Consider the following 53,961-nt stretch of genomic DNA (forward strand, 5'->3'; position numbering starts at 1 on the left):
TGCGGCTGGAGCCCGACACCGAGCATCCGCACGGGCTGTCCGACGCCGAATACGACGCGCTGTTCACCACAGACAAGCCCGTGATCTTCGCCTTCCACGGCTACCCGTACCTCATCCACCGCCTCACCTACCGGCGGCACGGCCACGATCACCTGCACGTCCGCGGCTACAAAGAGGAAGGCACCACCACCACGCCGTTCGACATGGTGATGATGAACGACCTCGACCGGTTCCACCTCGTCATGGACGTCATCGACCGGCTGCCGCAGCTGGGCGGCCGGGCCGCGCACGTACGCCAGCAGATGACCGACCGCCGCATTCGCGCCCGCGCCTACACCCGCGAGCACGGCGAGGACACGCCGGACGTGGCGGACTGGGTATGGCCGCACGGCAGGCTGTCATGACAAAGGTGCTCGTGGTCAACGCCGGCTCCAGCAGCCTGAAGCTGACGCTCCTCGGCGCGGACGACACCGTGCTGGCCACGCCCGACAGTCTCGAGGACGTACGGGGGCTGCCCGCCCCGGACGCGATCGGGCACCGCATCGTCCACGGCGGCCGGGACTTCACCGGCCCGGTGCTGATCGACAAGGATGTCGAGCGCCGGCTGCGGGACCTCGTCGACCTGGCACCGCTGCACCAGCCGAAGTCGATCGACGGCATCGACGCCGTACGGTCGGTGCTGCCCGGAGTTCCGGAGGTGGCCTGCTTCGACACCGCCTTCCACGCCGGTCTCCCGCCCGCCGCCGCGACATACGCTCTGCCGGCGGAATGGCGGGAGAAGTACGGCCTTCGCCGGTACGGGTTCCACGGGCTGTCCCACGCGTACGCGACCCGGAGGGCGGGTGAGCTTCTCGGCGCCGATCCGGCCGCGCTGCGCATCGTCGTCTGTCACCTGGGGGCCGGCGCCTCGCTGTGCGCGGTGGCCCACGGCCGTTCGGTGGACACGACCATGGGGTTCACACCGCTGGAGGGACTGGTCATGGCCACCCGCTCCGGCAGCGTCGACCCGGGCCTGCTGCTGTGGCTGCAGCAGCAGGCCAGCCTGCCCGCCGGCGACCTCGCCCAGGCGCTCGAGCACGAGTCCGGGCTGCTGGCCCTCGCGGACACGGCCGACATGCGACGGATCCTCGCCCGCAGGGACGCCGATGCCGTTCTCGCCGTGGAGGTCTACCTGCACCGGCTGCGCGCCCAGATCGCCGCGATGGCCGCCGCCCTGGGCGGCCTGGACGTCCTGATCTTCACCGGGGGCGTCGGCGAGCACGCGCCGCAGATCAGGCAAGGCTGCGCCGACGGGCTCGGCTTCCTCGGCGTCGCGCTCGACGAGGCCCGCAACGAGACCGCCCGGTCCGACGCGGACATCGGCGCGGCCGACGCGCCCGTCCGCGCACTGGTCGTCACCGCGCGGGAGGACCTGGAGATAGCGGCCGCCACCCGCCGGGTGCTGCGGGCATCGGCCCGGTGAACGCCGACGCCACCGACCATTTACGGCGGTCGATGTCATCGCTCCAGCCGGTACTGCAGGTGCGTCACCCCGGGTGCCGGCACGGCCTCGACGAGGCTGAGCCGCACGTGGGCGGGCAGCTCCTGGAAGAGCCGTCGACCGGCGCCGAGCAGTACCGGCACCTGGTGGACGACGATCTCGTCGACCAGTCCCGCGGCCAGGGCGGCGGTGAGTACGCCGCCACCCATCAGGTTGATGTCGAGGTCCCCCGCAGCCGTGCGGGCAGCGGCGACCGCTTGCTCGATCGAGGTGGCGAATCGCTGCGCCGATGTCGCCTCAGGCGGTGCCGGCCGATGACTGACGACGAAAAGTGGGGCCGTGGGGTGTGGACTGCCGCCACTCCAGCCGTTCGCGTCGTCGTAGCTGTTGCGGCCTGCGATCACCGCCCCGACACGCCCGGCGAAGGGGTCGATGAAGCGGCGGGTCGTCGCGGAAAGGCGGAACTGCGGGACGACCGTGCTGGGCGTGTCGCCGTCCCAGTACCAGTCGTGGAGGACGCCGCCGTCCCCGAGCCCGTGGCCGGCACCGGGGTTGCGGCCGGTGATGAAGCCGTCGACGGAGACGGCCATTGCGCTGAGGACCTTGGTCATGGTGTTCGCCAGCTCTCTCGAAGACCCGATGCACAGGACACGTGGTCTGCCTCAGGTCCGGCTTGTCGGTCGGCTGAATTTCGTGCGGGCTCTCAGGGACTACGGGTCAGCGGGCCAGCAGCTTGTCCAGGCGCGACATCGAGTCGCGGACGCCGTGCTCCATGCCGCTCTCGACCATCGCGTCACGGCTCTCCACCGACGGGAACACCGAGTGGGTGCGCACGCGGGTGCGTCCACCGAGGTCCTCGAAGGTCAGCGTGTCGAGACTGACGTCGTTCGGCCAGCCGTCGTACTGGAAGGTCTGCACGATCCGCTCGTTGGCCACAACGGTGTGGAACACGCCGCGGAAGCCGTACTCACCCGACGCGTCACGGTGGACGTAGCTGTAGCGACCGCCCGGGGTCGCGTCGTACTCGATCACGGTCGTCGTCGTTCCGGCCGGTCCCAGCCACTGAGGGACGAGGTCGGGGTCGGTCCAGGCCCGGAACACCTGGGCCGGGGTCGCGTCGAACTCGCGCACGATGTCGATGAACGGCGTGCCGGGTTGGGCCGTGATCGTTGTCTCGTTCATTTCTCCTGCTCCTTCATGGTTTCCAGGACCGCGTCGAGGCGGCGATGGCGCTGTTCGGCGACCAGCCGGTACTTGTCGATCCAGCTGGTCAGCTCCTCCAGGGCGGCCGCGTTCAGGTGGCACGGCCGGCGCTGGGCGTCGCGGCTGCGTGTGATCAGGCCGGCCACTTCCAGCACGTGAATGTGCCGTGAGACCGCCTGTTTGGTGATGGAGAACGGCTCGGCCAGCTCGTTCACGGTCGCGTCGCCACGGGACAGCCGGGCGATCATCGCGCGCCGGACCGGGTCGCCCAGCGCGGCGAACGCGCGGTCCAATCGCTCTTCCAGCTCGTCAACGGCCATGTTGTTCAACTCATCTCTTTATCAACTGATGTGTTGAACAATAGGGTGAGGGTCACCGGCCGTCAAGCCTCAGCCGCGCTCGCCTCGATTGCGGCTGGTGATAGGTCCGTCAACGGCATCCGAGCCGAGCTGATCTGGAAGGGGGCGCGGCGAGCACTGCGCGCCTCGCCGACTCAGTCCGCGGTCGCGGCCTCCGCCAGCGCGTCCAGCACGGGACGTATCAGCGGATGTCCCTCCGCACCACGACGTACGGCTGCGAACACGCGGCGCGTGGGAGCCACTCCATCGACCGGGCTGACGACCACATCAGTGAGGTCCATGCCGCGCAGGGCGGAGCGTGGTACGAGTGCCACGCCCATGGCGGCCGAGGCGAGCGCGACGACCGCGCGGAAGTCGTCGGAGAAGTGCTCGAGACGGGGCTGGAACCCGGCCTGCTCGCAGGCCAGGACGACCACGTCATGGCAGGGGTTGCCGGGGTAGGGGCCGATCCACGAGTCCTTGGCCAGCTCGGCGAGCGGAACCTCCTCCGCGTCCGCGAGGCGGTGGGCGACCGGCACGACCGCGTCGAAGGGCTCGGCATAGAGAGGGATGTGCGTCAGCCGGGGGTCGTCCGCGTCGGGCGCGCCGCGGTACTCGACGGCGACCGCGACATCGACCTGCCGGTCGAGGAGCATCGGCAGGCTCGCGTCGCCCTCGGCGTCCTGGACCCGGACGCGGATGCCGGGTGCGGTGCGCGCGAGCCGGGCCAACGCGGGCGCGACGACCTGCCCGATGCCGGTGGCGAAGGAGGCGAGCGTGACCGTGCCCGCCGAGCCCGCACCGTACGCCGCCAGCTCGGCCTCGGCGCGCTCCAGCTGGGCGAGCACGGCGTTGGCGTGATTCAGCAGGATCTCGCCGGCCGAGGTGAGCCGCACCCCTTTGGCGCTCCGTTCGACGAGCCGGTGCCCGGTTTCCTGCTCCAGGGCGGCAAGCTGCTGGGAGACGGCGGACGGGGTGAGGTAGAGCGCCGCGGCGGCAGCCGTCACGGTGCGGTGGTCGGCCACCGCACGAAGAATGTGGAGCCGCCGCGCTTCGATCACGCGTCCAGTTTCTCCCACGCCGCGACGAAGGAGTCCACCGCACGGTTCACATCGTCCGCCGAGTGGGCGGCCGACAGCTGGACGCGGATGCGGGCCTGGCCCTGCGGCACCACCGGGTAGGAGAAGCCGATCACGTAGACGCCTCGCTCCAGCAGCAGCTCGGCCAGGCGGGCCGCCTTCGCCGCGTCGCCGATCATCACGGGCGCGATGGCGTGGTCGCCGGGGAGGATCTCGAAGCCCTCCTCGGTCATGCGGCGGCGGAACAGGGCGGTGTTCTCGGCAAGCCGCACGCGCAGGTCGTCTGCCGACTCCAGCAGGTCGAGGACCTTCAGGGAGGTGGCGGCGATCACCGGGGCGAGGGTGTTGGAGAAGAGGTACGGGCGGGAGCGCTGGCGCAGCAGGGCGACGATCTCGGCGCGGGCCGCGACGTAGCCGCCGGAGGCGCCGCCGAGGGCCTTGCCGAGCGTGCCGGTGATGATGTCGACGCGGTCCATGACTCCGTGCAGCTCGGGGGTGCCGCGACCGCCGGGGCCGACGAAGCCGACGGCGTGGGAGTCGTCGACCATGACCATGGCGTCGTGGCGGTCGGCGAGGTCGCAGATCTCGCGCAGGGGCGCCACATAGCCGTCCATGGAGAAGACCCCGTCGGTGACGATCAGCTTGCGCCGCGCGCCCGCCGCCTCCTTCAACTGCCGTTCCAGGTCGGCCATATCACGGTTGGCGTAGCGGAGGCGGCGGGCCTTGGACAGGCGGATGCCGTCGATGATGGACGCGTGGTTGAGCGCGTCGGAGATCACCGCGTCCTCGGGGCCCAGCAGGGTTTCGAAGACGCCGCCGTTGGCGTCGAAGCAGGAGGAGTAGAGGATCGTGTCCTCCTGGCCGAGGAAGGCCGACAGGCGGGCTTCTAGTTCCTTGTGCACCTCCTGGGTGCCGCAGATGAAGCGGACGGAGGCCATGCCGTAGCCCCAGCGGTCCAGAGCCTCGTGGGCGGCGGCGACGACCTCGGGGTGGTCGGCGAGGCCGAGGTAGTTGTTGGCGCAGAAGTTGAGGACCTCGCCGGGGCGGCCGCCCGCGGTGACGTTGACGGTCGCGGACTGCGGGGTGCCGATCACGCGCTCGGGCTTGTGCAGTCCGGCGGCGCGGATCTCGTCGAGGGTGGCGCGCAGGTCGTTGCGTACGGAGTCGAACATCATCAGTCCCTAAAGAGATTCAGAGGGTCCAGTCGAGGATGACCTTGCCGCCGCGGCCGCTCGCGGCGTCGGCGAACGCCGCCTCGAAGTCGCGGTACCCGTACCGGCCGGTGATCACGGGGGTGAGGTCGAGGCCGCCTTCCAGCAGCACCGACATCGCGTACCAGGTCTCGAACATCTCACGGCCGTAGATGCCCTTGATGGTGATCATCGAGGTGACGATGCGGGCCCAGTCGACGGGGAACTCCTGGGCGGGCAGGCCGAGCATGGCGATACGGCCGCCGTGCGTCATGTTGGCGATCATGTCGCGCATGGCGTCGGGCCGGCCGGACATCTCCAGGCCGATGTCGAAGCCCTCGCGCAGACCCAGCTCCCGCTGTCCGTCGGCGATTTCCGCCTGCGACACATCCAGCGCCAGGCTCACGCCGATCTTGCGGGCCAGCTCCAGCCGCTCCTCGCTGACATCGGTGACCACGACGTTGCGGGCGCCCGCGTGCCGGGCCACCGCCGCCGCCATGAGGCCGATCGGGCCGGCACCGGTGATCAGGACGTCCTCGCCGACCAGTGGGAAGGAGAGCGCGGTGTGCACGGCGTTGCCGAACGGGTCGAAGATCGCGGCGATGTCGAGGTCGACGGGGACCCGGTGGACCCACACGTTGGCGGCGGGCAGGGCGACGTACTCGGCGAACGCACCGTCCCGGCCGACGCCGAGCCCGACCGTGGCCCGGCACAGATGACGGCGCCCGGCGAGGCAGTTGCGGCACTTGCCGCAGACCAGGTGGCCCTCACCGCTGACCCGGTCGCCGACCTTGATGTCCACGACGTCCCGGCCGGTCGCCACGACCTCGCCGACGAACTCGTGCCCGACCACCAGCGGGAGACGGATCGCCTGCTGCGCCCAGCCGTCCCAGGCGCGGATGTGCAGGTCGGTGCCGCAGATGCCGGTGCGCAGCACCTTGATCAGTACGTCGCCGGGGCCGACGGCGGGCTCTGGGACGTCCGTGAGCCACAGCCCGGACTCCGCCTTCTCCTTGACCAGTGCCTTCAACGCTGCGGCTCCCGTCGGTGAGACCCCAGGCGCGGGCATGCCGAAGCGGCCCGTACCGGGAAGAAGAGTGGCTTCGCGCAGCAATCTGCCGTACGGCTCCGTCCTCGGTCCATCGAGGTTTTCTTAAGCCGCACCGCAGTTCCGCTTCACACCCTCTGTCCCCGCACGACGTGGGCGGTCGGCTCAGGACCCGGCGGTGGCGCCCGCTGCCTGGGCTCTCGGCTGCTTCAGCCTCTGACGCGGGCGGAGGGGGCCGGGGCCGCTGCTGAGGAGGATGGGCAGAAGACGGTCTCCACGGCGTTGAACATGGCTCGGCCCGGCCCGGTGGTGTCCTTGCCGCTCAGGGTGGCCGACATCGCGAGCTGGCGGCGGCCGTCTGCTGAGTAGAAGGTCATGGTGAAGTAGCCGGCGGTGGTCCCGCCCCATATCCAGCCCTCGAGTTCGCCGCCGCAAAAGCCGGGGCCGCTGCCCTGGGGCGGGTCATTGGGCAGCGGGTCGGTCAGGACTCGCTGGAGTGCCGGCGGCAGCAGTTTGCCCTGGGTGAACGCCCGGTAGAAGGCGCTCACGTCGTGCGTGGTGGAGACCACCCCTCCGGCCCCCGAGCCGAAGCTGGCGTTGAACCGGTCCACGTCACGCAGCCTGCCGTTGGCGTCGGGGTAGTAGCCGTGGCCGTGCGGCCCCTTGATGCCATCCGGCGGCTTGACGAGAAAGTAGGTCTTGGTCATCCCGAGCGGGCCGAACAGGCGGTTGTGCAGCTCGGTGGCCAGGTCGTGGCCGGTCAACCTCTCGATGATCAGGCCGAGGAGGGTGTAATTGGTGTTGGAATAGGAGAACTTCTCCCCCGGCTTCCCGGTCCGGGGCCGGCTGCGGCTCCACTTCACCAGATCGAGCGGCCGGTAGTAGGTCGTGAAGTCGAACGGGTCGAACGAGAGGTCTCCCTCGCTCCCGTCCGGTTTCGGCTTGTCGGCGTACCAGTCGGGAATGCCGGAGGTATGCCGGAGCATCTGCCGTACCGTGATCTCGTCGGCCCGCTCCACCAGATCCTTCTTGGCCACCACCGGCAGCAGGTCGCCGAGCTTGTCATCCACGCCCAACCTGCCCTCCTTGACCAGTTGCAGCACCACGGTGGCCACCATCTGCTTGGTCTGTGACCCGATCCGGAAGCGAGCGTTCGCGGGTATCCTCCCGCCCCTGCCGCCCAGCAACCGGGAGCCCGCGCTGCCCAGCCCGACGGGTCTCCCGTCGACGTAGGCCCCGCCGAGGGCCCCCACAACCCCAGGAATCCCGGCCAGTTCCTCCATCGCCTTCTGCACGTTCCCGACCCGCGCCGGGGAGGCGGTGGCAGGCCCGGCGGGGGCCATCATCAGCACGGCGATACCGGCGGCCAGACCGGCCCTCCTCAGCGGCTGACGAACGTTCTGATATGACACGACGCGCTCCATTTCGTGATCACCTTCGGAAGCCCGGGCGCCCATGCCCTCGGCACGGACCGCTGTGGGTCCGTGCCTCCACTGAAGACGGAGGACTGTTGCGGCGGCGTATGCGTTTTTCGATACGCCCGCGACAGCCGCAATCCCCGGCATCCCGGCATCAACGAACCGGCGCACGCCGGCTTTCAGACGACCATGACCCGGCGTCCGCGTGTGTGACCGGCCTGGCTGTCGATGTGCGCCGCCTCGGCCTCGGCGAGCGTGTACGACTTCTCGACCGGGATGTGGAGCCTTCCCCGCGAGATGAGGCCGACGGCCTCGGCGAGCGCTTCCGGCACGCTCCCGGCCACGCCGGAGAATCGGACACCGAGCTCCGGCGCATCGAGATCGGCGATGGAGATCACCTTCTGCGGGTCCCCGGTCAGCTCGACGAGCTCGCGGATCACGCCCGAGCCGGCCAGGTCGAGAGCCGCGTCGACGTGGCCGAGCTGCCGCACCCGCTCGACCCAGCCCTCGCCGTACGTCGTGGCGACGGCTCCCAGGCTGCGCAGATAGTCCTGGTTCGCGGCCCCAGCCGTGCCGATCACCGTGATGCCGCGGTCGCGGGCGATCTGCAGCACCGCCGATCCGACTCCCCCGGACGCGCCGCTGACCAGCAGTGTCTGCCCGGACCGCACACCGACCTGGTGGATGATGCGCAGCGCGGTCTCCACCACGGAGGGGTATCCGGCCGCCTCTTCGAACGTCAGACCCTCGGGCATGCGGGCCCAGGCCGACAGCACGGCGAACTCGGCATAAGTGCTCGAGCCTTCACCGAACACGTGGTCGCCGACCTCGACCCCTTCGACGCCCTCGCCGACCTCGTCCACCACCCCGGAGGCGTCCAGCCCGACTCCGGAGGGCAACTCGATCGGATGGGCCTGCAGGACCTGGCCTTCACGGATCCTCCAGTCGACGGGGTTCACGCCCGCCGCCCGCACGGCGATGCGTATCTGACCGGGGCCCGCGTGGGGCTCCTCGGCGTCGATGAGTTGTAGGACGTCCGGACCGCCGAACTCGGCGAAGCTCACTGCCTTCATGCGGCCGACCATAGCACTAACGGTTAGCTTTAAAAAACCGTTTTGATTTTGTATCTGGTAGCGTTAGGGCATGACCGTGCCGTCCGGACGCCGTGAGCGCAAGAAGGCCGCGACCCGCCAGAAGATCGCTGACACCGCCCTGCGACTCTTCCTGGAGCGCGGGTACGACGCGGTGGGCATCCGTGACGTGGCCGCTGAGGCCGACGTGGCCGTCACCACGCTCTTCTCCCACTTCGCCTCGAAAGAGGCCCTGGTGTTCGAGCAGGACCAAGACTTCGAGCAACGCCTCACGCAGGCGGTCACCGGCCGGGCGCCGCACGAGCCGCTCATCCCCGCGCTGCGCCGCGAGATCCAGGCCCTCGTACGACATTGCACGGCGGACAACGCCGCCCCGATCTGGCGCATGATCGACGAATCACCTGCCCTGCGGGAGTACGAGGAGTCGATGAGGCTGCGCCATGCAGAGTCACTGGCAACGGCCATCGCCGCCGATCCCGACCTGTCACAGACCACAACGGCCTGCCGGACGATCGCGAGGTTCGTGATCGACGCCTATTCGCTGGCCCGTGAGGCGGCCGATCCGGAGGCCGCCGTGGACGAGATCTTCCCGATGATCGAGGCGGCCTGGGAGGTCACCAACCTCTCCAGAAACCCCACCGCCACGGCCGGACCGTAGTTCCGGGACGCGCCGCGGTCACCGACCCGAACGGCCCGTCCGGCGGCATCGCCGCCGGACACCGGGTCTTGGCCGAGGGTCCGCTCAGCTGGACTGCCGGCCGGTGCTTCCGCGCGGTGGTGGCGGCACCGGCCGGTCAGGGAGGCGCGTCAGGTGGCGAGGGTGGCCACCGGCTCCACGTCGTAGGTGCGGGCGTAGCCGTTCTCGGTCCCCACGAGCAGGTCCACAACGGTGAAGTAGCGGTCCCAGAAGGGGGTTTCGCGCAGCGCGTCGATCAGCAGCCGGTAGGCGTCATGGTCGTCCGCCTCCCAGACCCAGATGTCGGTGACCCGCGCCGAGTAGAACTCCGTGTCGTAGAAGCGGGAGCGGACGCCGCGGGTACGGGCCTCGATCACCGGGACGACTTGGGTGGTGAAGGCTTGGACGCGTTCGGCCACGGTCATCGCCAGCCACTCGGGCGTGGTCTTGACCAGCATGAACGCGGTGACCGGCGACTCGGTTCGGTCAGTGGGCATCGACTGCCTCCGATGTGGCGAGGACGGCGGGCTTGAGGGTCTGCGCGCACCACTGCGCGAATCCGGTGGCCGGGCCCGCCTGCGGCGAGCGGTCGACGCCCGCGTCCAGGCCCTGGTCCTTGGCGCGCTTCATGTCGACCATGCCCTCGACGAACGCCTCGTTGAGGCCGTAGCCGAGCATGGTGGACCGCAGCTCGTCGAGCGGCTGGCGCTGGTAGCGGACCGGACGGCCCAGCTCCTCGGTCATGATGCGGGCCAGGTCGTTGGGCGACAGGTCCTCCGGGCCGAGTATCGGAACACTGCCGGCGCCGGTCCAGGAGCGGTCCAGCAGCAGCCCGGCCGCCGTCGCGGCGATGTCGGCGACGGCCACCAGCGGGGCCGGACGGTCCGCGGCGACGGTGTCGGTGAAGACGCCGTCCTCGCGGATCGAGTCGGCCTCCTCCAGCAGGTTCTCGAAGAAGGACGGGTTGGCCAGGGCGCGGTAGGCGACGCCGGAGTCGGCGATCAGGTCGTCCATGGCCAGAGAGGCGGTGACCAGTCCGGCCTGGGCGGCCTGCGGGGTGCCGCGGCCGAGCGCCGAGACGCCGACGACATGGCCGACGCCGTGAGCGGCGAACGCCTTCGCGGCCGGGCGGGTGAAGCCGCTGTACGCCTCGTCGGGCGTGACCGAGGCGTCCGGCGGCACCAGCCAGAAAACGGCGTCGGCCCCGGTGAAGGCGCGTTCGACGGTCGCGGCGTCGCCGTGCGAGCCGGTGACCACCTCGACCCGTCCGCGCACGGCCTCGGGGAGCCGGGCAGGATCGCGAACCACGACGCGCAACTCCTCTCCGCGTGCGGGCGCGGCCTCGACCAGCAGGGACAGTAGCCGCCGGCCGATGTTCCCGGTGGGGGCGGTGATGACGATCATGAAAACCTCGCGGTCTGTGTCGGATCGGTACAACCCCTTGATCGTGCAGACCCGGTCCGCATTGCCACAATGGGAACTTCAGCATCCAATCATTGCCCGAAACGGAATAATGCCGGTGAGCAGCCCAGCCCCGAACCTCGACGCCAACCTCGCCGTCGCCCTCGACGCCCTGCTGACCGAGCAGAGCGTCACCCGTGCCGCCGCGCGGCTGCACACCTCCCCCGCGGCGATGAGCCGCACCCTGGCCCGGCTGCGCCGGGTGCTCCAGGATCCGCTACTGGTGCGGGCAGGACAGGCGATGGTGCCCACACCCCGCGCCGAGGCGCTGCGGGACGAGGCCGCCGCGGTGGTGCGCCGGCTGGAGGAATTGCTCACCCCGAGCGGCGGGGTCGACCCCGCCGCACTGCGGCGCACCTTCACCGTCCAGGCCGCGGACCTGGTCGGCGCGGCGCTGGCACCGGGTCTGCTCGGGCTGGCCCGGCGGCAGGCGCCGGGAGTCTCGCTGCGGGTGCTGGCCGAGGAGTGGGAGGCGGGCCCCGCGCTGCGCGAGGGCCGGATCGATCTGGAGATCGGGGCCATCGACCATGTCGACCCGGAGACCCGGGTCGAAGAGCTGATCACGCTGCGGATGGCGGCCGGCGTCAGGGCGGGGCACCCGCTCGCCGAAGGGACCCTGACGCCGGCCAGGCTGGCCGCGGCCGAGCACGTGGCGGCCAGCCGCCGGGGCCGCTTCACCGGCCCGCTGGACGCGGCCCTGGCCGAGCAAGGGCTCAGCCGGCGGGTCAGCGCCGTCCTGCCCGGACATCTGGCGGCGATGGCGCTGGCCGCGGTCGGCGACGTGGTCTGCCTGGTGCCGACCGCGCTGCCGGGCGAGCCTGCTTCACCACTCAGCGACGCGGCGCACGCGCTGGGACTGCGCCTGCTGGAAATCCCGCTGCCGCTGCCACCACTGACGATCGGCATGGCCTGGCACCCGCGCCACACCGCCGACGGCGCCCACCAGTGGCTGCGTGGCGCCGTACGCCGGGTACTCCGTCCGGCCCGGGAGTCGGCACCCGGCTGAACGTCCCGGACACCCGCGCCAACGCCTCGCGCGACGGATCGCCTTCGGTATCGCCTAGGAGCACATCAACTTCCTGGGCCGCCACGCCTTCACCCGCGCCGACTCGGGCGCCGGCTTGCGGCCCTTCCACGACCCGGCCCAAGAAGCGGCCTCGGCAGGAGCTGAGCGTTACGCCGGCGGCCGGGTGAGTTTGGCGGCCACGGCGTCGAGGACCCAATCCAGGCCGGTCGCGAAGGATGCCTCGGCGTCCACCTCTGTGCCGTCGTACACGGCCTTGGCCAGCGCCGGGAAGCGGCCCGTGGCCAACATTTTCGTCACGTACGGGCCGGAGGCGCGCTGCCAGTCGCGTTTGGACAGGCCCGTGGCGCGCTCGGCCCGCAGGTTCGCGATCTCGCGCCTGATCGCACCGGTGAAGTAGGCGCTGACAGTCTCCACGGCGCGCATGACGGTGTCGAGGTCGGCGAGGCCGTCGAGGGCGGCCAGCTTGGCCTCGGTCACGGCGAGGCCGTTCGGGCCCAGGGACGGGCGGCCACCGAGCAGGTCGGCCAGCCATTCGTGACGGAGAGCGGTCTGCCTGGTGCGGTGGGCGAGGACGCGCAGTGCCTCCCGCCAGTCACCGGGCTGCTGCTCGGGGAGAATCTCGGCGTGGACCTCGTCCACCATGAGGTCGAACAGCTCCTCCTTGGTGGAGATGTATCCGTACAGCCGCATCGGGCCGGCGTCCAGCCGGGCGGCGACTTTGCGCAACGACACCGCCTCCAGCCCGCCCTCGTCGGCCAGCGCGATGGCGGCGGCGACGATCCGCTCCCGGTCGAGGGGCACGGGGCGAGTCGGCGGCTCAGGCCGGTCCCACACAGTCATGGTCACACTGTACTGTTGCGATACATCGTCATGAAACAATACAGTGTATCGACATGAGACATCGCATCGCGGTGGTCGGGAGCGGTCCCGGCGGCCTTACCTTCGCCCGCGTCCTGCACCGCCATGATTACCCCGTCACCGTCCTCGAGCGCGATCCCACCCCCGACGCCCGCCCCCCGGGCGGCACGCTTGACCTGCACAAAGGGCTGGGTCAGCTCGCGCTGGACAAGGCGGGGCTGCTGGCGGAGTTCCAGGTGCTGTCTCGTCCCGAGGGGCAGGCCATGCGCATCCTGGACACGGCCGGGACCGTACTGCGCGACTGGCGGCCCCGCCCAGATGACCTGGCCAATCCCGAGATCGACCGCGGGCAACTCCGTGACCTGCTGCTCGGCCCTCTCGACGTCCGGTGGGGGCGGGGCGTGACCCAGGTGGTGCCGGGAACCCGGGATGGCGTACTGGTCCATTTCGCGGACGGGCGACAGGAGACGTTCGACCTCGTAGTCGGCGCGGACGGCGCCTGGTCCCGGGTCCGCCCGGCAGTCTCGTCCGCGACGCCGCACTACACCGGCATCACCGTGGTCGAGACCTCCCTGGACGACGTCGACACCCGCCACCCCGACCTCGCCCGGTTGATCGGCGACGGTTCCGTGGCCGTGTACGGCGTGAACCGAACTCTCGTCGCCCAGCGCAACAGCGGCGGCCACGTCAAGGTGTACGCCCGGTTCCGCGCGCCGCTGGACTGGCACACGAACCTGGACCTGGCCGACGTCGAGGCCGTGCGATCGAGTCTGCTGGCTCTGTTCGACGGCTGGGCCGCTCCCGTCCTCGACCTCCTCCACCACGGCACAGCTTTCGTCCACCGCCCCCTCTACGTCCTGCCCGTGGCCCACACCTGGACCCACGTCTTCGGGGTGACGCTGCTGGGCGACGCCGCCCATCTGATGCCCCCATTGGGGGTGGGCGCGAACCTCGCGATGCTGGAAGGCGCCGAACTCGCCGAGTCCATCGCCACCGGCCCTGGAGATCTGGACAAGGCCGTCCGCGCCTTCGAGGAACAGATGTGGGCACGGGCCGGCAGGTGGGCGAAGATCACGATGGCCGGTCTGGAACGCCTCGTGAGCCCGGACCCGGCCGAAGCCCTCGCCCACTTCGACCAAGTCCAGGCATCCTGACCGCCAAGCGCGAGAGCGTAAACGCTAACTGAGATCCCTCACAGCTGAACGCCGACGCGGTGATGGCCGACTGGGGCCTGAGACCGTAGCTGCTCGACGTACGCGTCTTGTGGACGACGCCGGCCGAGACCTTGACGCTGGCGGCGTCCGCAGCCGACGCCGCCGTCCTGAACGCGCATGGCCGTACGGCCCGGATCCTGGACTGCGGCGTCGGCGAGTGGGCGGCCGACGGCCCGCCCACCGCGAGCGCCGAACCGACGCCCAGATCAGCCGTTACCGCCGACAGCACAGATCACTCGATCAACGGCTCCTGCCAGTCCCACGGGCGCCGCTGCGGTAGTCAACACGCAAAGTCACCGCGATCACGCACAGCTACGCGGCTCATCGCATGTTCCCGAGTCCCGGGCTGTTAACGGTGCCCGGACGGGCCGGAACCTTCCGTGCGGCCGATCAGCCTCGCGCGCGACGGGTGCCGTTCGCTACCTCCGAAATCCGGTCCGATCCAGATTCGGCGAGCCAGGACAACAGCGCAGACGGAGCGCCCGAGGGCCAGCGCCGAGCGAGTGGTTGATAACAGTCATTCTCATCCACCCAACAGGGGCGGCTCGATTGAGTTTCAGATAACACGAAACATGTTTCGAGTATCGCTAAACGAATGTCTGCTAGCGTCGCCGCCATGACTGACGCCTCAACCGGTGCCGCAGAGTCCACGCCGGACCGCGACGGCGCGATCGGCTCCTCCCCCGCTCCCCCGCTCGGTTCGGGCGTTCGGCAGGAGGACGCCGGCGCGGCGAGCCGGGAACCGCAGGAGGCGGCCCCGCACGGGCGGTGCCAGGTGTGCCGGTCGGCGCTGCCCGAGCCGGTTCGCCGTCCCGACGGCCGTTACAAGGGCGGCCGGCGCCGCATGTACTGCCCGCCGCCCAAGGACTGCAAGGAGCGCGCCCAGGCGATGCGCGACGCGCGCCTCGCCGAGGCGCTCAGCGATCCGTTGCGACTGGTGGTGGCGGTGGCCGAGGAGGCCGTCCCGGCGATGACCGAGACCCAGGCGGTCCTGGCCAAGGCCATCGAGGGGTTCGCGGCCATCACCGGCGTCACGACCGCGCAGGTCGCCGAGGCCAAAGCCGAGGTGGAGGCCGCCCGCCAGGAGGCCGAGGCCGCGCGCCGCCGCGCCGATCAGGCCGAGGAACGGGCCGCCCAGGCGGAGGCCCGTAGTGACCAGGACCGGACGGCACGCGCCGACGCCGAACAGGCGGCCGCCCAGGCGCGTACGGAGGCCGCGCAGACGAAACAGCAGGCGGCCGAGACGATCGCCGCCCACCGGCAGGCCGCGGTGAACGCCGAACGCGCGGCCGCGCTGGCCCGCCAGGCCGAACAGTCCCTGGCCGTGCGCCTGGAGGCGGCCACCGACGACCTGGAGGAGGAACGACAGGCCCGCGAGCAGCTCACCACCCGGCTGGCCCAGTGCCACGCCGAGCTGGCCGCGGCGCAGGCCGCCACCCAGGCCGCCCAGAGCGACGCACAGGCCGCCCGGCAGCGCGCCGAGACCGCCGAACGCCAGGCCGCCGAGGCCCAGCAGAAGGCCGCGGCGACGGCCGCGCTCGCCGACCGCGCCGAGCGCGACGGCCAGGCCCTCGCACTGCAGGTCGAGGAGCTACGGCGGGAGGCCGAACACGCCCGTGCCGAGGTCCATCGCCTGGCGGCCGAGAGCCAGGCACTGCGCGATGACCGGGACGCCGCCCGGGCCGACGCCGCCGCCCAGCGCGAGCGCGCGGCCCAAGCCGAGCTGCAGGCCCGGGCCGCGCGCGAAGAACTGGCCGCACGCGATCGGCTCATCGCCGACGGCGGGACCTCATCGACGGACGAGTCGAACCCTGAGGACCCCGGCTCCCCCAGCGCCGGCGACGAAGCGACTCGGGGCTAGGTCCGCCACGAACGTAGCGCGTCCAGCCGCGACCGCAGCTCCTGAGTCCGGTGCGAGCACCGGGCGTACCCGATGCGGATGTCCGGCCGCCGGGGTGTCCGTCTCGACGGCGGCCGGCGGCGGGGTGCCGGGCCGCCAGGGCTGTCCGGGGCCGCGGTCGGCCGGGGTGGTCACCCGCAGCAGCTTGGCCAGGCAGCGCGGGCAGGCGTGGCGCTCGACGTCGTCGGCGTCGTTTGTGAGAGTCCGGAGCCGCCGTGTCGCTGGTGCCCGGTAGATAGCAGGGTGTCCGAGTATCGGCTGCGCTGTTCCAACGGCTTGTGCGCGGTGGTGAGGAAGTCCAGGACGAGGGGGCTGGCGTGGGTGCGGAACTCCTCGAAGTAGGCGTGCCGGGCTTCGGGGATCAGGTGGAGTCGGGCGTTGGGGATGCGGTCGGTGAGCAGGGGTGCGTTGGCGGTGGGGTTGAGCAGATCGTCGCTTCCGTGGACGACCAGGGTGGGGGCGCTGATGTCCGGCAGGAGGTCCCAGGCGTTGTGCTGGTTGCTGGCCGCGAGGTGGTGGCGCCGGGAGTGGGCAGGCATGCGAGGGTCGCCGAGGGTGTGGTGCGGGCCGGGATGGGAGGTGAGCCATCGAGGGGTGTGCATCAGCTCCAGCAGGGCCTGTCGCGCGGCTCCAGGCTGAGGTTGCGTCAGGGCTCGGCGGACGTCGTTGCCGCGTTCGACGCTGTGCGGGCCGCCGGGTGAGGTGCAGCCGAGAACCAGGGCGCCTACCCGCTGAGGGTGGCGGGCCGCGAGCTGCTGGGCCACCCGTCCGCCCATGGACGTGCCGTAGACGTCGGCCCGGTCGATGCCGAGTTTGTCGAGGACGGCGATGACGTCCTGGGCGAACAGTTCGGTGCTGTAGGGGGCGTCGGGCTTGTCGCTGTCGCCGGTGCCGCGGTAGTCGAGCGTGAGGGTGCTGCGAGCGGGATGGAAGTCGGCACGAACCGCATCCCACCAGTGGTGGTTGTTGGCCTGGCCCGCCAGCAGGACCAGCGGCGCCCCCTGGCCCTGGAGCTGGTAGGCGATGCGGGTTCCGTCCGGTGTCATGGCGTACGTCATCGACTTCCTCGCTCCCGTGCCGGCCCGGCCCTCAGACACCTGCTGCCACCGCGGCGCCCAGCCCCAGCAGGACGACGCCGGTGGTCACGCTGATTCCCCGCAGGACGGTCGGCTGCGATACCAGGGCGCGCCCTCGGCCGACGGCCCAGGTGAGCAACATGTACCAGGAGGCGCTGACGAGTGCCCAAAGGGCTCCCAGGGCGACGGTCGACAGGAACACCGGGCCTTTCGCGGTCACGAACTGGGGCAGTACCGAGACGGCGAACACGCCCGCCTTGGGGTTGCCGAGGTTGGTGCTCAGGCCGGTGAGATATCCGCCCGCGAATCCAGTGCGGCGCCCGCCCTCGCCGGGCGGGCGGGTGGAGACGGTGGTGAGCGCGGTCCGTAGCGTCTTCACCCCAAGGATCATCAGCACGATGCCGCCTGCGATCCGGAGCACCGCGTACGCGGTGGGGCTGGCCAGCAGGACGGTGGACAGCCCGGCCGCGGCGGCCGTGGACCACAGCAGGAAGCCGCTGGCATTGCCCGCGAGCGTGCCTCGGAGCGTACGTTGGCCGCCTTCCAGAACCTGCCGGATCATCAGGGCTTGACTCGCGCCTGGCAGCATCGCCAGCAGCAAGGTGGTGGCGATGAAAACGGGCACATGCGTGGGCATGGGAAAAGTACCCCTTCCGGGGATTGCGGCCGATGGGTGTCCCACCAGGCTTCCTGTCCCGCGCTCCTAAGAGAAGTTAAAAGAGAAGGGTGCAGCGTTAGGATTAGTGAATGGTGGTGGATCCGGGACAGCTGCGGCTTCTCGCGTTGATCGAGCGGCACGGCTCCCTGACGGCGGCGGCTCACGCACTCCAACTCACGCCCGCGGCGGTCACCCAGCAGGTGGCCAAGGCCGAGCGCGACTGGCAGGTGCCGCTGGTCATCCGTGGTCCTCGCGGAGCAACGCTCACCGCAGCCGGTGCGCTGCTGGCCTCCCACGGTCGAACTGTGGAGGAGGCATCGGACAGGGCCGAGGCGGAACTGGCCGCACTGCTCGGCCACCTCTCGCTCCGTCTGCGGATCGGGACGTTCCAGGCGGCTGCCCTGCACCTGCTGCCACCGGCCCTGACGGCGCTGCGCCACCGCCATCCGGACGCTGACGTCTCGGTCGTAGATGTGGTGTCCGGACGCGGAGCGGACGAGATCAGCGCGGGGCGCCTGGACGTGGCCATCGTCGCGTCCTGGGGCACGCCGCTCGCGCCGCCCCCACATGTACGCGCCCACTCGCTCCTGTTGGACCCGATGGTCGTGGTTCTCCCCGATGACCATCCGCTGGCCACCGGGCAGCCCGCGGACACCGAACTTCACCTGGAACAACTGCGCGACGAATCGTGGGTTTCCATCCTGGCCGGCCATGCCGCCCGCGGACAGTTCCACGACGCTGCCCGCGAGGCCGGCTTCACTCCCACCGTGCGGTTCGAGACCGAGTCCTACGACGTCGCCCAGGCCCTCGTCGGCACAGGCATCGCAGTGGCCCTGGTCTCGCGCCTGGCCCTGACCCATGCGCCTGGCACCACCCATCGCGAACTGGCCCACCCCAGGCCCTACCGCCAGCTCTACGCCGTGACCAAATCCGACGCCAGCCTCACGCCACTCGCAGACATGCTCATCGACCTCCTACGTGATGTCGCCCGCGACATCACCGCCACCTGGACGATCGAAAGCTCGCGTTCGACAAGTCCTCCACGATCGAGGTGAAGGGCGTCCGCTCGGTCGGCTGGCTCGGCACCCTGGTCTGCCGGGTTGCAGCCCACCGACGTCCGCTGTGACCAGTGCATCCCCCGTGACCGGGTCAGGCTGCCCCGGCCCGCGCGAGCACCTCGGCGATCTCGTCGTGGCCCTGCTCCCGGGCGATTCCGAGCGGCGTGTCGCTGCCGACCTTGAGCCCGGACGGATCGGCGATCCGGGCGTTGACGTCGGCCCCGGCGGCGATGAGCGTCTCGACGACGCCGGGCCCGGCTCCCCGCCACACCGCGTAGTGCAGGGGCGTCGCGCCCGCCGTCGTGCGCGGGTCGGGATCGTCGGCGCGACCGAGCATCAGCCGGAGCGCCTCTTCGCAGCTGCCGCCTGCGGCGGCGTGCAGGGCGGACATGCCTTCGATCCCGAACAGGTCCACGTGTGCGGTGCGCCGCGCAGGGTCCGCGCCGGCGTCGAGCAGCGCCGCGACGAACTCCGGAGCGTTGACCGCCACCAGCAGCGGCGTCAGACCGAGCCGATCCTCGGCCTCGACGTCCGCGCCGGCATCAGTGAGGCAGCGCAGGATCTCCAGCCGCTCGGCGACCGCCCGCTCGCGCTCCCAGCTGAACCGGCTCTCGGCCACGACGTGCAGCGGCGTCATGCCGATACCGTCGTTCGCCCGTGGGTCGGCGCCGGCGTCGAGCAGCGCCCGCACCACCTCCACCGAGGGGCCGGGCCGGTCGGTGCGGAACGGTCCTTTGACGGCCATCCAGAGCGGTGTCACGTCACGCTCGATCCGCTCCATCCCGAAGTCGGCGGGGTGCAGGCCGAGCTCCGTCAGGAGGCTGTCGTGGCCGGTCCGCGCGCCGGCGTCGGCGCCCGCGGCCAGCAGCGCCCGCACCGTCTCGGCCGAGCCCGACATCACCGCCAAGTGCAAAGGGGTCATCGCCGAGCGGTCGCCCTCGGCCGGCCCCAGCGGGACACCCGCGGCGATCGCGGCGGCCACGGTCTCCAGGTCGCCGTGGGCACAGGCGTTGGCCAGCCGGGCGGAGTCCGGCGGCGCATAGACGGTCAGCTCGGCCAGCATCCGCGACAACCGCCGCGGATGACCGAAGGCGTCCGCCGCGTCGGACCCGTCGTGGTCGATCCGGTAGACGCAGGGATCGCCGGGCCGCGGATCGTCGAGGTCGACGATCCAGTAGTACTGCGTCGACTCGTTGAACCCGATCACGAAGCACGGCCGGTCCACCCCGAACGGATCACCCCCGCCGATCCCCTGCGGGAAGCTCACCCGTTCGCCGTCCTCGGCTGTGACCAGCAAGGTACGTGGCGGCCATGTGATCGCCATCAGCGTCTCGATCTCCAGCGGCAGCGGCTTGGGCGCGTCGGTCCAGTGCACGCCCGCCTCCACCGTCCCGGGCACGCTCCCGCCCAGCCGCTCGATCTGACGCACCACGTCGGTGTGCAAGCCCTCGCTTCGCATCGGGTCAAGGTAACAGCAGGTGCCCCGCCGGCCGGTCACCGGCGCGTGGCCGCGGTCACGAACATCGGGAAGGCGAAGAACAGCCGCCCGCGGCGGCCCCGTTCACGCTGCTCGGCGATCCAGGCTTCGGCCTGCGCGTCGCTGATCGCGCCGGCCGAGCGCACCTTTTCGGCGAGGTCGACCAGAGCGGGCACCATCGCCGCGTCGGTGAAGATCCTGGTGTGAGTCTCGACGGTGACGTCGGCGAAGCCCGCGTCGAGGAGGAGGTTGCGGCTGCGGCGGACGACGCGAGGGGTGCGGACCAGGTCGGCGCGAGCGTGCACGATGGTGCGGGTGAGCGCGGCGTCGTCGGCGTCGATGACGAGGGTGTCCCAGTCCTGGCCGATCAGCACGATGCGCCCGCCGGGGGCGAGCACGCGGCGCGCCTCACCGACCGCGCGGGCGGGGTCGTCCAGGACGTGGTACACCTTGTCGGCCCGGTAGCCGTGGAGCGCGCCGTCGGTGAAGGGCAGCTCGTAGGCGCTCGCCACGCGGAAGTCCGCGGCGGACCAGCGCTTACCGGCCACGGTGATCATCCGCTCGTCGGGGTCGATGCCGACCGCCCGTGCACCCCTCTCGGCCATCTCCGCGGCCGCGCGGCCGGCTCCACATCCGACATCGACCACCGCCGCATCCGGCGTGATGCCGAGCAACTCATAGGAACGCACGCGCAGTTCGCTCGCCCCGGGGATGCTGTCCCCGATGTCGAGCAGGGCGATGAGCGCGTCAGTGTCGGCGCTGGTACGGACTGTCGTCCGGTTCTCGTTCATGTCCGGGATTCTGCGGCTTCAAGTTCACTTGAAGTCAAGCGAACCATTCGGGCCGAGGACCTGAACCTGGACCTGGCCGGCAGCCGCTGCCCGGTGAAGTCCGGCCTCGGGGAACATCGGTACAGCGGTTATCGGTGAGAACGATCATGGTCGACCAGCACAGCGATCCACTTCGCCGCTGGGGTTCGGTGAAGTACCTCCGGGGATGGCTCCGGTCCGGCTCGTGCCGGTGGAATTTCTGAGCGATGAGCTACCACCCGTACGAGGACGCCGAGTGGGGCCGGCGGTTCCGTACGTTCCTGCACGGGCGGGTGTGGACGCACGCTGAGGGCCCGAAGGCGCTGTTCGACCACGCGGTGGGCTGGCTGCGCCGTCACCGCCTCAACGCCATCGTGCTCTGGACCACCCGCTACCTCGACGCCGCTGTCGCCCAGCTCCGGGCCGAGGGCCACGAGATCCAGGACGAGGAGATCGCCCGGCTCTCCCCGCTCAAGCACCGCAACCTGAACCTGCTCGGCCGCTACAGCTTCACCGCCAGCGTCCCGGCCGCCGCTGCCCTGCGTCCGCTACGGGACCCGGATGCGCCCGAGCTGGATGAGGACGAAGAAGGCGAGGGCGAGGAGTGAGCGCGCGGGTGATGCTCGACGGTTACGCAGTGCCCTCGATCTCGGCCCGCAGCCGGGCGGCGAAGACACGGGCCCCTCCGCCTGGGCTGCTGTCCGGGGACCGTTGCCGACGTTGGCGCGGCTGAGCATTGCCCTTGAGGAACATTGGAACGGAAAACGGCGCTAAGCGTTGATCATGGCTTGACCTGCGTTTCTGTGAGTTGACCAGAGGCATGGGGTGCTGGTGAGGTGCTCGCGGTTCCGCCGCGGTGGACGGGTTGTAGCAGCAGGAGAGATGCGTGTCCGGGCCCTATGGCGACCTGCTGCCGGTGGACCGTTTCACCCTCACCCGCCCCCCGCCGCGCCTGACCCGCCGGCGGGGGCCGGTCGTCCGGCTTGACTTCGAGCGCGCTCCAAGTCCTAGCGTCGGAGGCGTTCGTCAGCCCTCGAGGTACCGCCCGGTCCGCCGGGCAGGAGGAGTATCCGCGCATGATCACCCGAACCACGCTCGGCTCGCCCGGTCTCACCGTCAGCGCGATGGGCCTGGGGTGCATGGGGATGAGCGAGAGCTACGGCGCCGCCGACTGGGACGGCGGCCTGGCCACCATCGACCGGGCCCTGGAGCTGGGCATCACGTTCCTGGACACCGCCGACGCCTACGGCACCGGGCACAACGAGGTGCTGGTGGGCCGGGCCATCCACGGCCGCCGGGACCAGGTGCAGCTCGCCACCAAGTTCGGCATCGACCGCAGCGCCGGCGACCGGGCACGCCGCATCCGCGGTGCCCGGGACTACGTGCTGCGCGCCTGCGACGCCTCGCTGCTGCGGCTGGGCGTCGAGGTGATCGACCTGTACTACGCCCACCGCCCGCCCCAGGACGTGGAGATCGAGGAGACCGTCGGGGCGATGGCCGAGCTGGTCGAGGCGGGCAAGGTCCGCCATCTGGGCCTGTCCGAGGTCGACGGCGAGCTGCTGCGCCGGGCGCACGCGGTGCACCCGATCACCGCGGTGCAGAGCGAGTACTCGCTGTGGACCCGCGACGTCGAGGCGGTCACCCCGGTGATGGCCGAGCTGGGGGTCGGGCTGGTGCCGTACTCGCCGCTGGGGCGGGGGTTCCTGACCGGCACCCTGGACCGCTCCACGCTGGGCGAGAAGGACTTCCGGCGCACCAACCCCCGCTTCGCCGGCGAGGCGGGCGAGGCCAACGAGAAGATCGCGCAGACCGTGCGCGAGGTGGCCGACCGGCTGGGTGCCACCCCGGCCCAGGTGGCGCTGGCCTGGGTGTACGCCCAGGCCGAGCGGCTCGGGGTGGCGGTGGCGACCATTCCGGGCACCCGCAGCCCGGCCCGGCTGGAGCAGAACGCGGCCGCGCTGGAGCTCGCCCTGGACGCCGAGGCGCTGGCCGCGCTGGACCCGCTGAGCGACCAGGTGATGGGCGAGCGCTATACCCCCGCGCACACCGCTGAGGTCGTTCGGGGTTAGCCGGTGGGCTCGACGCGCACGACGTCCAGCTCGACGACGTCGTTGACGTCGCGCCCACCGGTGACGGGGGTTGAGCAGCAACCGAACCGTCAGTGGCGTTAGCGAGCCGTCGGGACGCGCGTTACCGCCACTGTTGGTTCGGATGTGGGTCCGGGGTTGAGGAACCTGCGGACGACCGATGGCGCTGAGATTGATCATGGCGCTACGGTCCTGGCGGTCGGCCGTCTAGGGTGATGGCATGACACGTGGGTTCGAGGTGGTGTGTGAGATCGAGCCGCCGACCCGGCCGGATCTTCGGCGAGTGCGGCACCAGATCGGGGTCCTGGACGCCGTCGCGGACGCGTTCCTGATCCCCGACAACCACATCGGGCGCGCGACAGTGTCGAGTGTTGCGGTCGCCCACGAGGTGCAGGCGATGGGAGCGACCGGGATCGCCTGCCTGAACGCCCGCGACCGCAACCTGCTCGGCTTCCAGCGGGACCTGCTGACCGCCGCCGCCTACGGCGTCGAACGGTTCCTGTTCGTCTACGGAGACAAGCCCGCCTCCGGCAACCGCACCGGCGAACTCACCGTCCGGTCCATGCTCGACCAAGCCCGCGCCGCGACCTCCGACCCCGTCTTCGCGGGGCATCCGCAGTTCCAGATCGGTGTCGCCTCCGGCATGCGGCCGCTGCCCGCCTGGAAGCAGCAGGCCGACTTCGTCTTCGCTCAGGTCAGCTACAGCCTCGACGACCTGCTGCGCTGGCGTGAGACCGTCACCATCGCCGCACCCGTCTATGCCGGAGTGATGGTCCTGGCCAGCGCGACCATGGCCCGCAACCTCGCCGCCACCATCCCCGACATCACCATCCCCGACACACTCGTCCAAGCAGTGGAACACGATCCCGATGCCGGCATCGCCGCCGCCTGCGATCACGTCCTGGCCATCCGCGACAGCGGAGCCTTCGACGGCGTCCACCTCGTCCCCGTTAGCCGATACCGCCAGACCGCCGCCCGCCTCGAACCCCTCCTCCACAAGCCTCCCAAGAGTCCCCGATGACCTCCGAGGCCCAGACGGAGCTTCGCGCCGGGTGTCGGGATTAGATCGTTTGCCGACAGGCGGGGCAGCCATCAATCAGGACATTCCGGGGCACCGCGGCGGCGGCGATCCAATCAGATCCGATGGTCATTGATGACAGGGTTTGACGACAGATAGGTTCCGTTCCTCCGCACGGAAGGGGCCCCGGTGGCGAACCTGGTCTACAAGCGGGTCTCGACCGACCAGCAGTCGACCGCCCGGCAGAACCTCGTCCTCGCCGAGGCTGGGATCGAGGACCCGGTCGTCTTCGTGGAGGATCCGGGCACATCCAGCCGCCTCCACCCCCTCCAGCGCCCGAAGTTCCGCGAGCTGCTGACGTACGCGCGGCCGGGCGACACCGTGCACATCTCCGAGATGTTCCGCCTCGTACGCGGCACGGGGCACATCCTCGACGTGCTCGACGTCCTCCACCGCGACCAGGTCGCCCTGCGCATCCACGACGGCGCGTTCTCCGCGATGGACCTCACCGCCCGCCACCCGCGCGCCGGAGAACTGCTGTCCACCGTGAAGTTCATGGTGCAGACCCTCGCCGCGGCCGGCGAACTCCAACGCGACCTCCAACGCGAACTGACCTACGACGGGAACGTCCGCCGCTACTTCAAGCCCTCGCCGGAGGCCATCGCCGAGGTGACCAGCCTCCTCGCACCCCGGCGCTGAACTCCGCCGGCCGTGCTGTCCGTCGCCGATACGGCGGTGCCGCACGGCACTGGGCTCTGTACCTGGTCTGCCCCTCCGGGATGCCGATCCTGTGGGCGCCGGCCAGCCCGAAACTCGGCGAACGCGAGGTCCTGGCTGCCATGTGCTCCGGGCCACGGGGCCCCTGAGCACTCTCCACTCAGCCGGCGTTGAACGCCTCGGCGACGGTCAGCGTGTCCTCGTACAGGTGCATGCGGACGATCCGGCCGCCCTCGACCCCCAGGTGCATGGCCACCGGTGTGGTGAACTCCTTCCCACTGGCCGCGACGGTGTGCGTAAAGACCGCCAGCAGCACCACGTCACCACCGTCGGCGATGAAGCGCTCCAGCACGACCTTGCTCTGGCCGGGCGCAAAGTGCGACCACATCGTGGTGAAGTACGGCGCGACCTCCTCCCGGCGGGTGCGGCGCCCGGTCCAGGGCAGCGCGGTGCTGTCGGGGACATACCAGTCGATCTCCTCGGAGAACAGTTCCTGGATGCCGTCGCGGTCCTGCCGGCCGAGGCGCTCCAGGAACTTCTCGGCCACGGTCCGCGAGGTCTGAGTGTCTGTTGTCATCGTTCTTGTCCTTGTCTCTTCGTCAATGTAACTATTTTGGTTACATTGACGGGCGTGGAATGCGGCTCCCCTCGATCAGGGGAAGTCGACGGTCCGAGGCCAGGCGGCTTTCAAGACGTCCCGCAGCACGTCTTCCAGCGTGGTCTTGGCCAGCTCCCTGCACAGGGCGGCCTCCACGTCGTCGTACATGGCGGTCATTGCCGGCCCGATGCCGTGGCCCACGACGCACTCAGGGTCCGGTGTCGCGCAATGCAGGGCGAAGACCGGTCCCGGTTCGATCGGTATGCGGCCAATCAACTCATCTCACGGGCTGAGAACGCATCAGCCCTGGCCGCTACATGCTGTCACTCACCGACTTACCCCAGGCCACGCCGTCGGTGTGCGTACTGGCGAAATCCGGGTCTTCGTAGATGTGAACCCTCTTGATGCGTTCACCTTCGAACTCGAATACGTTACAGAACAGTCCGAAGGACGAGACCCCGTCGGGAAAGGCCACACCCGATGTCGTCGTCCCCTTCACCGCCCCCTCGATTACCACATAATTTCCGGACGACAGCACGATGAAACCGGGGATGTCGTGTTCAATCGCCGAAATTCCCCTGCCGAGACCCTGCGCGAACGCCCCGATCTGGTCCTTCCCGGTGGCGAATCCAAACTTCGGGAAGAACATCTGGGCGTCGTCGGTGAAAAGATCCAAGACAGCCGGGTCTGCAGCGTCCACCAAACGGAAATAGTTGATGGCTGACTCTTCGCGCGCTTTCTGGAGATCACTACTGTCGTGCATGCTTACTCCTGTCATCGTCCTTGTCCTTACTTCTTCGCCGATGTAACTATTCTGGTTACATCGGTGGGCGTGGAATGCGGCTCCCCTCGATCAGGGGAAGTCGACGGTCCGAGATCAGGCGGCTTTCAAGACGTCCCGCAGCACGTCCTCCAGCGTGGTCTTGGCCAGCTCCCTGCACAGGGCGGCCTCCACGTCGTCGTACACGGCGGTCATCGCCGGCCCGATGCCGTGGCCCACGACGCACTCGGGGTCCGGTGTCGCGCGATGCAGGGCGAAGACCGGTCCCGGTTCGATCGCCTGATAGACGTCGAGCAGAGTGATCGCCGCCAGGTCCCGCGTGAGCATCCAGCCCGCCCCCGCCCCTCGCCGTGAATCGGCCAGGCCGGCCTTGCTCAGCTTGGCCAGCAGGCGGCGGATCACCACCGGGTTGGTGTTGACGCTCGTCGCGATCTGCTCGGAGGTGGCGACCTCGTGGCCACGCCGCTGATACAGCCCGATCCATGTCAGGGCGTGCGCGGCGACGGTCAGTCTGCTGTTGGCACTCACGTCGGACTCCACCTCCCTCACCCCTCGGCTCCAGTCGTAACAATAGCTGTTACAACTACATGTAGCAAGTAGAACCACTCCAGCTCCGTCTGCGTGGGCACCCCGTAGAACACCCCGTACCGGGCTGCCTGCTCATCCGTCAGAAACTCGACCGCCACCACGGGCCTCCGAAGATCGACAATGTCGACCCGCGAAGGTTCGGGCCCGTGATCAGCCCAGGTCAACGGCCCCCGCGACCGGCCCGCCCTCCCGGGCAAGCCAGATCAGCTGACACCCGTCGGTGCGGCGGTCCCGTTCTTGCGGTGGTTGGCATTGAAGCGCGCCTTCTTCTGGCGATTCCCGCACGTGTTCATGTCACACCATTTGCGGGTGCGACTTTGACTGGTGTCGAAGAAGGCGGCTTGGCAGGTTGGCGATGCACACAGGGCCAATTTTCCGTCTCGTTCGCCGGCGATGATGCTGATCGCGTCTGCGGCGATTACGCTTAGGGCATCTTCTACGCAGGAAGCCGAGCCAAGTCGCCATTGACGATTGCCCTCGGGCGTCAGGATAGCCGCGGCCCGACCCTGAATGCTGAAGTCATTGATGACTTGGATAGCAGATGCGGGGAGAGCGTCTTGGATCGCGGCCGCTGTCGCGGCGGCGTGAATTGATTCCCTCAGTTCCCGAGCGAGTTCGAGCTGAGCGGTGGTGCAGGAGTCCACGGCCAGGCCGTTCACTGCCAGCCAGTCGACGAGTCGCTGCGGCGTGGGAATGCGCTCCACAGGGTTGCCACGACGCTCCGTCAGAGTCCCCGTGAAGCTGGTCGCTAGCACGCTACCGAGGCGAAAGTCAGGGAACCCAGCACGCATGGAACCACCTTAGCCTCGATCCTCCATTCGAGGACCGCGTCCGGCACGCCGAAGACTCGGGGCCGGGCCGGTTCCCGTCGCGGGAGTTCGCGCCAACACCACCCGGTTGATGTTCACCCAGATCGCCGCCTACCTGGTCGCCTGGACCCGACTGCTCGCCCTGACCGGTAGCGCCGGCCGGAACCCGCCAGGGCACCCAGCGAGCCTGGTCGCGGGTAACGCCGAGGACGCCCCGACCCAGCGACCTTCATGAAAGACCGGGGTCAGCTGGTTGCCCGCTGGCATGAAGACATGTTAGAACCGCCTTAGCTGGTTCGCGATAGATCGCAGCCGGTTCCGCGACGGCCAGGAGGTCTCATGCCCCGTCCAACCAGCGACGTGCAAGCATTTGAAGCCCACGCGACTGACGCTGACCTCGACGATCTGCGCGCGCGACTGGCCGCCGCGCGGCTACCGGAGGCTGAGACGGTCTATCGCGCCGCGCCCGATCCTCGCCGATGGGAACAGGGCGTTCCTCTCGCCGACCTCGTCGATGTCGTGAACTACTGGCGCACCGGGTACAACTGGCGGTCGTTCGAAGAGCGCCTTAACCGGATCGGCCAGTTCCGCACGACCATTGATGATCTGGGAATCCACTTCCTGCACCGCCGATCCGCGCGCGCAGATGCCACTCCTTTGATCTTGACGCACGGCTGGCCAGACAGCGTTGTTCGGTTCATCGATGTAGTAGACGAGCTGGCAGATCCGAAAGATGCAGACGCGCCGGCGTTCCACGTCGTGGTCCCGTCGCTACCAGGCTTTGGTTACAGCGACAAGCCGGCCACCACCGGATGGGGAACCGAAAAGATCGCGGCCGCATGGGTGGAACTGATGGGAAGACTCGGCTACAGCAAGTTCGCAGCCCACGGTGGCGACTGGGGAGGTAATATCACCACGGTTCTCGGCGGCAGGTTCCCGGCGCACGTTCTCGGCATCCACACAACGTTCGCGGAGGCGCCGCCCGGGTTGACAACGGACGGGCTGACGGCGGTCGAGCGCAAGTGGACCGAGGAGACCCGCGATTTCTGGCGCCACCGCGCGGCGTACGCGAAGCAGCAGGCGACCCGACCGCAGACCATCGGCTACTCGCTCGTCGACTCACCGGTCGGGCTTCTTGCCTGGATCCTTGACAAGTTCGCCGAGTGGACAGATACCGAAGATAGCCCGTTCGAGACAATTTCCAGAGACCGCGTTCTTGACGACGTCACTCTGTATTGGCTGACGCGGACCGGCGCATCGGCGGCCCGCATTTACTACGAAAGCCACAACTCGCTCGACCCCGAACTTCGGGTCGATGTCCCGTCAGCAATCACTGGGTATCCCCGCGACGTCGAGAAGTGTCCGCGCCCCTGGGCACAGGAGCGGTACCGACAGATCGTCCGATGGAGGTCGCCCGAAATCGGGGGACATTTCCCGTCGCTGGAGGTTCCCGAGTATTTCGTCAAGGACCTGCAAGAAGGCCTCGCGGCAGTGCTGGCCGCCAATCGGTGAACGCGGCTGGGTGCCGGGACACGTCCGCGACGAGCCATGCCTTCGGATCGCGCGGTGGATCGTCCGGCCAGGTGTCCAGCGCCCGGACCAGGGCCGCCTGCACGGCGTCCTCGGCCGACGCTCGACACCCGGCGCGACGAATCTCCAAAAAGCCGACGACTCCCCCGGCCTCAGTCGCTTGTGCCGACGTAGGCCGCGAGGTGCTCGCCGGTGAGGGTGGAGCGGGCGGCGACGAGGTCGGCGGGTGTGCCCTCGAAGACGATCCGGCCGCCATCGTGGCCGGCGCCCGGGCCGAGGTCGATGATCCAGTCGGCGTGCGCCATGACCGCCTGGTGGTGCTCGATGACGATGACCGACTTGCCGGAGTCGACGAGCCGGTCGAGCAGGCCGAGCAGTTGTTCGACGTCGGCGAGGTGCAGGCCGGTGGTCGGCTCGTCGAGGACGTAGACGCCGCCCTTGCCGGCCATCTGGGTGGCCAGCTTGAGCCGCTGCCGTTCGCCGCCGGACAGTGTCGTGAGCGGCTGGCCGAGGCTGAGGTAGCCGAGCCCGACGTCGGCGAGCCGGTCGAGGATGGTGTGCGCGGCCGGCGTGCGCGCCTCACCGGCGCCGAAGAACTCCTCGGCCTCGGTCACCGACATCGCGAGCACCTCGCTGATGTCGCGGCCACCGAGGTGGTATTCCAGCACCGACGCCTGGAACCGTTTCCCGTCGCACTCCTCGCAGATGGTGGCGACGCTCGCCATCATCGCGAGGTCGGTGTAGATGACGCCGGCGCCGTTGCAGGTGGGGCAGGCGCCCTCGGAGTTGGCGCTGAAGAGCGCCGGCTTCACTCCGTTGGCCTTGGCGAACGCCTTGCGGATCGGGTCGAGCAGTCCCGTGTAGGTCGCCGGGTTGCTGCGTCGCGAGCCGCGGATCGCGCCCTGGTCGATCGACACCACTCCGTCGCGTTCGGACACCGAGCCGCGGATCAGCGAACTCTTGCCCGAGCCCGCCACGCCGGTCACGACGACCAGCACACCGAGTGGGATGTCGACGTCGACGTCCTGCAGGTTGTGGGTGCCGGCGCCGCGTACCTCCAGCGTTCCCGACGGCGTCCGCACCGACGGCTTCAGGCCGGCCCGGTCGTCCAGGTGCCGCCCGGTCATCGTGCCGCTGGCCCGCAGCCCGTCGACGGTGCCTTCGAAGACCACCTCGCCACCGGCGGTGCCGGCGAGGGGACCGAGGTCGACGACGTGGTCGGCGATCGCGATCACCTCCGGCTTGTGCTCGACGACGAGCACGGTGTTGCCCTTGTCCCGCAGCCGCAGCAGCAGGTCGTTCATTCGCTGGATGTCGTGCGGGTGCAGCCCGATCGTCGGCTCGTCGAACACGTAGGTCACGTCGGTGAGTGACGACCCGAGGTGGCGGATCATCTTGGTGCGCTGCGCCTCGCCGCCCGACAGCGTGCCCGACGGCCGATCGAAGGAGAGGTAGCCCAGCCCGATCTCCACGAACGAGTCGAGGGTGTGCTGCAACTTCGCGAGCAGCGGCGCCACCGACGACTCGTCCAGGCCACGCACCCACTCGGCCAGGTCGCTGATCTGCATCGCGCAGGCGTCGGCGATGCTGATCCCGTTGATCTTCGAGGACCGGGCGGCCTCGCTGAGCCGGGTGCCGCCGCACTCGGGACAGTCGGTGAAGGTGACCGCCCGCTCCACGAACGCCCGGATGTGCGGCTGCAGGGAGTCGACGTCCTTGGACAGCATCGACTTCTGGATCTTCGGGATCAGGCCCTCGTACGTCAGGTTGATGCCCTCGACCTTGATCTTGGTCGGCTCCTTGTAGAGCAGGTCGTCGAGCTCTTTCTTGGTGAACTTCTTGATCGGCTTGTCCGGGTCGAAGAAGCCACAGCCGGTGAAGATACGGCCGTACCAGCCGTCCATGCTGTACCCGGGGATCGTGAGCGCCCCCTCGTTGAGCGACTTGCTGTCGTCGTACAGCTGCGACAGGTCGATGTCGTTGACCGACCCCATGCCCTCGCAGCGCGGGCACATGCCGCCGGTGATGGTGAACTCGCGCCGCTCCTTCACGGTCTTCCCGCCGCGCTCGAGCTTGACCGCGCCCGCTCCGCTGATGGAGGCGACGTTGAAGGAGAACGCCTGGGGTGAGCCGATGTGCGGCTGCCCGAGCCGGCTGAACAGGATGCGCAGCATCGCGTTGGCGTCGGTGACGGTGCCCACCGTGGAACGGGAGTTCGCGCCCATCCGCTCCTGGTCGACGATGATCGCCGTGGTCAGCCCGTCGAGCACGTCGACCTCAGGGCGCGCCAGCGTCGGCATGAAGCCCTGCACGAACGCGCTGTAGGTCTCGTTGATCAGTCGCTGCGACTCCGCGGCGATCGTGCCGAACACCAGTGAGCTCTTGCCCGAGCCGGAGACGCCGGTGAACACCGTCAGCCGGCGCTTCGGGATCTCGATGCTGACGTCTTTGAGGTTGTTCTCCCGCGCGCCCTGCACGCGGATCAAACCGTGGGTGTCGGCAACGTGCGGCGCAGGCGACTGCGGGTCCGTGCTCGTGGCCATGCTCATCGTGTCTCCATCTCTTACGGGGGGCCGCCTTGGCGATCTTTGTCGGGGCGTCGCCTGGCTCGATCTAACCAGCTTTGAGCGGTACGTCTGGTTCGCCCACGCAGGCAGGCCGGCGGCGCGCGTGAACCCACGGTCGGGCGGCTCGTTCGGCCGCCGACGTCATGCACGGGCTCTTACGCGCGGTCGCCGGAGGGCTCAGCGCAGTTGCTGGATGCGGACCAGGTTGCCTGCGGGATCGCGGAAGGCGCAGTCGCGCACTCCGTACGGCTGGTCGGTCGGCTCCTGAACGACCTCGGCACCGGCCTGCACCCGCTCGAAGATACCGTCCAGATCGTGGGTGGCCAGCAGGATCCAGCCGTAGGTGCCCTTGGCCATCATCTCGGCGATCGTACGGCGCTCATCCTCGGTGACGCTGGGGTCGGCGGCCGGCGGCGCCAGCAGGATGGACGTGCCCGGTTGGTCGGCGGGGCCGACCGTGATCCAGCGCATCGTGCCCTGCCCGACATCGCTGCGGACTTCAAAACCGAGGACGTCGCGGTAGAAGGCCACGGAGGCCTCGGGGTCCTCATGCGGCAGAACGCATGTGTGAATGGTGATGTCCATGCAGGTCAGGCTAGCTGCGCCTTGGCGGGCGGCGCTTCTCGATTCCTGACCGGCCGGGTCACCTGCTTGGCCACGCACGAGGGCATCCCCGCCGTCGCGTCCGCCTCCTGCTGCCGGTACACGCTGGGCGGCACCCCCACCAGCTCGGTGAACCGCGTACTGAACGTCCCCAGCGAGGAGCAGCCGACCGCGAAACACGCGTCGGTGACGCTCAGGTCCCCACGGCGCAACAGCGCCATCGCGCGCTCGATGCGCCGCGTCATCAGGTACGAGTACGGCGACTCCCCGTAGGCGAGCCGGAACTGACGACTGAGATGCCCGGCCGACATGTGCACGCCCCGGGCGAGGGCCTCGACGTCCAGCGGCTGCGCGTACTCCCGGTCGATCCGGTCACGGACACGACGCAACCGCGCGAGGTCACTCAACCGCTGCGCCGGAGTGGATGTGCTGCTCACCTGCGAAATCGTGCCATGTCGTACGGGAGTTGGCCAGCGCGGCCGGTGCCCATCCCCCGCCATGCCTCGCGAGAGAGAGGACCTAGTCGTTCTTCTCCGCGATCGCTTCGCGTACGGCCGGGACGATCTCCTTGGCCCAGCGGCCGAAAGAGACGAGGTCCGGCGTTCCGCCTTCGGGCGAGAAGAGCATGAAGCCCGACGCGCCGTGTTCCAGCACGGCTCCGGTCAGTTCTTCGACCCACTGGCCGGCGGAGCCGCCGATCCAACGGCCGTCACGGTCACGTGTTGCGGGGAGAGGCCGGTCGGTGATGCGGCCGGGGAAGTTGAAGACCGTACGGATCTCGCGTGGGTCGCGGCCGATGGCCGCCGCCGCTTCGTCGATGATCGGCCGCGAGGTCCGGTATCGCTCGCTGAGCCAATCCGCCGCGTGACCGGGGAGCCAGCCGTCGGCCACGCGGCCGGTGGCGGCCAGGGATTTGCGGCCGACCGATCCGGTCCACACCGGCGGCGCGGCCACCGGAGCCGGCTCGATCTGGTTCACCTGGTAGTGGCGGCCCTGGTAGGTGACCGGCGGACCGCCTCCTGACAGCGTCTTGACCAGGGTGATCGCCTCCTCGAAGGCGTCCACGGCGTCGGCCGGTGACAGCCGCGGCACTCCCATGTCGGCGATCCGGTCCCACAGCCCGCCCGCGCCCATGCCGAGCACGATGCGGCCGCCGGACAGCGCGGACAGCGACGTCACCGTCCGCGCCAGCATCGGCGCGGGCCGGGTCGGCAGGTTGGTGACGTTGGCGAAGGCGGCGAGGCGCCGCGTACGCCCGAGGACGAAACCGATGGAGGCGTACGCGTCGAGGCGCCCGCCGATGTAGGGATGATCCGACAGCGAGAAGATGTCGAGCCCGTCGCGGTCGGCCTGCTCGGCCATGCGCAGCAGTTCCGGCCCGTCCTCGATGCCGCTGTGCGCGCCGAATCCGAAGACGACGTGTTGTACGGACAATGTTCTGCCTTTCATCAGTCAGGCGGAGCGGAAGTGTTCGGCGAAGCGGCCGGTGAACAGGTCGGCGCCCTTGTACTCGGCGACCGTCGCCGCGGGGACGACGGCCGGGCCATCGGGGGTGGGCAGTTGACCGACGCCGCCTCGCGGTCCGAGCGGCAGCAGGATCATGGGGTCGGGTGCGGGACGGTAGATCGCCGCAGGCTGTTCGCCGCGCAGCCTGGCGATGATGTTCTGCGCCACGACCTCGGCGTGTTTCATGGCGTACCCGGCTCTCTTGTCCTCGGCGACGTCGGTGATGTCGCCGATCGCGTAGACGTGGTCGTACCCATGGACGTTGAGGCTCTCGGTGACGGAGACCTGTCCCTGCGTCGTGAGCGCCGTGAGCCGGCCGTCGGCGAGGTAGTCGCTGTTGACCTGCACGCCGTGGGCGCGGAACCAGATGTCGGCGGTGATCTCCTCGCCGGTGGTGGTCGTGACGGTGAAGGCCCCGGCCCGGCCGGGCCCGGTCGTCGGCGGCGTCGTCAACGCGGTGCCCAGCCGGAGTTCGACGCCCAGTTCGTCGAGTTGGCGGTGCAGGTCCTGGCGCATCTCCGGCCGGAAGTCGGCCAGGACCTGCTCGGCCGGGTCGACGACGGTCACGTGTTTGTGCGGCCAGACCTCTTTGATCTCCCCGGCCAGTTCCAGACCGACCGCGCCGGCGCCGAGGATCAGCACACGCTCCGCGCCGACCAGCTCCTTGTGGGTGTGACGGAGGTCGTCCAGCGCTTCGCCGGTGGACTCGGCGTTGGGCTTGGCCGGGTAGGCATAGCTGGAGCCGGTGGCCAGGACCAGGTAGTCGGCCGCGACACGCCGGCCCGAGGCCAGAGTGACACCGTCCGGGTCCACCGAGACGGCGCGGTCCCGGATCACCGTCCCCCGCGTGAGCAGCGTGTCGAATGCGAAGAAGATGTTCGGCGCCCAGTCAGGCTGGGTCAGCGCCCGCAGCGACCCGGCGGCGTTGACGAACGCGTCCCGTGGATCGATGAGAACGACGTCGGCCTCGGCGTCCAGCGCCTTGGCGACCGCCGATCCCCCATAACCTCCGCCGATGACCGCGACCGTACGAGTCATGAGTACCGCCCCCAGATAAGTGTTGAGTTCGTAGTACGAACCATATTAGTTCGTACTACGAACTGCAACCTTGGGGCAGGTGACGCGGCCGGCCGCGCCGAAGGCCTCCGATCGAGTGGGCGCCGCTGGTCGCGCCGCTCGATCAGGGAAGCCCGCGCTTCACCGCCCGTGCGGTTTCTCTCACTGGCCGGGGCGCCGAGTGCTTCTCATGAGTCGAGAACCACCAGGAGCTGCTTGGCGAACTCCTTCGGGAATTCGACGGCGCCGACGTGCCCGCCGGGGAACTCGACGAGGTCGGCCCCGAGCGACTCCGCCAGCCGCGCGGGCGGGCCGTAGAGCGGCACCTGCGCACGCGAGTCCCGCCCGGCCGCCGGCACGAGCTTGTGGGCGACGGGACGGAGCGCGGCGAGGTCGGGCACCGTCGAGGAGAACGGGCACAGCACGTGGCCGAGGAAGACCGGCATGTTGGCGTGCATCCGCGGAGCCATCTCCTGGATCTCGGGCGGTAGCTCCGTGGCCTGCTCGGCCGGCCGCTCCCCCAGTCCTTCACTGAATCGGGTCATCGCGGGGCCGACCCCCTCGGTGCGGAAGATGTCGCGGACCTCGGCGAACAGTGCCCGGTGCGGGGCGGGATCCTCCAGGAGTCCCAGCAGCGGCGGCTCGTGCGCGACCACCCGGCGCAGCCGCTCGGGATGCCGGGCCAGCAGGTCGACCGCGACGATGGCGCCTGAGCTGCACCCCAGGACGAAGGCCTCGTCGTCCGGGGCGACCAGGTCCAGCAGGCGGTGGGCGTCATCGCTCCACACCTCCACTCGCTGGTCGGTGAGGGGCCCGTCGAGACGGCTACGGGAAAGGCCGCGCGGGTCGTAGGACACCACCGTGTACCGGTCGACCAGGTCCGCGGCCATGCCCGCGTACAGCCCGGCGTCGGCGCCGCCGCCGGGGATCAGCAGCAGGACCGGGCCGCTGCCGCGCTTTTCGTAATGGAGCGTCGCGCCGGGTACCCGGAGCGTGCCGGTCATGGGCGAGTTCATCGGTTCTTCCGATCGTGTCGGGGCCAGTTCTCCAGGAGGACATGGAGCGCGTCGAGCGAGCGCGCCCAAGAGTCCTGGACGTCGCGGGGGTGGTTGAACCCGCCACTGAGCTCCAGGTGGATGTAGCCATGGAAGGTCGCGCGCAGCAGGCGTCCCGCGTCGGTCAGGTCCGGCTCGGTCAGGCCGTAGGCGCGCAGCATGCCGTACGTCAACTCGACGCTGCGGCGCATACCGGCGGAGTCGGCGTACTCGGCGACTTCTTCCGGTGTGAACCGCATCTGGGTCGCGGCGTAGCGGCCGGGATGGTCGAGGGCGTACTGCCGGTAGGCGTCGGCGAAGGCGACGAGCGCGTCCTTGCCGGCCCGGCCCGCCACCTCCGCGGCGATGCGGTCGGTCATCTCCTCGCCGCCGAGCAGGGCGATCCGGACGCGCAGCTCCCGCAGGTTCTTGACGTGCGAGTACAGGCTGGCGTCCTTCACGCCGAAGCGTCGCGCGAGCGCGGAGACGGTGACCTGGTCGATCCCGACGTCGTCCGCCATCTCCGCGGCGGCCGCCGTCAACTTCGCGGCACTGAGACCGGCGCGCCCCATCGACACCTCTATTCCTAGACGCTCTAGGAAATAGCCTAGCACCGGTAGGGTCGCTCGGTGCGCACCGAGGTGGCGTTGTAGCCGCGACGCCAGAACAGGTCGGTCGCCTTGATTCCTGCTGCTCGGCTTGATGGGGCTGGCGCCTGCGACCCGGCGGCCGCACTGGCGGTCTGGAGCGCACGCACCAACGAGAACCTGCGATAAGGCTCTCCCTCAGGTGAGGCTCACGGCCTGTTCCCTTGCCTTCTGGGGCGCGTTCTCGCGGCGAGGCAGCAGCAGCGGGGTGGCCAGGAGGAGGATTCCGGCGACCGCGATCGCGGTGCGGGGGCTGGTGACGGCGGCCAGCAGGCCCCACACCGCGGTCATGGCCGCGATGGTGGCGCTGCTGCTGACCGACCACGCGGACAGGGTGCGGGCGACCAGGTCGTGGTCGGTGTGCTCGAGCCGGTAGGTGGCCAGCACCGGGTTGAACAGGCCACAGCAGGTCACCAGGCCGAGTTGGACGGCGATGACGAGCACGATCCCGGGGACGCCGGGCCGGACGAACGCCAATCCGAGCGGCCAGCACGCACGCAGCGCCCCGGCGGCGAGGATCACCTTGTGCTGCCCGAACCGCGCCACGAGCCGGCGCGCCAGGCGTGAGCCGATGAGTCCGCCGACGCAAGGGGCCGCGAACGCGAGACCGTACTGCCAGGGCGCGAACCCGAGGCGGCCCAGCATGAGTACGGCGAGCAGCGGCTCGGAGGCCATGATCAGGCCGTTGCCCACGATCGCGTTGAAGAACAGCGGGCGCAGCGTGGGGTGGGTGAGGATGTGACGCCATCCTGCGAGCAGATCGCCCGCTCGCAGCCGCGGTGCGCCGGTCCGCGCGGGGCGCGGTTCGGTCCCGCCGATGGCGCGGATGCCCAGCGCCGAGAGCAGGTAGCTGACCGCGTCGGCCGCCACGGTCGTCACCGGGCCGAACATCGCGATCGCGGCCCCGCCGAGCGGGGGTCCGATCACGGTCGCGGTCCACGACGTGGACTCGAACCGGCCGTTCGCGACGAGCAGGTCCTCCGGCGGCAGGAGCCCCTTCACAAACGCGCCGCTGGCCGCGTTGAAGGCGATGTTGGCCGCGGCGACGACGATGGAGACGACGAGGAGTTGGGCGAAGCTGAGCAGGCCGAGCGCGAACGCGGCGGGGACGCTCATCATCGCGGCGAACCGGATCAGGTCCGTCGCGATCATGACCGGCCGCTTGCGGCGGAACTCCACCCACGGACCGAGCGGCACCGCGACCACCGCCCCCACGGCCCGCCCCGCGGCGGACAGCGCCGCCACCTGGGTCGGCCCGGAGTGCAGCACGAGGATCGCGATCAGGGGAAACGCACCGAACCCGAGCCATGTGCCGTACGAGCTGACGGCGAACGCCGCCCACAACCACCCGAACCGCCGCCCCAGCGACCGCCTACCCGCCATGCCCAACGCACCTCTCGGCCGCTCCGAACAGCCACACCCCGACCACCGGAATCAAAGCGATTAGGAACGGCTACGGCAAACAACCGATCCGCCGGGAAGCCACAACCATTCGTTGTGCGGATGGCGCGGGCGCGGCGCTGTTCCGGGGGCGCCGCCGAGTCGTCGATCACGCGGCAGGCCGCCACGCTGGACCGAGCCGCCGTCCCGCGTCAGGCGGCGGCCGGCGAGATCGTGATCAGGCGCATAGTTCGGCGAAACGCCCGGCGCCGATGTTGCCACCGGAGACGATCACGCCGATGCGGGGCGGGACGGGGGCGATGCGGCCGGACAGGAGGGCGGCCAGCGGTGCGGCGCCGCTCGGCTCGACGACGATCTTCAGGCGTTCGAAGGCCAGCCGCATGGCCTCGCGGATCTGGTCGTCGGTGACCAGGGCGATCTCGTCCACCAGCCGCCGGTTGATGGAGAACGTCAGCTCGCCGGGAGTGTCGGCGGCCAGCCCGTCGGCGATCGTACGGGGCACGGGAATGGAGACGCGCCTGGCCTCCAGGGACCGCTTGGTGTCGTCTCCGCTCTCCGGCTCGACGCCGATCACGCGGATGCCCGAGCGCACGCCCTTCGCCGCGGTGGCGCTGCCGGCGATGAGCCCGCCGCCGCCGACCGGGGTGACGAGCGCGTCGAGGCCGCCGACCTCCTCGAGGAGTTCGAAGGCGGCGGTGCCCTGTCCGGCGATGACGTGCGGATGCTCGTACGGCGGGATCAGTGCCAGGCCGCGGTCGGCGGCCAGTGCCTCACCGATGGCGACCCGGTCGCCGGTGTAGCGGTCGTAGGTGACGATCTCAGCGCCGTACCCCGCGGTCGCGTCCATCTTGGACCGGGGCGTGTCCTCCGGCATGAGGATCACCGCGGTGGTGCCGAGCTCCCGCGCGGCGAGGGCGACGGCCTGGGCGTGGTTGCCCGAGGAGTAGGCGGCGATGCCCTTGCTCACCTGCTCGGGCGCCAGGCGGGACGCGGCGTTGTAGGCGCCACGGAACTTGAACGCCCCGATGCGCTGGAAGTTCTCGCACTTGAGGAACACCTCCGCGCCGACGAGCGCGTCGATCGTGCGTGAGCGCAGCACAGGGGTACGGTGCGCGACGCCCTTGATCCGCGCTGCCGCGTCGCGGACGTCGTCCAGTGTGACCGGCGGTGTGTTCGTCATCCTTCAGCCTTCCGTGGAGGGGCGGTGCCGTCAGGTGAGGACGCGGCTCGGGCTTCGGCGAGGTAGTTGTAGGCGGAGGCGCGGGAGATGCCGAGCCGGGCCGCGACCTGGCGGGCCGCGCCGCGTACGGCGAACACGCCCCGGTCACTCAGGTTGCGGAACAGCTCCAGGCGCTCGGCCCGGCTGAGGTCGGTCCAGGGCTTGTTCTGCCGCAGCTGGTGCTCGTCGACGATGGCATCCACCACGGAGCCGATGTCGTCGCCGAACGTGGTGGTCGGCACGGCGACCGGGCCGGTGGCGCCCGCGAGCTCGCCGATCAGCGCGTGCGCCTGGTTGACGGCGGTGATGTCGAGGTTGACGCACAAGGCCCCGAACACCGCGCCGGTCGAGTCGCGCAGCACCATCGTGGAGGACTTGATCAGCTCTCCGGTACGGGCGCGGGTGATGTAGTTCAGCTCGTCTTCGGCCTGGTCGCCGCGCGCGAGAATCCCCATGCCGATCTCGCTCATCGCCCCGCCGACACCGCGCCCGGTCACCGACCCGGCGATGGCGACCACGGACTTGTCCGGGCGGCGGAAGTCGTGCACGACCACCTCGCAGAACGAGCCCAGCGTGGCGGCGATGCCGTCGATCACCGGGGCGAGCGCGGCGAGGATGGCGTCCTGCTCGCGGGCCTGCTCGGCCGACATCGCACCCTCCCCGGCACCGTCCTCTGTGGCTCCCACACGAACAGAGCTTAGACGATTAGTCTAAGGGCTGGATATTCAGTCCAGCCAAAGGGTGCCCTTACCCGCCGGCAGCGCGACCCGCGTCCCCGTCACCGGAGAGCGAAGTGGATCAGGATCGTCGGGCCAGCAGGTAGGCGCGGCGCGTGTCGACCTCACCGGCGTACGGCACGCGCTCGGTCCGCGTCTCGACGGCGAATCCGGCCTCGCCGAGCACCTCGGCGACGTGACCGGGCTCGAAGAACCGGAAGTCGATGTCCACCTCGTGGCCCCACCACTCGTCGAGGTGCCTCACCTCGGTGCCGATGTGGAAGGAGACGAGGAACAGACCGGAGGGGCGCAGGACGCGGCGGACCTCTTCGAAGGCCCGCCGCAGCTCTGCGGGGTGCAGGTGGATGATCGAGTAGAACGCCACGGCCGATCCGAACTCACCGTCCGCGGCGGGCAGCGCCAGCAGGTCTCCCTCCCGGAACTCCACGGCCGGAAACTCCCGGCGGCCCACCGCGACCATGCCCGCGGACAGGTCGATGCCGACCGCACGCACGCCGTGCTCGGCGAGCCTGCCCGCCACGTGGCCGGGACCGCAGCCCAGATCGGCGATCGCGGTACCCGCCTCAGTCTGCTCGACGAGGCACCCCAGCAGCGCGCGGTCCAGCGGCTTGCCGGACAGTTCGTCACGGAACCCGGCCGCGTAATCCTCGGCGACGGTGTCGTAGCCGAGCCGCACAGAGGCGTGCCTTTCGTGATTTTCCACGGCGAACAGGATCGCACGACGCCCCCGGACCGGTGTTCAGCCCATATGCGTAACGGCTAACGGCCGAAGTCGTGGACGGCACGCCGCGCCGCGGCGCTGAGCAACGGCCGCCAGTCCGCGAACCGGGCGAGCAGTGCCGGACCGTGGACCTCCCGCAGGCGAGGAGCCGCGGCCAGGACGTCCAGCTCGTTGGCGACCGTCAACTCGGCGAAGTCCCGGCGAAGCTCCCACGGCGGGTTGGCCACCGCACCACTGAAACGATCGACGTACGGCCCGTCCGCCGCGGTGAGGTGAGGAAGGGACCGAGCACGGTCGCAGCTCGCGTAGAAGTAGACGAGCCGTTCCGCAGCCACGCCCACGGTCTCGGCCAGCACCGTCCGGTCGCCGGGATCCCCGAGTGCGGTCGCGAATCCGTCGGTGCCGTAAAAGGCATGACACAGCCCTGCCAGGCGAAGGTCCGGCCGCGCGCCCCAGGCCTCGAGCGTCGCCTCCACCCGCTGCAGATGCGCGAACAGCGTGCCGCCCGGGTGCTCCAGCGTGTCCGCGCCGCGGTCGAGCAGCAATCCGATCGCCGCCGTATGGCGGTCACCGAACCCGCTGCCGGATGATCGCAGCTCCTCCGGCCGGGCAACGGGGTCGGACATGATCTCTCCTCACGCTCGGAGGTCGCCGCCGATGGCGAACCGGCGCCGCCGGTCCCGCCCACAGCCTGCGACCGGCTCGGTCCTCAGTCAATCCAGGGACGTCCGGCCGGAAGCGGCGTGCGCGGCCGGACGGGTCGCCATTCCTTCAAGCGTGCGATCGAAAGCGGTTGAAGCTTTGCCCGCAGCGGCGGCCGAATCGACCGGTGGCCGCGCGCTAACCTTCAACCCGTGGATGAGATGTACGGATCGGCGGTCCGGGAGGTGAGGAGGCTTCGCCCCGTCGATCTGGCGCGGCTGGCCGGCGTCTCGACCCAGCAGATCCGCAACTACGAGGAGGCGGGCATCCTGCCGCCCGCGGCGCGGACCTCCGCCGGTTACCGCCGCCTCGAGGAGCAGCACCGCAGCGCCCTGGTCACCTACCGCGCCCTCCTCAAGGGGTACGGCCCCCGTGCCGCGCCGGCGATCATGCGCGCGGTGCATGCGGAGGACCTCCCCCGGGCGCTCACACTCGTCGACGCCGAGCACGCGGCGCTGCACCAGAGCCGACTGTCCCTGGAGGCGGCGAGCGAGGCCCTCGAGGCGATCACCCGGCAGGCCCCCGACACCGAGGCCCTGCCCCGAGGCGGTCTGACCGTCGGAGAGGTAGCGGCCCGCCTGGGAGTGCGCAGCTCCGCGCTGCGGGTGTGGGAGGCCGCCGGGCTGCTCGCTCCGGGCCGCGACCCGGCCACCGGGTACCGCCGCTTCGCGGCCACCGACGTACGGGACGCACGCCTCGTCGCGGTCCTGCGTCAGAGCCACTACCCCCTGCCGCGGATCCGGTCAGTCCTGGAGGAACTGCGCCGTACGGGAAGCCGCGAGGCCCTGCGCGCGGCACTCGACGAACGCCGGGACGCGCTCAACCGGCAGGCGACCGCGATGCTCGAGGGCTCCGGCCGCCTGCACGACTACATCACGAGCTGAGGCCCGCGTTACGGCCGGACTTCGGCGCCTTGAAGATCGGGCGCGACGATCGGTGGCCGCGGGCGGGGTCAGCTTTCGGGCCGTGTCTGGGCCGGTTGGGCGGTCGCGGAGAGGGCGCGCAGATCGTCGAAGGCCTGGAGGAGATGCGCGTCCAGGTTCTGTGAGGAGTCGTCGATCCAGGCTTGGGCCGCGTGGTGGAAGGCGGCCCAGCCGGGCCTGGGCGGCCAGGCCGGCCAGCCGGTCGGCGACCCCGCGCTGCCGCAGCGCCTCCGCAACGGCGTCGGTGAGCGACGCGGCCTTGGCCAGGTCGCGTTCGCGGAGCGCCGGTGTCACGGCGATGAGCTCCAGTCGCGGTTCGGAGAACGGGCGGTTGTCCTCCAGGATCCGGCCGGCTTTCCGGAAGGCACAGAGCAGGATCTCGAGCGGCTGCAGACCGTCGGGCGCTTCGGCCACCGCCTGCATCAGCGCGGCGCGTAGGTCGGCTTCGCCGTCGAAGAGCACCTCGCGCTTGTCCGGAAAGTGCCGGAAGAACGTGCGCTCGTTGACGCCGGCCCGGGCGGCGATCTCAGCGGTGGTGGTCTGGTCGAATCCGCGTTCCCGGTACAGCTCCAGGGCCGCCTGCTGAAGGCGGCGGCGCGCTTCTGCTCCGCTCCGTGGCACGCCCCGAGGCTACCGGATACGCCAGTGACCGACGCTACATTGTGCCAGTGACTGGCGCTACGTGTAGAGTCAGCGACTGGCGCTAAGTAGCGCCAGTCACTGGCGTTAAGTGGGAGTGTGTCTCATGCGTGTCTTCGTCACCGGTGGTTCCGGCCTGACCGGCCCCGCCGTCGTCGCCGAGCTCGTCGCGGCCGGCCACACCGTCACCGGTCTGGCGCGCTCGGACGCCGCGGCCGCTCGGCTGGAGTCGCTGGGCGCCACACCACACCGCGGTTCCCTGGAAGACCTCGACAGCCTGCGGAGCGGCGCCGAAGCCGCCGAAGGCGTCCTGCACATGGCCTACGGTGGCGACTTCACCGACCTCGACGACATGATGCGGCGCGACCGGACCGCGATCGAGACGCTCGGCCGACCGTTGGAACACTCGGGCAAGCCGTTCGTCAGCACCTCGGGCACGCTGGTCATGTCCGCCGGCCGGGAGAGCACCGAGAAGGACGAGCCCGACACAGTCGGAATCGCCGCCTTCCGCATCTTGGGTGAGCGAGCTTGTCTGGGCTTCGCCGCCCGGGGAGTACGCGCGAGCGTGGTCCGGCTCGCTCCCACCGTCCACGGCCCCGGGGACTACGGCTTCATCGGCATGCTCGTCGCCACCGCGCGAAGGACCGGCATGTCGGCCTACGTCGGCGACGGCGGCAACCGGTGGCCCGCGGTACATCGGCTCGACGCGGCGATCCTGTTCCGCCTGGCGTTGGAGAAGGCTCCCGCGGGCAGTGTTCTGCACGGAGTGGCCGAAAGCGGCGTCACCTTGAAGAGCATCGCGGAGACGATCGCCCGGGGCCTCGATCTGCCCGCGGTCTCACTGACCCCGGACGAGGCCGCCGCACACTTCCCAAGCCCGTTCATGGCCACCGTCTACGGCATCGACACGCCCGTCTCCAGCTCTTACACCCGGGAGCTGCTCGGCTGGTCGCCCACCCACTCGACGCTGCTCGACGACCTGGAGCACGGCGACTACCTCGCCACACCGGCCTCCTGACCACCTAATGAGGCGTAACCCACCGGTCCGGACACCGGCCAGGCCCGACCACTACCCCGCGGTGGTCGGGCCTGCCGCAGCACGGCTGGAACCGGGGAAGAACAACATCGCGTGGTGCCGGACCTGCTCTTCGCCGTGGCGGTGGGTGTGTGGGGGCTGGTCAGTCGCTGGCGTGGGCGGTGTTGTCGAGCCAGTGCCGGGCGAGGTCGGTGTCGCCGTCGATGCTGATCTTGTGGGCTGGACCGTCGGTGAGGGAGAGCCGCCGGGTCAAGGTCAGCAGCAGCGATTGCGCCGGGCCGCTCACCGTCACATCGGCCTGCCGGACTCCAGGCTGCCACCCAGCCCCGTCGGGCCGCCTTTCGACGAGCCAGGCGTTCGCGCCGTCGGTGGCCAGCCACTGCAGGGTCTGCCCGGTGCCCCGGATGGCGTGGGCCGACTCCGGCCGCTGCATCTGCCAGGTGGGGGAGGTGAGCATCGCGAAATGGTTGCCGATGAGCGCGGCTGCGACGTCGGGATCGACCTCGGTCGGCCGGTTCGCCGCGGTGGCTGCGTCGAAGCCGTGGACGACCGCCTCGTTGAGCATGCTGGACATCCAGAACCGGCCCCCGGACCGCTGGTCCCCGGAGGCGTTGAACATCGGCGCCACCAGCGCCTCATCGGAGCACGCGTTCGCGACCCGCTGCGCGGACTCGGTCAGCCACGCCTGCCACCGGCCGGGGTCGGCGGGGAACTCGGCCAGTTCGGTGGGCAGTCGGGTGGGGTCGGTGATGCGCCGCTCGACGATCTCCGCGACCCAGTTCTGCGTCTGGCCCACGTGCTTGACCAACTCGGCGACGGTCCACTCCGGGGTCGTGGGCACGACGGCGGAGGGTCCGGCAGCGACGGCCGACTCGGCCAGGCGTCGGGTGTGCTCGACGATCGCGCGTCGGGCGAGGTCGGCGTTCAGCTCGGTCATGAGATGGCCCTTATCGGTAGGTGGCTTGTGCTGGGACTGACTCGTCCGGTCGAACTCATCGGTGCTCTGTGTAACGGTGTGACAGGCGACTTGGTGATCATCACCGGCGGCGACACCCTGGTGGTCCCGTCGCTGGACCGCTACTCCCTGCACGACCTCATCACCATGGTCGGCGACCTGCGCCGCCGCGAGATCGCCGACGCCGTACCTCGGGCGCTCAGCCGGCGGCGCGGTCGGTGAGGGGGCGGCGCCGTATGGAGGTGTCGGTCAGGGTGTTCGGCTGCCAGGCGCCGTCCGCGCGGTACAGGTCGGTCCCGGGCGGCGTGATCTCGTCGATCCGGTCGAGGGTGGCGTCGTCGAGGGTGAGCGAGGCGCCCTTCAGCGTCTCCTCCAGTTGCTCCATGGTCCGCGGCCCGATGATGACCGAGGTCACCGCGGGATGCGCCACCGGGAAGGCCGTCGCCAGCGCGGGCAGTGAGCAGCCGAGGTCTGCGGCCAGTTCGACGAGCGCTTCGACGGCCTCGTACTTCCTGGCGTTCTCCGGCAGCGCGGGATCGAAGCGTCCGGGCATGAGGGAGGCCCGGCCGGTGGACAGGTCGACGGGCCGGTCCTTGCGGTACCTGCCGGTCAGGAATCCCGACGCGAGTGGGCTCCAGGTCAGGACGCCCATGCCCAGGCGGCGGCAGGTCGGCAGCACCGAGGCCTCGATCCCCCGGGCGAGGAGCGAGTACGGCGGCTGCTCGGTGCGGAAACGCAGCAGGCCGCGGCGCTCGGCGACGTGGTGGGCCTCGACGACCTCCGCGGCGGGGAAGGTGGAACACCCGAAGGCGCGGATCTTGCCCTGGTGCACCAGGTCGCTCAGCGCGGAGAGGGTCTCCTCGATGTCGGTGGTGTGGTCGGGACGGTGGACCTGGTACAGGTCGATCCAGTCGGTCTGGAGCCGCCGCAGGCTCTCTTCGACCTCCTTGATGATCCAACGTCGTGAGTTGCCGCCCCGGTTGCGTCCCTCGCCCATCGGGAAGTGCACCTTGGTGGCCAGCACGACGTCGTCGCGGCGGTCCTTCAGGGCCTTGCCGACGATCTCCTCCGACTCCCCCGCGGAGTACATGTCGGCGGTGTCGACGAAGTTGATCCCCTGGTCGAGGGCAGCGTGGATGATGCGGACGCACTCGTCGTGGTCGGGGTTGCCGACGCCTCCGAACATCATGGCGCCCAGGCAGTGGACGCTCACCTCGATGCCGGTGCCGCCGAGAACGCGATAGCGCACGATCGTTGCTCCTTGTCGGTGGTAGGGGAGGGCGACCACGTCGGTGATCGCGGAGCCGGCGCCTCGCCCATGCCGATCCGATCCGGCAGGCGGCCCGGCTCCGCCCGTACCTTAGGAGCTAGAGTCCGCTCTAGATCAACTCCTTGGCCCGGCATCCCTGATCGCGATGCCGCTGGAGGGTGAGGGTCAGTCCGCCGACGGCGGCGAGGAGGGCCCGCGGTAGGGCAGCGTCTGGCTGTAGACCACGCTGGTGGTGGTGCTGCCGAACTGCGCGAGCTCGTCGACGAGCCGCTCGAGGTGGGCCATGGATCCGGCGGCCACCTTGAGCGTGTAGCAGTCCTCGCCGGTGGTGCGAAGGCACTCGAGGATCTCCGCGCGCCCGGTGAGCAGCCGGCGCAGCGGCTCGTGCCGGCTGCCGGGGTACTTCAGCCGCACCAGGGCCAGCACGGTGAAGCCGACCTTGCCCAGGTCGACGTCGGCGCGGTATCCGGCGATGACCCCCAGCGACTCCAGCCGCCGGACCCGCTCGGTCGTCGCCGAGGCGCTGAGACTGACTCTGCGTCCGAGCTCGGTGAGCGGCAGCCGGCCGTCGCGTTGCAGCTCACTCAGGATCGCCCAGTCGGTCTCATCGAGATCCTCGGCCATCCGCCGAAGATACCGGCAGATCCACGGCCTCCCGCGCCGTACGCCGTGAACGATCTCTTCAAGAGCGGCGGAACGTCTCGCTAGCGTTGTCTTATGCGAATCGGGGTGAACGTACCGAACTACGGGCCCGGGACCGATCCGGACGTGCTGTGCCGCTGGGCGCGGACGGTGGAGACCCTCGGCTTCGACCTGTTGATGATCTCGGACCACGTGGCGGTGACGCCGGACGTCGCCGAGCAGTATCCGGCTCCGTTCTACGAGCCGTTCACGACGCTGTCGTGGCTGGCGGGCGTCACCGAGCGGGTCCGGCTCGGCACCTCGGTGCTCATCGTCCCGTACCGGCATCCGCTGCTCGTCGCGCGGATGGCGGCCAACCTCAACCGGATCAGCGGGGGACGGCTCGTCCTCGGGGTGGGCGTGGGCTGGGCGCGCCAGGAGTTCGCGGCGCTCGGGGTGCCCTTCGAGCGGCGTGGCCGGGCTGACCGACGATCACCTGCGGGCTCTGCGCGCCGCCTGGGCGGACGAGGACGACTACCGCAGCGGCCCGATCCCGATCTGGGTGGGCGGCAACAGTGATGCGGGCATGCGCCGGGCGGTCCTGCTCGGCGACGCGTGGCATCCGCTGCGTGACCTCACTCTCCCCCGGTTGCGTGACGCGGCCGGCCGGATGAAGGCCCTCGCCGACGAGCTGGACCGCCCGGTGCCCGCGCTGACGCCGCGGATCCTCCTGCGGCTCACCGACTCCCCCGTCACCGGCCCCGACCGTGTCGCCGGGGAGGGCTCCATCGAGCAGATCGTCGACGACCTCGAACAGCTGCGCCTGCTCGGCGCCGACACCGTCGTCCTCGACCCGTTCGGCGGGGACCCGGCCGAGACGCTGCGTCCGCAGACGGCCTGGCGGGCGCTCGCGACCGTGGCCGACCACTGGGACCTGAGCACTTCTCACGAAACGGAGAGACCGTGACACCTGAGGACGAGAGCTTCCTGCGCCGGGCCATCGAGCTCGCCGCCCGGTCCCGCGCGGGCGGGGACGCCCCCTACGGATCGCTGCTGGTCGGCCCGGACGGCGACGTGCTCGCCGAGGACCACAACACCGTCACGAGGGACCGCGACATCTCCGCCCACCCGGAGCTGAAACTGGCCCGGTGGGCGGCCCGCGAGCTCGACCTGGAGACCGCGGCGGCCACCACGATGTACACCAGCTGCCAGCCCTGCGGGATGTGCTACGGCGCCATTCAGCGCTCCGGCCTGGGCCGGGTGGTGTTCGCGTTGTCCACCGAGCAGCTCATCGGGATCAATCCCGGCGGCGGCTGGCCGCAGGTGCCGCAGGAGGGCCCCGGGCTCTACGACGAGGCCCGGGTGCCGATCGAGGGCTTCTACTCGGCCCGTGAGCAGCAACCGAACGGCCAACGGCGACAGCGCGCCGGTTCGGGCGGAGTTATCGCCGTCCGCCGTCCGGATGCGGGTGGCCCATCTCTCGATCAGGACTGAGCGGGCGGGGTCCGGGTGTGAGTAGTTGCGGTACAGAAAGTGCCGCTGAGATTGATCATGGTCCGGCCGGAGTCGGGGTGAGAGGGTCGTCCGGTCGCCGGATGCGGCCTCGGCGGGGGCGGGGAGCAGTGGGCGGGAGGCCGTCCGCGCCTGATCAGTGATGACGACATCGCGTTCATCGTCACGACGGCCTTGATCTAGAGGTCGATGACGACCTTGCCGTGCACGTGCCGGCCGTGGAGCTCGGCCGCGCGGCGGATCTGCTCGACCGGGAAGCTCGCCGCGATAGGCACCCGTAGTTGGCCCGCCGCGACCAGGCGGGCGACCTCTTCCAGGGCGCCGAGAGCCGCGTTCGCGCCGTTGGCCGTCGACACGCCGTCGACTTGCGCGGCGATGGTGCAGATGCGGCCGTCCGGGACGCCGAGTTCCCTTGCGGCGTGCACTGTCTCCGTCCCGTGCAGGTCGATGGCGGCGGTGACACCGCAGGGAGCGAGGGCTCGGACCCGGTCGGCCAGGCCGTCACCGTAGGCGACCGGCTCGGCTCCGAGATCGCGCAGGAAATCGGACGATGTCGCCGATCCTGTCCCGATCACGCGCGCTCCTGCGATCCGGGCCAGCTGGACAGCGAACACCCCGACCCCGCCCGCCGCGCCGCCGATCAGCACTGTGTCGTTCAGGCCGGGGTCGACCACGGCGAGGGCGGCGGATGCCGTGCGGCCGGCGATCGCGAGGGTGGCGGCGGTGCGGTCGTCGACGCCGTCGGGGGTGTGATGGGCCTCGTTCGCCGCGATCCCCCCGGCCGGGTCGATCACCACGAAGTCGGCGACCGCGCGTGACAGGGCGCCCCCGAACACCCGGTCGCCAGGTGCGAAGCCGGTCACCCCGTCACCGACCTGGTCGACCACTCCCGCGTAGTCGGTCCCGAACCCGGCCGGGAGGCTCAAGCCGAACCGGGCGGCGGTGTCCGCGTCGGCGGTCATGATCCAGTCCATCGGGTTCAGACCGGCGGCAGTGACCCGCACACGGACCTGTCCCGGGCGGCCTGCGGCGCGGGAATCTCACGGATGTCCAGGACTTCGGGGCCGCCGAACGAATCGAGCCGGACCGCCCTGCTCCTGCCCGTCGGCGGTTGATCGCTCTGTTCCTGCATATACGCTCTACCGGCACTTCCTGACCCGCGAGTCGCTGGTCGATGCGGTCTACCGGGACCAGGTCGTGCGGCTGACGACCGGCGCCCGCGAGCTGCTCGGCCAGTTGCCCCCGGCTGCGGCGATGCGGCGCTGGATGGACTTGTTCGGGGACTGGATCGCGACCAAGAACGGCATGCTCGATACGCTGCTTGCGATGATCGAGTCGGGCGAGATCGCCCATGCACAGACCCGGACCGAGCTACTGACGGCCATCACCACGATTCTCGACGCTGGCCGTGCGGCGGGCGACCTCCGCTCCGACGTCACCGCCGAAGACATCGCCGCCTCCCTCATCGGCATCTTTACCGTGGCCCCCCGGCCCAAGCATGAAGCCAAGGCCAGTCGCCTGCTGAACCTCCTGATGGACGGCCTCCGGCCCGCCGCCCGGCCGGCCTAAGCCCGGATCGAGGCGGCCAGTGCTAGCCGACCAAGATCAATCTCAGCGACACTTTCTGTACCGCAACTACTCATACCCGGGGTCCTTGGGTCGGGCAGCAGGTCGGCCAGTGCGGTGCGCACGGCGACTCGGCTCACCCCGTGCTCACGCGCGAGACCCGCGGTCGAGGCGCCCTGGTCACGGAAAGCCGCCCGCACTTCTTCGAGCTGCTCTCCGGTGAGTGTGGGTGGCCGGCCGCGGTAGCGGCCTTCGGCTTCGGCCGCGGCGATCATTCGGCGGTCAGTTCGTTTTGCAGGTCGCGCTGGAACTGGCCGACGGCGGTGATCACGTTGATCAGCCGGCTGCGGTAGGCCAACACGTCCGGCAGCATCGCATCGCCCCAAGGACCGCGGCGCCCTCGGCGTTCGCGCCGAACTCGATCACCTTCGGCAGCAGTTTCAAAAAACCCGACACCGTGGTGTACCGGCCGACCAGCTCGCCCCACCAGTCGCCGGGCTCGGCCGCATCCGCCGGCGGCACACTGGAGTTCACCGTGGCCAGCGCCGCCCGAAGCTCCGCGCAGGACACGATCGCCTCGATCGCCTCCCACACCTCCGCCGCCCTCGGCTCCTCCTCCTGCCCGCCCCAGGAATCGGAGTCAAACAGCGCCTCCACCGCCACCGCCAGCCGGGCCGAAGCCTGGCGAGCTTGGGGTGCGCGCGGATCTTCTCCCTGTTCGCCGCCGTCTGCGCCTTGTTCAACAGTTCGGTGGCCATCAGCAGGTCGAGCAGTTCGAGGGTGCCGTCGACCGACTTGGCCTCCAGGTGCCGGACCGTGGCCAGCAGCGTCGCCAGCCGCCGACCGTCTGGATGGCGGCGGATCGGTGAGGCGTCCGCCCGCATCCCGTACTTGGCCAGGTCCGCCAGCCGGCGAGGCGGCACCAGCGTTGGCCGTTCGGTTGCTGCTCACGGGCCTACTCCTGATCGCGTCCCGGCGCGGCACGGGCCGCGTCGAGGCCGTTGTTCCCGAGTCACGGCGATGCGTCATTCGGCGGGAGGGCACTCTTAGGATCGAGTAGTGCTGAAACCCGACTACCCGATCCTCACCGAGCGTCTTCATCTGCGCCCCTACACCCTCGACGACTTCGACGCCCTCTATGACATCCACTCGCGGCCGGAGGTGGCGCGCTACCTGTACTGGGACGCCCGCGACCGCGACGAGGTCCGCGAGGCCCTGGAGAAGAAGATCCGCTCGTCGATGCTCGCCGACGAGGGCGACGCGCTGCAGCTGGCGGTGGTCTCTCCGGAGACCGGCGCGCTCGTCGGGGACGTCGTGCTGTTCTGGACCAGCCGCGAGCACCGCCAGGGCGAGGTCGGCTACATCTTCCACCCCGACCACGGTGGCCGCGGTTACGCGACCGAGGCCGCCGTGGTGATGCTGCGCCTGGGGTTCGAGGGCTTGGGTCTGCACCGCGTGGTGGGCCGCCTCGATGGCCGCAACACCGCCTCGGCGCGTGTCCTCGAGCGCCTCGGCATGCGCCGCGAGGCGCACCTGGTGCAGAACGAGATGGTCAAGGGCGAGTGGACCGACGAGGTGATCTACGCGATGCTCGAGGACGAGTGGCGGGCCCGCCAGGCCGGGTAGACGCAGGATCCCCCGCGCAGGCCGCCGGGGGACGCCGGTTTCAGGCGATGCCGGGCAGGAGCGCGGCGGACCAGCTGAAGTTCGTGGAGTTCAACGGTTCCCCGGTCAGGGGGTCGTAGTTCTCCATGATCGGGCGGTCGCCGAGCAGACCGTCGGCCGACCGCCACAGCCGGTCCGCGGCGGACGCGGCGTCCGTGCCGTAGCCGTACCGGCGCAGGCCGGCCAGCGCGAAGTACGCCTGGTCCAGCCACACCGGACCGCGCCAGTACTCCTTCGCGTCGAAGTACGGTGAGCTCTTGGCGACCGTCGGGAAGGGCACCTTCGTGGCGAACTCCGCGGGGTCGGTCAGCCTGGCCCGGACCCGCGTGGCCTCGCCGCCGTCGGCGACCCCGGCCCACAGCGGAATCGCGCCCTCGATGCCCCGGCCCCGCTCCACCAGCCGCCGGCCGGTGGCCAGATCGGTGTCGTAGAAGAAACCGGTCGCCGGGTCGTACATCTTGGTCCGGATCGCCGCGGCGAGCGTCCGGGCCTGCGCGGTGTAGCGGGCGGCGTCGTCGCGGTGCCCGAGCCGTGCCGCGATGGCCGCCAGGTAGCGCTTCTCGGCGACGAGGTAGGAGTTGAGGTCGACCGACTCCTGGTTCAGCGAGTAGCCGGCCAGCCCGGCCGTTCGCGTCGCGGTTCTCCACGACGGTGGTGCCGAGCGCGGCGTCGAAGCGCGGGGCGTTGTCCATGCCGCTCTCCCACGCCGCCGCCTGCCGCCGTTCCTCGGGGCTGTCGTTGGCCGGGTCGACCGTGGCGCCGTATTCGGCCAGGCCGTCGTGGTCGTGGTCCCGGTCGCGGTACCACCAGTCGTGGTAGGCGACCAGTTTCGGATACATCTCCTTCAAGAACGCGGTGTCGCCGTTCGCCCGGTAGACCTGCCAGACCGCCCAGGCGGCCAGCGGCGGCTTGGAGTTGCGCTCGTTCCAGTTGCCGCCGCCGCGCGCCGGGTCGTTGTAGAAGAGGCAGTCGGGGATCATCCCGGCGTCCTGCGGGCGGGTGGGCGAGTCGGGGCGGACCTGGTAGTCGAACATCGACTTGATCTGCGACTCGGCCAGCGCGGGGGCGAAGCGTGCGACGCCGACCGCCTGCTTCCAGGTGTCCCACGCCCAGAACCCGCCGGTGAACCACTTGTAGGAGATGGACGGGGTGATGCCGTCGTGCTTCAGCATGCCGGCCGCGCCTCGCCAGTTGGTGATCAGCGTCTCGACCGACTTGACCACCGCCGGGCGCCGTTCGGCGGGCACGCCCCGCGTCGCGGCCGTCACGTAGCCGCGCCAGCGCGCGTCGTCCTGGGCGATGGCCCGCTCCGGCCGGCGCAGCAGGTCGCGGACGGCCGCCGCCTCCCGGCTTCGCTCGGCGGCGGTGAAGGTGTAGGTCTCGGTCCAGGTCAGCGCGGTGGTGCGGCGCGGCGCGACGGTGCGCGGGCGGGCCAGCTCGGTGACGTAGGAGTCGCCGGTGACGGTGGTGCGGACCGGCTCGGCGTGCGTGACCTCGAACCGTTCGGTGCCGTCGGTGAGGTAGTCCCACGTCCGCCGGACACGGGCGAAGTCGACGGCGACGCCCTGACCGGTGGCGTGCAGCGACGGGGCGCTGCGCATCGGCTCGGCGTCCGGCCGCAGCAGGGCACCGGTCCAGCCGACCTCCAGCGTGCGCGCGGCGGCGCCGGTGTTCTCCAGGTACGCGCGCACCAGCGCACTGCGGTCGCTGCCGAAGCGCAACTCCAGGGTGAGACGCAGCCCGGGCAGGTCGTACGACTGGCGCAGCAGGCCGGGCAGTGCGGTCAGCACCGGCTTCTTCGCGGCGGCCAGGTCGATGTCCCGGCCGTTCTCCCGCAGCCGGAGGCGGGAGAACGCCTTGCTCAGCCACCAGGGGTACTCCTGGGCGATGTACATCGGCCCGGTGAAGCCGCCGTAGGTGGACGGGTCCTTCGGCAGCGCGTAGGCGTGCCACGCGCCCCGGTCGGCGAACACGTTGATGTCGTTGACGTCGGCGGGCAGGGCGTTCGAGGGGACGCCGTGCAGGTCGAGCACGTCGGCGTATCCGGCCGGTGGCGGCGCGGCGTACGCGGCGGGAAGGGCGGTGACGACGAGGGCCGAGCCGAGCGAGAACCCGGCCAGGGCATGCAGCGATCGACGCATGATCACCTTTCGTGGGGAGAGGAGCGGCCGTCAGCGGGCCGTCTTGAGCACCGCCGCCCCGAGCGGGGGCAGCCGGAGCGTGCCCCGCACAGCGGTGCCGGTCAGCAGCTCGATCCCGTCGGGCACGGGCAGTTCCGTCTCCGTGCCGGCGTGGTTGAGCAGGAAGAGGTAGGAGACGTCCGGGCCGTCGCGGCGGGTGACCTCCACGCCGTCCGGGGCCTCCAGTACGGGCCTTACGCCCGCGTCGGCGA

General features: G+C 70.3%; 60 protein-coding genes and 3 pseudogenes (2 of these 63 cut by a window edge). 21 read left to right on the top strand and 42 right to left on the bottom strand.

From position 1 onward, the window contains the following. Together ACYVF7_RS28445 and ACYVF7_RS28450 are read left to right on the top strand one after the other, a co-directional pair. Positions 1–404, top strand: the end of a protein-coding gene (locus ACYVF7_RS28445) for a phosphoketolase family protein (RefSeq protein ID WP_460346783.1). The gene continues 1,954 nt to the left of window position 1, outside the view; 404 of the gene's 2,358 nt are visible here — the last part of the coding sequence; its start codon lies off the left edge, out of view; the stop codon is at positions 402–404. Continuing rightward, on the top strand, positions 401–1,462 hold the full coding sequence (locus ACYVF7_RS28450; protein ID WP_460346785.1) for an acetate/propionate family kinase: 1,062 nt from the start codon (positions 401–403) through the stop codon (positions 1,460–1,462). The genes ACYVF7_RS28445 and ACYVF7_RS28450 overlap by 4 nt, the downstream gene beginning before the upstream one ends. A 35-nt stretch (positions 1,463–1,497) precedes the next feature. On the opposite strand, the gene ACYVF7_RS28455 is transcribed toward ACYVF7_RS28450, so the two are convergent. From ACYVF7_RS28455 to ACYVF7_RS28490, 8 genes are all read right to left on the bottom strand, one after another. Then, positions 1,498–2,091, bottom strand: coding sequence for a dihydrofolate reductase family protein (locus ACYVF7_RS28455; protein WP_460346787.1), 594 nt, complete (start codon positions 2,089–2,091; stop codon positions 1,498–1,500). 106 nt (positions 2,092–2,197) lie between these two features. Further along, on the bottom strand, positions 2,198–2,662 hold the full coding sequence (locus tag ACYVF7_RS28460) for an SRPBCC family protein (protein WP_460346789.1): 465 nt from the start codon (positions 2,660–2,662) through the stop codon (positions 2,198–2,200). Next, positions 2,659–3,003, bottom strand: a complete 345-nt coding sequence (locus ACYVF7_RS28465; protein ID WP_460346791.1) for an ArsR/SmtB family transcription factor — start codon at positions 3,001–3,003, stop codon at positions 2,659–2,661. The genes ACYVF7_RS28460 and ACYVF7_RS28465 overlap by 4 nt, the downstream gene beginning before the upstream one ends. A gap of 173 nt (positions 3,004–3,176) precedes the next feature. Then, complete coding sequence (locus ACYVF7_RS28470) at positions 3,177–4,082, bottom strand: LysR family transcriptional regulator (RefSeq protein WP_460346793.1); 906 nt, start codon at positions 4,080–4,082, stop codon at positions 3,177–3,179. Beyond that, positions 4,079–5,272: a glycine C-acetyltransferase gene (locus ACYVF7_RS28475; RefSeq protein ID WP_460358157.1), complete on the bottom strand. Its 1,194-nt coding sequence runs from the start codon at positions 5,270–5,272 to the stop codon at positions 4,079–4,081. Before ACYVF7_RS28475 ends, ACYVF7_RS28470 begins: the two co-directional genes overlap by 4 nt. A 19-nt stretch (positions 5,273–5,291) precedes the next feature. Further along, the gene (gene tdh / locus ACYVF7_RS28480; RefSeq protein WP_460346795.1) at positions 5,292–6,320 is read right to left on the bottom strand and encodes an L-threonine 3-dehydrogenase; all 1,029 of its coding nucleotides are present in this window, start codon (positions 6,318–6,320) and stop codon (positions 5,292–5,294) included. A 227-nt stretch (positions 6,321–6,547) separates the two neighbouring features. Then, complete coding sequence (locus tag ACYVF7_RS28485) at positions 6,548–7,750, bottom strand: serine hydrolase domain-containing protein (protein ID WP_460346797.1); 1,203 nt, start codon at positions 7,748–7,750, stop codon at positions 6,548–6,550. A gap of 185 nt (positions 7,751–7,935) precedes the next feature. Next, positions 7,936–8,829, bottom strand: coding sequence for an NADP-dependent oxidoreductase (locus ACYVF7_RS28490; RefSeq protein ID WP_460346799.1), 894 nt, complete (start codon positions 8,827–8,829; stop codon positions 7,936–7,938). Between the two features lie 70 nt (positions 8,830–8,899). Here ACYVF7_RS28490 and ACYVF7_RS28495 point away from each other — a divergent pair, with 70 nt between their 5' ends. Beyond that, positions 8,900–9,505, top strand: coding sequence for a TetR/AcrR family transcriptional regulator (locus tag ACYVF7_RS28495; RefSeq protein ID WP_460346801.1), 606 nt, complete (start codon positions 8,900–8,902; stop codon positions 9,503–9,505). Positions 9,506–9,654: 149 nt separating this feature from the next. On the opposite strand, the gene ACYVF7_RS28500 is transcribed toward ACYVF7_RS28495, so the two are convergent. Beyond that, a complete protein-coding gene (locus ACYVF7_RS28500; RefSeq protein WP_460346803.1) occupies positions 9,655–10,020 on the bottom strand; it encodes a darcynin family protein in 366 nt (121 codons plus the stop codon). After that, positions 10,010–10,927: an NAD(P)H-binding protein gene (locus ACYVF7_RS28505; protein WP_460346805.1), complete on the bottom strand. Its 918-nt coding sequence runs from the start codon at positions 10,925–10,927 to the stop codon at positions 10,010–10,012. Before ACYVF7_RS28505 ends, ACYVF7_RS28500 begins: the two co-directional genes overlap by 11 nt. Before the next feature lie 115 nt (positions 10,928–11,042). Between ACYVF7_RS28505 and ACYVF7_RS28510 the strand changes: the two genes are divergently transcribed. After that, a complete protein-coding gene (locus ACYVF7_RS28510) occupies positions 11,043–11,990 on the top strand; it encodes a LysR family transcriptional regulator (protein ID WP_460346807.1) in 948 nt (315 codons plus the stop codon). Positions 11,991–12,158: 168 nt separating this feature from the next. Here ACYVF7_RS28510 and ACYVF7_RS28515 read toward each other — a convergent pair whose 3' ends face one another. After that, entirely contained in the window at positions 12,159–12,851 is a 693-nt protein-coding gene (locus ACYVF7_RS28515; RefSeq protein ID WP_460346809.1) for a TetR/AcrR family transcriptional regulator, read from the bottom strand. A 53-nt stretch (positions 12,852–12,904) separates the two neighbouring features. On the opposite strand from ACYVF7_RS28515, the gene ACYVF7_RS28520 reads away from it, so the two are divergent. Together ACYVF7_RS28520 and ACYVF7_RS28525 are read left to right on the top strand one after the other, a co-directional pair. Then, positions 12,905–14,023 (top strand): FAD-dependent oxidoreductase, encoded by a 1,119-nt coding sequence (locus tag ACYVF7_RS28520; protein ID WP_460346811.1) that lies wholly within the window; start codon positions 12,905–12,907, stop codon positions 14,021–14,023. Between the two features lie 676 nt (positions 14,024–14,699). Then, the gene (locus tag ACYVF7_RS28525) at positions 14,700–15,944 is read left to right on the top strand and encodes a hypothetical protein (protein WP_460346813.1); all 1,245 of its coding nucleotides are present in this window, start codon (positions 14,700–14,702) and stop codon (positions 15,942–15,944) included. A 170-nt stretch (positions 15,945–16,114) separates the two neighbouring features. On the opposite strand, the gene ACYVF7_RS28530 is transcribed toward ACYVF7_RS28525, so the two are convergent. After that, positions 16,115–17,041 carry an alpha/beta fold hydrolase gene (locus ACYVF7_RS28530; protein WP_460346816.1) on the bottom strand — a complete coding sequence of 309 codons (927 nt, stop codon included), beginning with the start codon at positions 17,039–17,041 and terminating at the stop codon, positions 16,115–16,117. A 31-nt stretch (positions 17,042–17,072) separates the two neighbouring features. Beyond that, complete coding sequence (locus ACYVF7_RS28535) at positions 17,073–17,696, bottom strand: LysE family translocator (protein WP_460346818.1); 624 nt, start codon at positions 17,694–17,696, stop codon at positions 17,073–17,075. Positions 17,697–17,806: 110 nt separating this feature from the next. Here ACYVF7_RS28535 and ACYVF7_RS28540 point away from each other — a divergent pair, with 110 nt between their 5' ends. Then, the gene (locus ACYVF7_RS28540) at positions 17,807–18,772 is read left to right on the top strand and encodes a LysR family transcriptional regulator (RefSeq protein WP_460346820.1); all 966 of its coding nucleotides are present in this window, start codon (positions 17,807–17,809) and stop codon (positions 18,770–18,772) included. A gap of 94 nt (positions 18,773–18,866) precedes the next feature. On the opposite strand, the gene ACYVF7_RS28545 is transcribed toward ACYVF7_RS28540, so the two are convergent. Beyond that, on the bottom strand, positions 18,867–20,234 hold the full coding sequence (locus ACYVF7_RS28545) for an ankyrin repeat domain-containing protein (protein WP_460346821.1): 1,368 nt from the start codon (positions 20,232–20,234) through the stop codon (positions 18,867–18,869). Positions 20,235–20,269: 35 nt separating this feature from the next. Then, a complete protein-coding gene (locus ACYVF7_RS28550; protein ID WP_460346823.1) occupies positions 20,270–21,043 on the bottom strand; it encodes a methyltransferase domain-containing protein in 774 nt (257 codons plus the stop codon). A 245-nt stretch (positions 21,044–21,288) separates the two neighbouring features. Here ACYVF7_RS28550 and ACYVF7_RS28555 point away from each other — a divergent pair, with 245 nt between their 5' ends. The 4 genes from ACYVF7_RS28555 to ACYVF7_RS28570 all read left to right on the top strand — a co-directional run bounded on the left by ACYVF7_RS28555 (position 21,289) and on the right by ACYVF7_RS28570 (position 24,865). After that, entirely contained in the window at positions 21,289–21,669 is a 381-nt protein-coding gene (locus ACYVF7_RS28555) for a Tn3 family transposase (RefSeq protein ID WP_460346825.1), read from the top strand. A 468-nt stretch (positions 21,670–22,137) separates the two neighbouring features. Continuing rightward, positions 22,138–23,130 (top strand): aldo/keto reductase, encoded by a 993-nt coding sequence (locus tag ACYVF7_RS28560; RefSeq protein WP_460346827.1) that lies wholly within the window; start codon positions 22,138–22,140, stop codon positions 23,128–23,130. A 238-nt stretch (positions 23,131–23,368) separates the two neighbouring features. Next, positions 23,369–24,169 carry a methylenetetrahydrofolate reductase gene (locus tag ACYVF7_RS28565; RefSeq protein ID WP_460346829.1) on the top strand — a complete coding sequence of 267 codons (801 nt, stop codon included), beginning with the start codon at positions 23,369–23,371 and terminating at the stop codon, positions 24,167–24,169. A gap of 186 nt (positions 24,170–24,355) precedes the next feature. After that, positions 24,356–24,865 (top strand): recombinase family protein, encoded by a 510-nt coding sequence (locus ACYVF7_RS28570; protein ID WP_460346831.1) that lies wholly within the window; start codon positions 24,356–24,358, stop codon positions 24,863–24,865. 178 nt (positions 24,866–25,043) lie between these two features. Here ACYVF7_RS28570 and ACYVF7_RS28575 read toward each other — a convergent pair whose 3' ends face one another. The 5 genes from ACYVF7_RS28575 to ACYVF7_RS28595 form a co-directional block, all read right to left on the bottom strand. Next, entirely contained in the window at positions 25,044–25,460 is a 417-nt protein-coding gene (locus tag ACYVF7_RS28575) for a nuclear transport factor 2 family protein (RefSeq protein ID WP_460346833.1), read from the bottom strand. A 75-nt stretch (positions 25,461–25,535) separates the two neighbouring features. Then, entirely contained in the window at positions 25,536–25,658 is a 123-nt protein-coding gene (locus tag ACYVF7_RS28580) for a hypothetical protein (RefSeq protein ID WP_460346835.1), read from the bottom strand. Positions 25,659–25,794: 136 nt separating this feature from the next. Next, entirely contained in the window at positions 25,795–26,244 is a 450-nt protein-coding gene (locus ACYVF7_RS28585) for a nuclear transport factor 2 family protein (protein WP_460346837.1), read from the bottom strand. Positions 26,245–26,358: 114 nt separating this feature from the next. Beyond that, the gene (locus tag ACYVF7_RS28590) at positions 26,359–26,790 is read right to left on the bottom strand and encodes an Rrf2 family transcriptional regulator (protein ID WP_460346838.1); all 432 of its coding nucleotides are present in this window, start codon (positions 26,788–26,790) and stop codon (positions 26,359–26,361) included. Positions 26,791–27,053: 263 nt separating this feature from the next. Beyond that, on the bottom strand, positions 27,054–27,641 hold the full coding sequence (locus ACYVF7_RS28595; protein WP_460346839.1) for a CGNR zinc finger domain-containing protein: 588 nt from the start codon (positions 27,639–27,641) through the stop codon (positions 27,054–27,056). 109 nt (positions 27,642–27,750) lie between these two features. Here ACYVF7_RS28595 and ACYVF7_RS28600 point away from each other — a divergent pair, with 109 nt between their 5' ends. Together ACYVF7_RS28600 and ACYVF7_RS28605 are read left to right on the top strand one after the other, a co-directional pair. Further along, entirely contained in the window at positions 27,751–27,894 is a 144-nt protein-coding gene (locus tag ACYVF7_RS28600) for a hypothetical protein (RefSeq protein ID WP_460346841.1), read from the top strand. A 104-nt stretch (positions 27,895–27,998) separates the two neighbouring features. Further along, positions 27,999–29,171, top strand: a complete 1,173-nt coding sequence (locus ACYVF7_RS28605; RefSeq protein ID WP_460346843.1) for an epoxide hydrolase family protein — start codon at positions 27,999–28,001, stop codon at positions 29,169–29,171. Here the strand turns inward: ACYVF7_RS28605 and ACYVF7_RS28610 are convergent. The 13 genes from ACYVF7_RS28610 to ACYVF7_RS28670 all read right to left on the bottom strand — a co-directional run bounded on the left by ACYVF7_RS28610 (position 29,122) and on the right by ACYVF7_RS28670 (position 41,306). Continuing rightward, the gene (locus ACYVF7_RS28610) at positions 29,122–29,445 is read right to left on the bottom strand and encodes a sigma factor (protein WP_460346845.1); all 324 of its coding nucleotides are present in this window, start codon (positions 29,443–29,445) and stop codon (positions 29,122–29,124) included. The two genes, ACYVF7_RS28605 and ACYVF7_RS28610, sit on opposite strands and share 50 nt — an antisense overlap. Further along, positions 29,342–31,738 (bottom strand): ATP-binding cassette domain-containing protein, encoded by a 2,397-nt coding sequence (locus ACYVF7_RS28615; protein ID WP_460346847.1) that lies wholly within the window; start codon positions 31,736–31,738, stop codon positions 29,342–29,344. Before ACYVF7_RS28615 ends, ACYVF7_RS28610 begins: the two co-directional genes overlap by 104 nt. Positions 31,739–31,933: 195 nt before the next feature. Beyond that, a complete protein-coding gene (locus tag ACYVF7_RS28620) occupies positions 31,934–32,341 on the bottom strand; it encodes a VOC family protein (RefSeq protein ID WP_460346849.1) in 408 nt (135 codons plus the stop codon). 5 nt (positions 32,342–32,346) lie between these two features. After that, positions 32,347–32,796, bottom strand: coding sequence for a helix-turn-helix transcriptional regulator (locus tag ACYVF7_RS28625; protein ID WP_460346851.1), 450 nt, complete (start codon positions 32,794–32,796; stop codon positions 32,347–32,349). Positions 32,797–32,878: 82 nt separating this feature from the next. Beyond that, positions 32,879–33,793 carry an LLM class flavin-dependent oxidoreductase gene (locus tag ACYVF7_RS28630; RefSeq protein ID WP_460346853.1) on the bottom strand — a complete coding sequence of 305 codons (915 nt, stop codon included), beginning with the start codon at positions 33,791–33,793 and terminating at the stop codon, positions 32,879–32,881. Between the two features lie 18 nt (positions 33,794–33,811). Then, entirely contained in the window at positions 33,812–34,903 is a 1,092-nt protein-coding gene (locus ACYVF7_RS28635; protein WP_460346855.1) for an NAD(P)/FAD-dependent oxidoreductase, read from the bottom strand. A 206-nt stretch (positions 34,904–35,109) separates the two neighbouring features. Further along, on the bottom strand, positions 35,110–35,937 hold the full coding sequence (locus tag ACYVF7_RS28640; protein WP_460346857.1) for an alpha/beta fold hydrolase: 828 nt from the start codon (positions 35,935–35,937) through the stop codon (positions 35,110–35,112). After that, entirely contained in the window at positions 35,934–36,527 is a 594-nt protein-coding gene (locus ACYVF7_RS28645) for a TetR/AcrR family transcriptional regulator (protein ID WP_460358160.1), read from the bottom strand. The genes ACYVF7_RS28640 and ACYVF7_RS28645 overlap by 4 nt, the downstream gene beginning before the upstream one ends. Before the next feature lie 213 nt (positions 36,528–36,740). After that, entirely contained in the window at positions 36,741–37,985 is a 1,245-nt protein-coding gene (locus ACYVF7_RS28650) for an MFS transporter (protein WP_460346859.1), read from the bottom strand. A gap of 235 nt (positions 37,986–38,220) precedes the next feature. After that, entirely contained in the window at positions 38,221–39,183 is a 963-nt protein-coding gene (locus ACYVF7_RS28655) for a pyridoxal-phosphate dependent enzyme (RefSeq protein ID WP_460346861.1), read from the bottom strand. Continuing rightward, the gene (locus ACYVF7_RS28660) at positions 39,180–39,872 is read right to left on the bottom strand and encodes a helix-turn-helix transcriptional regulator (protein WP_460346863.1); all 693 of its coding nucleotides are present in this window, start codon (positions 39,870–39,872) and stop codon (positions 39,180–39,182) included. Before ACYVF7_RS28660 ends, ACYVF7_RS28655 begins: the two co-directional genes overlap by 4 nt. A 148-nt stretch (positions 39,873–40,020) precedes the next feature. Further along, complete coding sequence (locus ACYVF7_RS28665) at positions 40,021–40,662, bottom strand: class I SAM-dependent methyltransferase (protein WP_460346865.1); 642 nt, start codon at positions 40,660–40,662, stop codon at positions 40,021–40,023. 56 nt (positions 40,663–40,718) lie between these two features. Then, positions 40,719–41,306, bottom strand: a complete 588-nt coding sequence (locus ACYVF7_RS28670) for a DUF6817 domain-containing protein (RefSeq protein WP_460346867.1) — start codon at positions 41,304–41,306, stop codon at positions 40,719–40,721. A gap of 237 nt (positions 41,307–41,543) precedes the next feature. Between ACYVF7_RS28670 and ACYVF7_RS28675 the strand changes: the two genes are divergently transcribed. Further along, a complete protein-coding gene (locus ACYVF7_RS28675) occupies positions 41,544–42,266 on the top strand; it encodes a MerR family DNA-binding transcriptional regulator (protein WP_460358163.1) in 723 nt (240 codons plus the stop codon). 555 nt (positions 42,267–42,821) lie between these two features. On the opposite strand, the pseudogene ACYVF7_RS28680 reads toward ACYVF7_RS28675, so the two are convergent. Next, a pseudogene (locus ACYVF7_RS28680) lies at positions 42,822–42,926 on the bottom strand (TetR family transcriptional regulator); the annotation flags it as partial. A 124-nt stretch (positions 42,927–43,050) separates the two neighbouring features. On the opposite strand from ACYVF7_RS28680, the gene ACYVF7_RS28685 reads away from it, so the two are divergent. Continuing rightward, entirely contained in the window at positions 43,051–43,962 is a 912-nt protein-coding gene (locus ACYVF7_RS28685) for an SDR family oxidoreductase (RefSeq protein WP_460346869.1), read from the top strand. A 160-nt stretch (positions 43,963–44,122) separates the two neighbouring features. Here the strand turns inward: ACYVF7_RS28685 and ACYVF7_RS28690 are convergent, their stop codons facing one another. After that, complete coding sequence (locus tag ACYVF7_RS28690) at positions 44,123–44,917, bottom strand: maleylpyruvate isomerase family mycothiol-dependent enzyme (RefSeq protein ID WP_460346871.1); 795 nt, start codon at positions 44,915–44,917, stop codon at positions 44,123–44,125. Positions 44,918–44,995: 78 nt separating this feature from the next. On the opposite strand from ACYVF7_RS28690, the gene ACYVF7_RS28695 reads away from it, so the two are divergent. Beyond that, positions 44,996–45,157 carry a hypothetical protein gene (locus tag ACYVF7_RS28695; protein WP_460346873.1) on the top strand — a complete coding sequence of 54 codons (162 nt, stop codon included), beginning with the start codon at positions 44,996–44,998 and terminating at the stop codon, positions 45,155–45,157. Here ACYVF7_RS28695 and ACYVF7_RS28700 read toward each other — a convergent pair. Both ACYVF7_RS28700 and ACYVF7_RS28705 read right to left on the bottom strand, forming a co-directional pair. Then, complete coding sequence (locus ACYVF7_RS28700) at positions 45,135–46,184, bottom strand: aldo/keto reductase (RefSeq protein ID WP_460346875.1); 1,050 nt, start codon at positions 46,182–46,184, stop codon at positions 45,135–45,137. The genes ACYVF7_RS28695 and ACYVF7_RS28700 overlap by 23 nt on opposite strands. A 186-nt stretch (positions 46,185–46,370) precedes the next feature. Next, positions 46,371–46,829 (bottom strand): Lrp/AsnC family transcriptional regulator, encoded by a 459-nt coding sequence (locus ACYVF7_RS28705; RefSeq protein WP_460346877.1) that lies wholly within the window; start codon positions 46,827–46,829, stop codon positions 46,371–46,373. Positions 46,830–46,922: 93 nt separating this feature from the next. Here ACYVF7_RS28705 and ACYVF7_RS28710 point away from each other — a divergent pair, with 93 nt between their 5' ends. Genes ACYVF7_RS28710 through ACYVF7_RS28720 form a run of 3 tightly spaced genes read left to right on the top strand, consistent with a single transcriptional unit; the run spans position 46,923 to position 48,320 of the window. After that, positions 46,923–47,405 (top strand): LLM class flavin-dependent oxidoreductase, encoded by a 483-nt coding sequence (locus tag ACYVF7_RS28710; RefSeq protein WP_460346879.1) that lies wholly within the window; start codon positions 46,923–46,925, stop codon positions 47,403–47,405. After that, on the top strand, positions 47,299–47,793 hold the full coding sequence (locus ACYVF7_RS28715; RefSeq protein WP_460346881.1) for an LLM class oxidoreductase: 495 nt from the start codon (positions 47,299–47,301) through the stop codon (positions 47,791–47,793). The genes ACYVF7_RS28710 and ACYVF7_RS28715 overlap by 107 nt, the downstream gene beginning before the upstream one ends. After that, the gene (locus ACYVF7_RS28720; RefSeq protein WP_460346883.1) at positions 47,790–48,320 is read left to right on the top strand and encodes a nucleoside deaminase; all 531 of its coding nucleotides are present in this window, start codon (positions 47,790–47,792) and stop codon (positions 48,318–48,320) included. The genes ACYVF7_RS28715 and ACYVF7_RS28720 overlap by 4 nt, the downstream gene beginning before the upstream one ends. 197 nt (positions 48,321–48,517) lie before the next feature. Here ACYVF7_RS28720 and ACYVF7_RS28725 read toward each other — a convergent pair whose 3' ends face one another. After that, the gene (locus ACYVF7_RS28725) at positions 48,518–49,201 is read right to left on the bottom strand and encodes a zinc-binding dehydrogenase (protein WP_460358164.1); all 684 of its coding nucleotides are present in this window, start codon (positions 49,199–49,201) and stop codon (positions 48,518–48,520) included. After that, positions 49,181–49,345 (bottom strand): annotated as a pseudogene (locus ACYVF7_RS28730) (alcohol dehydrogenase catalytic domain-containing protein); the annotation flags it as partial. The pseudogene ACYVF7_RS28730 and the gene ACYVF7_RS28725, both read right to left, overlap by 21 nt. Before the next feature lie 190 nt (positions 49,346–49,535). Between ACYVF7_RS28730 and ACYVF7_RS28735 the strand changes: the two are divergent. Beyond that, on the top strand, positions 49,536–49,907 hold the full coding sequence (locus ACYVF7_RS28735) for an SbtR family transcriptional regulator (RefSeq protein WP_460346885.1): 372 nt from the start codon (positions 49,536–49,538) through the stop codon (positions 49,905–49,907). A 333-nt stretch (positions 49,908–50,240) separates the two neighbouring features. On the opposite strand, the gene ACYVF7_RS28740 is transcribed toward ACYVF7_RS28735, so the two are convergent. Next, positions 50,241–50,561, bottom strand: coding sequence for a hypothetical protein (locus ACYVF7_RS28740; protein ID WP_460346887.1), 321 nt, complete (start codon positions 50,559–50,561; stop codon positions 50,241–50,243). Between the two features lie 402 nt (positions 50,562–50,963). On the opposite strand from ACYVF7_RS28740, the gene ACYVF7_RS28745 reads away from it, so the two are divergent. Beyond that, positions 50,964–51,530 (top strand): GNAT family N-acetyltransferase, encoded by a 567-nt coding sequence (locus tag ACYVF7_RS28745; protein ID WP_460346889.1) that lies wholly within the window; start codon positions 50,964–50,966, stop codon positions 51,528–51,530. Positions 51,531–51,570: 40 nt separating this feature from the next. Here ACYVF7_RS28745 and ACYVF7_RS28750 read toward each other — a convergent pair. Both ACYVF7_RS28750 and ACYVF7_RS28755 read right to left on the bottom strand, forming a co-directional pair. Then, positions 51,571–53,710: pseudogene (locus ACYVF7_RS28750) on the bottom strand (MGH1-like glycoside hydrolase domain-containing protein). A 30-nt stretch (positions 53,711–53,740) separates the two neighbouring features. Continuing rightward, positions 53,741–53,961 carry the final stretch of a beta-galactosidase gene (locus tag ACYVF7_RS28755; RefSeq protein WP_460346891.1) on the bottom strand. 1,789 nt of this gene lie beyond the right edge of the window, so 221 of the gene's 2,010 nt are visible here — the last part of the coding sequence; the start codon falls outside the window, past its right edge — the gene reads right to left on this strand; it ends in the stop codon at positions 53,741–53,743.

Source organism: Actinoallomurus acanthiterrae, assembly GCF_054775715.1.

What these genes read in the sequence shown, in the direction of transcription:
- ACYVF7_RS28495 (WP_460346801.1), top strand. Translation starts at nt 8,900, where the DNA reads ATGACCGTGCCGTCCGGACGCCGTGAGCGCAAGAAGGCCGCGACCCGC.
- ACYVF7_RS28575 (WP_460346833.1), bottom strand. Translation starts at nt 25,460, where the DNA reads ATGACAACAGACACTCAGACCTCGCGGACCGTGGCCGAGAAGTTCCTG.
- ACYVF7_RS28650 (WP_460346859.1), bottom strand. Translation starts at nt 37,985, where the DNA reads ATGGCGGGTAGGCGGTCGCTGGGGCGGCGGTTCGGGTGGTTGTGGGCG.
- ACYVF7_RS28640 (WP_460346857.1), bottom strand. Translation starts at nt 35,937, where the DNA reads ATGAACTCGCCCATGACCGGCACGCTCCGGGTACCCGGCGCGACGCTC.
- ACYVF7_RS28610 (WP_460346845.1), bottom strand. Translation starts at nt 29,445, where the DNA reads ATGGCGGCCGGATCGTCTTCGAGGGCACACCCGCCGACCTCGTCGCCG.
- ACYVF7_RS28710 (WP_460346879.1), top strand. Translation starts at nt 46,923, where the DNA reads ATGCGAATCGGGGTGAACGTACCGAACTACGGGCCCGGGACCGATCCG.
- ACYVF7_RS28530 (WP_460346816.1), bottom strand. Translation starts at nt 17,041, where the DNA reads ATGACGTACGCCATGACACCGGACGGAACCCGCATCGCCTACCAGCTC.
- ACYVF7_RS28565 (WP_460346829.1), top strand. Translation starts at nt 23,369, where the DNA reads ATGACACGTGGGTTCGAGGTGGTGTGTGAGATCGAGCCGCCGACCCGG.
- ACYVF7_RS28705 (WP_460346877.1), bottom strand. Translation starts at nt 46,829, where the DNA reads ATGGCCGAGGATCTCGATGAGACCGACTGGGCGATCCTGAGTGAGCTG.
- ACYVF7_RS28460 (WP_460346789.1), bottom strand. Translation starts at nt 2,662, where the DNA reads ATGAACGAGACAACGATCACGGCCCAACCCGGCACGCCGTTCATCGAC.
- ACYVF7_RS28545 (WP_460346821.1), bottom strand. Translation starts at nt 20,234, where the DNA reads ATGCGAAGCGAGGGCTTGCACACCGACGTGGTGCGTCAGATCGAGCGG.
- ACYVF7_RS28685 (WP_460346869.1), top strand. Translation starts at nt 43,051, where the DNA reads ATGCGTGTCTTCGTCACCGGTGGTTCCGGCCTGACCGGCCCCGCCGTC.
- ACYVF7_RS28615 (WP_460346847.1), bottom strand. Translation starts at nt 31,738, where the DNA reads ATGAGCATGGCCACGAGCACGGACCCGCAGTCGCCTGCGCCGCACGTT.
- ACYVF7_RS28465 (WP_460346791.1), bottom strand. Translation starts at nt 3,003, where the DNA reads ATGGCCGTTGACGAGCTGGAAGAGCGATTGGACCGCGCGTTCGCCGCG.
- ACYVF7_RS28670 (WP_460346867.1), bottom strand. Translation starts at nt 41,306, where the DNA reads ATGTCCGACCCCGTTGCCCGGCCGGAGGAGCTGCGATCATCCGGCAGC.
- ACYVF7_RS28635 (WP_460346855.1), bottom strand. Translation starts at nt 34,903, where the DNA reads ATGACTCGTACGGTCGCGGTCATCGGCGGAGGTTATGGGGGATCGGCG.
- ACYVF7_RS28450 (WP_460346785.1), top strand. Translation starts at nt 401, where the DNA reads ATGACAAAGGTGCTCGTGGTCAACGCCGGCTCCAGCAGCCTGAAGCTG.
- ACYVF7_RS28475 (WP_460358157.1), bottom strand. Translation starts at nt 5,272, where the DNA reads ATGTTCGACTCCGTACGCAACGACCTGCGCGCCACCCTCGACGAGATC.
- ACYVF7_RS28690 (WP_460346871.1), bottom strand. Translation starts at nt 44,917, where the DNA reads ATGACCGAGCTGAACGCCGACCTCGCCCGACGCGCGATCGTCGAGCAC.
- ACYVF7_RS28620 (WP_460346849.1), bottom strand. Translation starts at nt 32,341, where the DNA reads ATGGACATCACCATTCACACATGCGTTCTGCCGCATGAGGACCCCGAG.
- ACYVF7_RS28455 (WP_460346787.1), bottom strand. Translation starts at nt 2,091, where the DNA reads ATGACCAAGGTCCTCAGCGCAATGGCCGTCTCCGTCGACGGCTTCATC.
- ACYVF7_RS28645 (WP_460358160.1), bottom strand. Translation starts at nt 36,527, where the DNA reads ATGGGGCGCGCCGGTCTCAGTGCCGCGAAGTTGACGGCGGCCGCCGCG.
- ACYVF7_RS28655 (WP_460346861.1), bottom strand. Translation starts at nt 39,183, where the DNA reads ATGACGAACACACCGCCGGTCACACTGGACGACGTCCGCGACGCGGCA.
- ACYVF7_RS28540 (WP_460346820.1), top strand. Translation starts at nt 17,807, where the DNA reads ATGGTGGTGGATCCGGGACAGCTGCGGCTTCTCGCGTTGATCGAGCGG.
- ACYVF7_RS28560 (WP_460346827.1), top strand. Translation starts at nt 22,138, where the DNA reads ATGATCACCCGAACCACGCTCGGCTCGCCCGGTCTCACCGTCAGCGCG.
- ACYVF7_RS28500 (WP_460346803.1), bottom strand. Translation starts at nt 10,020, where the DNA reads ATGCCCACTGACCGAACCGAGTCGCCGGTCACCGCGTTCATGCTGGTC.
- ACYVF7_RS28675 (WP_460358163.1), top strand. Translation starts at nt 41,544, where the DNA reads ATGTACGGATCGGCGGTCCGGGAGGTGAGGAGGCTTCGCCCCGTCGAT.
- ACYVF7_RS28520 (WP_460346811.1), top strand. Translation starts at nt 12,905, where the DNA reads ATGAGACATCGCATCGCGGTGGTCGGGAGCGGTCCCGGCGGCCTTACC.
- ACYVF7_RS28515 (WP_460346809.1), bottom strand. Translation starts at nt 12,851, where the DNA reads ATGACTGTGTGGGACCGGCCTGAGCCGCCGACTCGCCCCGTGCCCCTC.
- ACYVF7_RS28550 (WP_460346823.1), bottom strand. Translation starts at nt 21,043, where the DNA reads ATGAACGAGAACCGGACGACAGTCCGTACCAGCGCCGACACTGACGCG.
- ACYVF7_RS28605 (WP_460346843.1), top strand. Translation starts at nt 27,999, where the DNA reads ATGCCCCGTCCAACCAGCGACGTGCAAGCATTTGAAGCCCACGCGACT.
- ACYVF7_RS28660 (WP_460346863.1), bottom strand. Translation starts at nt 39,872, where the DNA reads ATGTCGGCCGAGCAGGCCCGCGAGCAGGACGCCATCCTCGCCGCGCTC.
- ACYVF7_RS28585 (WP_460346837.1), bottom strand. Translation starts at nt 26,244, where the DNA reads ATGCACGACAGTAGTGATCTCCAGAAAGCGCGCGAAGAGTCAGCCATC.
- ACYVF7_RS28555 (WP_460346825.1), top strand. Translation starts at nt 21,289, where the DNA reads ATGAGCTACCACCCGTACGAGGACGCCGAGTGGGGCCGGCGGTTCCGT.
- ACYVF7_RS28580 (WP_460346835.1), bottom strand. Translation starts at nt 25,658, where the DNA reads ATGACCGCCATGTACGACGACGTGGAGGCCGCCCTGTGCAGGGAGCTG.
- ACYVF7_RS28525 (WP_460346813.1), top strand. Translation starts at nt 14,700, where the DNA reads ATGACTGACGCCTCAACCGGTGCCGCAGAGTCCACGCCGGACCGCGAC.
- ACYVF7_RS28505 (WP_460346805.1), bottom strand. Translation starts at nt 10,927, where the DNA reads ATGATCGTCATCACCGCCCCCACCGGGAACATCGGCCGGCGGCTACTG.
- ACYVF7_RS28490 (WP_460346799.1), bottom strand. Translation starts at nt 8,829, where the DNA reads ATGAAGGCAGTGAGCTTCGCCGAGTTCGGCGGTCCGGACGTCCTACAA.
- ACYVF7_RS28535 (WP_460346818.1), bottom strand. Translation starts at nt 17,696, where the DNA reads ATGCCCACGCATGTGCCCGTTTTCATCGCCACCACCTTGCTGCTGGCG.
- ACYVF7_RS28600 (WP_460346841.1), top strand. Translation starts at nt 27,751, where the DNA reads ATGTTCACCCAGATCGCCGCCTACCTGGTCGCCTGGACCCGACTGCTC.
- ACYVF7_RS28595 (WP_460346839.1), bottom strand. Translation starts at nt 27,641, where the DNA reads ATGCGTGCTGGGTTCCCTGACTTTCGCCTCGGTAGCGTGCTAGCGACC.